This is a genomic window from Aequorivita lipolytica, from assembly GCF_007997135.1.
Taxonomy (GTDB): Bacteria; Bacteroidota; Bacteroidia; order Flavobacteriales; family Flavobacteriaceae; genus Aequorivita; species Aequorivita lipolytica.
This window is the reverse complement of record NZ_VORU01000010.1, coordinates 1-57,671: the sequence shown is the minus strand read 5'-3', so window position 1 is coordinate 57,671 and position 57,671 is coordinate 1. Positions and strand designations below refer to the sequence as shown.

Annotated in this window: 49 protein-coding genes and 1 pseudogene (1 of these 50 running past the window's edge); 19 read left to right on the top strand and 31 right to left on the bottom strand. The window is 37.4% G+C overall.

The genetic code is table 11. The features are described from left to right. The 5 genes from ESV24_RS11575 to ESV24_RS11555 form a co-directional block, all read right to left on the bottom strand. Window positions 1–2,011, bottom strand: the 5' portion of a protein-coding gene (locus ESV24_RS11575) for a 3-hydroxyacyl-CoA dehydrogenase/enoyl-CoA hydratase family protein (protein ID WP_111816663.1). It extends 398 nt beyond the left edge of the window; 2,011 of the gene's 2,409 nt are visible here — the first part of the coding sequence; its start codon is at window positions 2,009–2,011; its stop codon lies off the left edge, out of view. A gap of 99 nt (window positions 2,012–2,110) precedes the next feature. Next, the gene (locus ESV24_RS11570; RefSeq protein WP_111816664.1) at window positions 2,111–2,551 is read right to left on the bottom strand and encodes a MarR family winged helix-turn-helix transcriptional regulator; all 441 of its coding nucleotides are present in this window, start codon (window positions 2,549–2,551) and stop codon (window positions 2,111–2,113) included. Window positions 2,552–2,624: 73 nt separating this feature from the next. Then, window positions 2,625–3,152, bottom strand: a complete 528-nt coding sequence (locus ESV24_RS11565) for a DUF488 domain-containing protein (RefSeq protein WP_111816665.1) — start codon at window positions 3,150–3,152, stop codon at window positions 2,625–2,627. 77 nt (window positions 3,153–3,229) lie between these two features. Then, window positions 3,230–3,556, bottom strand: coding sequence for a DMT family transporter (locus tag ESV24_RS11560; RefSeq protein ID WP_111816666.1), 327 nt, complete (start codon window positions 3,554–3,556; stop codon window positions 3,230–3,232). A gap of 6 nt (window positions 3,557–3,562) precedes the next feature. Continuing rightward, window positions 3,563–5,344, bottom strand: a complete 1,782-nt coding sequence (locus ESV24_RS11555) for an AMP-dependent synthetase/ligase (protein ID WP_111816667.1) — start codon at window positions 5,342–5,344, stop codon at window positions 3,563–3,565. A 509-nt stretch (window positions 5,345–5,853) separates the two neighbouring features. Between ESV24_RS11555 and ESV24_RS11550 the strand changes: the two genes are divergently transcribed. Further along, entirely contained in the window at window positions 5,854–6,426 is a 573-nt protein-coding gene (locus tag ESV24_RS11550) for a hypothetical protein (protein WP_111816668.1), read from the top strand. Window positions 6,427–6,587: 161 nt separating this feature from the next. Here ESV24_RS11550 and ESV24_RS11545 read toward each other — a convergent pair whose 3' ends face one another. The 6 genes from ESV24_RS11545 to ESV24_RS11525 form a co-directional block, all read right to left on the bottom strand. After that, the gene (locus ESV24_RS11545) at window positions 6,588–7,112 is read right to left on the bottom strand and encodes a hypothetical protein (RefSeq protein ID WP_111816669.1); all 525 of its coding nucleotides are present in this window, start codon (window positions 7,110–7,112) and stop codon (window positions 6,588–6,590) included. Window positions 7,113–7,164: 52 nt separating this feature from the next. Beyond that, window positions 7,165–7,338 carry a hypothetical protein gene (locus ESV24_RS15360; protein ID WP_160110626.1) on the bottom strand — a complete coding sequence of 58 codons (174 nt, stop codon included), beginning with the start codon at window positions 7,336–7,338 and terminating at the stop codon, window positions 7,165–7,167. A 79-nt stretch (window positions 7,339–7,417) separates the two neighbouring features. Then, on the bottom strand, window positions 7,418–8,188 hold the full coding sequence (locus tag ESV24_RS11540) for a hypothetical protein (RefSeq protein WP_111816670.1): 771 nt from the start codon (window positions 8,186–8,188) through the stop codon (window positions 7,418–7,420). A gap of 91 nt (window positions 8,189–8,279) precedes the next feature. Then, entirely contained in the window at window positions 8,280–8,870 is a 591-nt protein-coding gene (locus ESV24_RS11535) for a LuxR C-terminal-related transcriptional regulator (protein ID WP_200829533.1), read from the bottom strand. Between the two features lie 200 nt (window positions 8,871–9,070). Further along, complete coding sequence (purL, locus tag ESV24_RS11530) at window positions 9,071–12,814, bottom strand: phosphoribosylformylglycinamidine synthase (protein ID WP_111816672.1); 3,744 nt, start codon at window positions 12,812–12,814, stop codon at window positions 9,071–9,073. Between the two features lie 187 nt (window positions 12,815–13,001). Next, complete coding sequence (locus ESV24_RS11525; protein WP_111816673.1) at window positions 13,002–14,213, bottom strand: RsmB/NOP family class I SAM-dependent RNA methyltransferase; 1,212 nt, start codon at window positions 14,211–14,213, stop codon at window positions 13,002–13,004. Between the two features lie 227 nt (window positions 14,214–14,440). Between ESV24_RS11525 and ESV24_RS11520 the strand changes: the two genes are divergently transcribed. Next, a complete protein-coding gene (locus ESV24_RS11520) occupies window positions 14,441–15,484 on the top strand; it encodes a WD40/YVTN/BNR-like repeat-containing protein (protein ID WP_111816674.1) in 1,044 nt (347 codons plus the stop codon). Between the two features lie 67 nt (window positions 15,485–15,551). Here ESV24_RS11520 and ESV24_RS11515 read toward each other — a convergent pair whose 3' ends face one another. From ESV24_RS11515 to ESV24_RS11465, 11 genes and pseudogenes are all read right to left on the bottom strand, one after another. Further along, the gene (locus ESV24_RS11515; protein ID WP_111816675.1) at window positions 15,552–17,252 is read right to left on the bottom strand and encodes a sodium:solute symporter family protein; all 1,701 of its coding nucleotides are present in this window, start codon (window positions 17,250–17,252) and stop codon (window positions 15,552–15,554) included. A gap of 111 nt (window positions 17,253–17,363) precedes the next feature. After that, window positions 17,364–17,780 (bottom strand): annotated as a pseudogene (locus ESV24_RS11510) (putative toxin-antitoxin system toxin component, PIN family). Next, window positions 17,755–17,982: a hypothetical protein gene (locus ESV24_RS11505; protein WP_111816676.1), complete on the bottom strand. Its 228-nt coding sequence runs from the start codon at window positions 17,980–17,982 to the stop codon at window positions 17,755–17,757. The pseudogene ESV24_RS11510 and the gene ESV24_RS11505 overlap by 26 nt, the downstream one beginning before the upstream one ends. Before the next feature lie 61 nt (window positions 17,983–18,043). After that, window positions 18,044–20,536 carry a PIG-L family deacetylase gene (locus tag ESV24_RS11500; protein ID WP_111816677.1) on the bottom strand — a complete coding sequence of 831 codons (2,493 nt, stop codon included), beginning with the start codon at window positions 20,534–20,536 and terminating at the stop codon, window positions 18,044–18,046. 55 nt (window positions 20,537–20,591) lie between these two features. Further along, window positions 20,592–21,080 carry a mechanosensitive ion channel domain-containing protein gene (locus tag ESV24_RS11495; RefSeq protein WP_249041583.1) on the bottom strand — a complete coding sequence of 163 codons (489 nt, stop codon included), beginning with the start codon at window positions 21,078–21,080 and terminating at the stop codon, window positions 20,592–20,594. A gap of 77 nt (window positions 21,081–21,157) precedes the next feature. Next, entirely contained in the window at window positions 21,158–22,093 is a 936-nt protein-coding gene (locus tag ESV24_RS11490; protein WP_111816679.1) for a septum formation inhibitor Maf, read from the bottom strand. A 33-nt stretch (window positions 22,094–22,126) separates the two neighbouring features. Next, window positions 22,127–22,714, bottom strand: coding sequence for a Maf-like protein (locus tag ESV24_RS11485; RefSeq protein WP_111816680.1), 588 nt, complete (start codon window positions 22,712–22,714; stop codon window positions 22,127–22,129). Further along, complete coding sequence (locus tag ESV24_RS11480) at window positions 22,714–23,625, bottom strand: geranylgeranylglycerol-phosphate geranylgeranyltransferase (protein ID WP_111816681.1); 912 nt, start codon at window positions 23,623–23,625, stop codon at window positions 22,714–22,716. Before ESV24_RS11480 ends, ESV24_RS11485 begins: the two co-directional genes overlap by 1 nt. Before the next feature lie 78 nt (window positions 23,626–23,703). After that, entirely contained in the window at window positions 23,704–24,237 is a 534-nt protein-coding gene (locus tag ESV24_RS11475; RefSeq protein WP_111816682.1) for a KdsC family phosphatase, read from the bottom strand. Then, entirely contained in the window at window positions 24,221–24,871 is a 651-nt protein-coding gene (locus tag ESV24_RS11470; protein WP_317046808.1) for a Rossmann-like and DUF2520 domain-containing protein, read from the bottom strand. Before ESV24_RS11470 ends, ESV24_RS11475 begins: the two co-directional genes overlap by 17 nt. A 289-nt stretch (window positions 24,872–25,160) precedes the next feature. Further along, complete coding sequence (locus tag ESV24_RS11465; RefSeq protein ID WP_111816684.1) at window positions 25,161–25,748, bottom strand: Crp/Fnr family transcriptional regulator; 588 nt, start codon at window positions 25,746–25,748, stop codon at window positions 25,161–25,163. Window positions 25,749–25,829: 81 nt separating this feature from the next. Between ESV24_RS11465 and ESV24_RS11460 the strand changes: the two genes are divergently transcribed. The 3 genes from ESV24_RS11460 to ESV24_RS11450 all read left to right on the top strand — a co-directional run bounded on the left by ESV24_RS11460 (window position 25,830) and on the right by ESV24_RS11450 (window position 29,772). Next, the gene (locus ESV24_RS11460) at window positions 25,830–26,117 is read left to right on the top strand and encodes a hypothetical protein (protein WP_111816685.1); all 288 of its coding nucleotides are present in this window, start codon (window positions 25,830–25,832) and stop codon (window positions 26,115–26,117) included. A gap of 2 nt (window positions 26,118–26,119) precedes the next feature. Then, a complete protein-coding gene (locus ESV24_RS11455) occupies window positions 26,120–26,527 on the top strand; it encodes a group III truncated hemoglobin (RefSeq protein ID WP_111816686.1) in 408 nt (135 codons plus the stop codon). Between the two features lie 62 nt (window positions 26,528–26,589). Continuing rightward, a complete protein-coding gene (locus tag ESV24_RS11450; RefSeq protein WP_111816687.1) occupies window positions 26,590–29,772 on the top strand; it encodes a cytochrome c biogenesis protein CcsA in 3,183 nt (1,060 codons plus the stop codon). A 79-nt stretch (window positions 29,773–29,851) separates the two neighbouring features. On the opposite strand, the gene fumC is transcribed toward ESV24_RS11450, so the two are convergent. Beyond that, entirely contained in the window at window positions 29,852–31,237 is a 1,386-nt protein-coding gene (fumC, locus tag ESV24_RS11445) for a class II fumarate hydratase (RefSeq protein WP_111816688.1), read from the bottom strand. A 226-nt stretch (window positions 31,238–31,463) separates the two neighbouring features. On the opposite strand from fumC, the gene ESV24_RS15355 reads away from it, so the two are divergent. Then, a complete protein-coding gene (locus tag ESV24_RS15355) occupies window positions 31,464–31,637 on the top strand; it encodes a hypothetical protein (RefSeq protein WP_170227890.1) in 174 nt (57 codons plus the stop codon). Window positions 31,638–31,769: 132 nt separating this feature from the next. Here the strand turns inward: ESV24_RS15355 and ESV24_RS11440 are convergent, their stop codons facing one another. The 3 genes from ESV24_RS11440 to ESV24_RS11430 form a co-directional block, all read right to left on the bottom strand. Beyond that, window positions 31,770–34,283, bottom strand: coding sequence for a TonB-dependent receptor (locus tag ESV24_RS11440; protein ID WP_111816689.1), 2,514 nt, complete (start codon window positions 34,281–34,283; stop codon window positions 31,770–31,772). Between the two features lie 83 nt (window positions 34,284–34,366). Further along, window positions 34,367–34,708 carry an arsenate reductase (glutaredoxin) gene (gene arsC / locus ESV24_RS11435; protein ID WP_111816690.1) on the bottom strand — a complete coding sequence of 114 codons (342 nt, stop codon included), beginning with the start codon at window positions 34,706–34,708 and terminating at the stop codon, window positions 34,367–34,369. A 61-nt stretch (window positions 34,709–34,769) separates the two neighbouring features. Next, window positions 34,770–35,243: a hypothetical protein gene (locus ESV24_RS11430; RefSeq protein WP_111816691.1), complete on the bottom strand. Its 474-nt coding sequence runs from the start codon at window positions 35,241–35,243 to the stop codon at window positions 34,770–34,772. Window positions 35,244–35,393: 150 nt separating this feature from the next. Between ESV24_RS11430 and ESV24_RS11425 the strand changes: the two genes are divergently transcribed. The 5 genes from ESV24_RS11425 to ESV24_RS15350 all read left to right on the top strand — a co-directional run bounded on the left by ESV24_RS11425 (window position 35,394) and on the right by ESV24_RS15350 (window position 42,129). After that, window positions 35,394–36,128 carry a hypothetical protein gene (locus ESV24_RS11425; RefSeq protein ID WP_111816692.1) on the top strand — a complete coding sequence of 245 codons (735 nt, stop codon included), beginning with the start codon at window positions 35,394–35,396 and terminating at the stop codon, window positions 36,126–36,128. 19 nt (window positions 36,129–36,147) lie between these two features. Further along, window positions 36,148–38,910, top strand: coding sequence for a carboxypeptidase-like regulatory domain-containing protein (locus ESV24_RS11420; protein WP_111816709.1), 2,763 nt, complete (start codon window positions 36,148–36,150; stop codon window positions 38,908–38,910). A 2-nt stretch (window positions 38,911–38,912) separates the two neighbouring features. Further along, on the top strand, window positions 38,913–40,124 hold the full coding sequence (locus ESV24_RS11415; RefSeq protein WP_235004047.1) for a DUF4249 domain-containing protein: 1,212 nt from the start codon (window positions 38,913–38,915) through the stop codon (window positions 40,122–40,124). After that, window positions 40,112–41,860: a hypothetical protein gene (locus ESV24_RS11410; RefSeq protein WP_146743176.1), complete on the top strand. Its 1,749-nt coding sequence runs from the start codon at window positions 40,112–40,114 to the stop codon at window positions 41,858–41,860. The genes ESV24_RS11415 and ESV24_RS11410 overlap by 13 nt, the downstream gene beginning before the upstream one ends. Window positions 41,861–41,958: 98 nt before the next feature. Beyond that, a complete protein-coding gene (locus ESV24_RS15350; protein WP_160110627.1) occupies window positions 41,959–42,129 on the top strand; it encodes a hypothetical protein in 171 nt (56 codons plus the stop codon). Window positions 42,130–42,343: 214 nt separating this feature from the next. On the opposite strand, the gene prfB is transcribed toward ESV24_RS15350, so the two are convergent. Continuing rightward, window positions 42,344–43,451 (bottom strand): peptide chain release factor 2 gene (gene prfB, locus ESV24_RS11405; RefSeq protein ID WP_111816694.1). Its coding sequence is split into 2 segments (ribosomal slippage): window positions 42,344–43,387 and window positions 43,389–43,451, totalling 1,107 coding nucleotides; the frame shifts between segments, so codons are not numbered across the junction. 182 nt (window positions 43,452–43,633) lie between these two features. Here prfB and ESV24_RS11400 point away from each other — a divergent pair. Further along, complete coding sequence (locus ESV24_RS11400; protein WP_111816695.1) at window positions 43,634–44,263, top strand: hypothetical protein; 630 nt, start codon at window positions 43,634–43,636, stop codon at window positions 44,261–44,263. A 4-nt stretch (window positions 44,264–44,267) separates the two neighbouring features. Next, entirely contained in the window at window positions 44,268–45,290 is a 1,023-nt protein-coding gene (locus ESV24_RS11395; RefSeq protein ID WP_111816711.1) for a threonine aldolase family protein, read from the top strand. A gap of 165 nt (window positions 45,291–45,455) precedes the next feature. On the opposite strand, the gene ESV24_RS11390 is transcribed toward ESV24_RS11395, so the two are convergent. Together ESV24_RS11390 and ESV24_RS11385 are read right to left on the bottom strand one after the other, a co-directional pair. Next, window positions 45,456–45,776 carry a YegP family protein gene (locus ESV24_RS11390; RefSeq protein WP_111816696.1) on the bottom strand — a complete coding sequence of 107 codons (321 nt, stop codon included), beginning with the start codon at window positions 45,774–45,776 and terminating at the stop codon, window positions 45,456–45,458. Window positions 45,777–45,879: 103 nt separating this feature from the next. Further along, window positions 45,880–46,203, bottom strand: coding sequence for a YbaB/EbfC family nucleoid-associated protein (locus ESV24_RS11385; protein WP_111816697.1), 324 nt, complete (start codon window positions 46,201–46,203; stop codon window positions 45,880–45,882). A 63-nt stretch (window positions 46,204–46,266) separates the two neighbouring features. Here ESV24_RS11385 and ESV24_RS11380 point away from each other — a divergent pair, with 63 nt between their 5' ends. The 3 genes from ESV24_RS11380 to capB all read left to right on the top strand — a co-directional run bounded on the left by ESV24_RS11380 (window position 46,267) and on the right by capB (window position 50,961). After that, complete coding sequence (locus ESV24_RS11380; protein WP_111816698.1) at window positions 46,267–48,402, top strand: S9 family peptidase; 2,136 nt, start codon at window positions 46,267–46,269, stop codon at window positions 48,400–48,402. 78 nt (window positions 48,403–48,480) lie between these two features. Beyond that, window positions 48,481–49,518 (top strand): cysteate synthase, encoded by a 1,038-nt coding sequence (gene capA, locus ESV24_RS11375; protein WP_111816699.1) that lies wholly within the window; start codon window positions 48,481–48,483, stop codon window positions 49,516–49,518. Between the two features lie 183 nt (window positions 49,519–49,701). Further along, complete coding sequence (gene capB / locus ESV24_RS11370; RefSeq protein ID WP_111816700.1) at window positions 49,702–50,961, top strand: cysteate-C-fatty acyltransferase; 1,260 nt, start codon at window positions 49,702–49,704, stop codon at window positions 50,959–50,961. A gap of 60 nt (window positions 50,962–51,021) precedes the next feature. Here capB and ESV24_RS11365 read toward each other — a convergent pair whose 3' ends face one another. Together ESV24_RS11365 and ESV24_RS11360 are read right to left on the bottom strand one after the other, a co-directional pair. Then, on the bottom strand, window positions 51,022–52,140 hold the full coding sequence (locus tag ESV24_RS11365) for a GNAT family N-acetyltransferase (RefSeq protein WP_111816712.1): 1,119 nt from the start codon (window positions 52,138–52,140) through the stop codon (window positions 51,022–51,024). 10 nt (window positions 52,141–52,150) lie between these two features. Continuing rightward, entirely contained in the window at window positions 52,151–53,131 is a 981-nt protein-coding gene (locus ESV24_RS11360) for a transporter (protein ID WP_111816701.1), read from the bottom strand. A 106-nt stretch (window positions 53,132–53,237) separates the two neighbouring features. On the opposite strand from ESV24_RS11360, the gene ESV24_RS11355 reads away from it, so the two are divergent. The 3 genes from ESV24_RS11355 to ESV24_RS11345 all read left to right on the top strand — a co-directional run bounded on the left by ESV24_RS11355 (window position 53,238) and on the right by ESV24_RS11345 (window position 57,573). Then, the gene (locus tag ESV24_RS11355) at window positions 53,238–53,501 is read left to right on the top strand and encodes a DUF4834 family protein (protein ID WP_317046809.1); all 264 of its coding nucleotides are present in this window, start codon (window positions 53,238–53,240) and stop codon (window positions 53,499–53,501) included. A gap of 186 nt (window positions 53,502–53,687) precedes the next feature. After that, window positions 53,688–56,141, top strand: coding sequence for a YfhO family protein (locus tag ESV24_RS11350; RefSeq protein WP_111816703.1), 2,454 nt, complete (start codon window positions 53,688–53,690; stop codon window positions 56,139–56,141). A gap of 130 nt (window positions 56,142–56,271) precedes the next feature. After that, window positions 56,272–57,573, top strand: coding sequence for a glycosyltransferase family 4 protein (locus tag ESV24_RS11345; RefSeq protein ID WP_111816704.1), 1,302 nt, complete (start codon window positions 56,272–56,274; stop codon window positions 57,571–57,573). The last annotated feature ends 98 nt before the right edge of the window (window positions 57,574–57,671 follow it).

Genomic DNA, 57,671 nt, shown 5'->3' with positions numbered 1-57,671 from the left:
CGTAAGCTTCATAGGCCGAGGTTGAAACCTTTGCCATTCCAATGGTGAGGAAATAATCCTGCAATCTGTTGAGCTCAACGTCGTCTTTTTTGAAAGTGTCGCTTGCTCTAAGTGTCATTTCTTTGGAACCGCCTCCGCCAGGAATAACCCCAACTCCGAATTCTACCAAACCGATATAACTTTCAGCTGCAGCAACTACTCTGTCTGCGTGAAGAGTAAACTCACAACCGCCGCCCAAAGTCATTCCATGCGGTGCAACCACTACGGGAATGGAGGAGTAGCGTATACGCATACTAGTATCTTGGAAATATTTAACTGCGGCATTCAATTCTTCGTATTCCTGCTCCACGGCCATCATAAAAATCATTCCGATATTGGCGCCTACTGAAAAGTTTTTACCGTTGTTGGCAATTACCAATCCGTCGTAATCTTTTTCGGCCATATCAATAGCTTTGTTGATTCCAGCCAAAACATCTCCGCCAACAGAGTTCATTTTACTAATAAATTCTACATTCAAAATTCCATCGCCTAAATCTTCAACCACAACCCCGTTATTTCTGAAAACTTCTGAAGTTTTGCGGATGTTGTCCAGAATAATAAACGAATCCTGTCCGGGAACTTTTACGTGTTTTTTCTGCGGAATATCGTAATAATAGGTGTTTCCGTCTTTTATAGTGTAGAAAGAATCAACACCAGCTTCAAGCATTTCGTTTACCCAAGCGGCAGGTTCTTTTCCTAAATCTTTTATTAACTCAATTCCTTTTTTAACTCCAACCGCGTCCCAAATTTCAAAGGGTCCGTTATCCCAGCCGAAACCAGCTTTCATTGCGTCATCAATCTTGTAAAGTTCATCTGTTATTTCAGGAATTCTTTTTGAAACGTAAGCGAACATTGCTCCGAAATTTTTTCGGTAGAATTCGCCTGCTTTATCTTCTCCCTTAATAAGAATTGGAAAACGGTCGGTAACTTTATCGACAGATTTTGTGTTTTCCAACGAGTCAAAAGAGGCTTTTTTGCTTTTTCTGTATTCCAAAGAATCAAGGTCGAGGGTAAGGATTTCACTGCTGCCGTCATCATTCTTCACTTTTTTGTAAAACCCTTGGCCACTTTTGCTTCCCAACCATTTTTTTTCCATCATAGTATCGATGAATCCTGGGATTTGGAAAATACCGTGTTCCTCATCATCGGGAACATTGTCATAAATTCCTTTGGAAACGTGCACCAAAGTGTCAAGACCAACAACATCAACGGTTCTGAAGGTTGCGGATTTTGGACGACCGATTACTGGGCCAGTAAGTTTGTCAACCTCTTCAACAGTAAGACCCATATCCTTCACTTGGTGGAAAAGGCTTTGAATGCCGAAAATCCCGATTCTATTTCCTATAAAAGCAGGTGTATCTTTTGCAACCACGGAAGTTTTTCCGAGGAATTTTTCACCGTAACCATTCAAGAAATCCAGCACTTCAGTTGAAGTTTTTGGCCCGGGAATGATTTCAAAAAGTTTTAAATAACGAGGCGGGTTGAAAAAGTGCGTACCGCAGAAATGTTTTTGAAAATCTTCGCTGCGGCCTTCGCTCATAAACTTGATAGGAATACCGGAAGTGTTTGAAGTAATAAGCGTTCCCGGTTTTCTGTGTTTATCAAGGTTTTCGAAAACCTGTTTTTTAATGTCCAAACGCTCTACAACTACTTCAATAATCCAATCCGCAGTTTTCACTTTTGAAATATCGTCTTCCAAGTTCCCTGTGGAAATTCGTTTTGCAAAATCTTTGTGATAGAGCGGGGCAGGGTTGCTTTTTATGGCTTTCTGCAAATCTGTGTTTACAATTCTATTGCGAACTACTTTGTCCTCAAGTGTAAGCCCTTTCTTCTTTTCGTCATCGGTGAGCTCGCGAGGAACGATGTCCAGCAAAAGCACTTCCACGCCGATGTTAGCGAAATGGCAGGCAATACCGCTTCCCATAATTCCGGAACCGATTACCGCTACTTTGTTAATTCTTCTTTTTGACATTTTTTTAGTTATGAGTTATGAGTTATGAGTTATGAGTTATGGGTTATGAGTTCAGAGTTATGATTTTCAATTTTCTTACTAATTCCTAATCCCTATTTCCTAATTTGACTCGTATATTTTTTTTGAATTAATCAACTCATTGATCGTGTTTGCCACTTTTCTAAATGTGTGCAATTCCTCCTCGGAAACATTTTTTTGAACTGCTTCGTCAAATCCCAACACTACGCCTTTTGAGAACTCGCGCATTTCCTTTCCAAAAGGTGTTAAATATATCAACACACCACGACCGTCTTCGGGATTACGTTTGCGCTCTATTAAACCTTTTTGTTCCATAGATTTCAAGGTGCGCGAGAGGCTTGTGGCTTCCATTCCCATTTTGGGTCCCAGCGCAGTTGAAGGTGTTCCTTCTTCAGGATCAATACTTATAAGCGCAAAGCCTGTGGCCATTGTACTTCCTTTTTTTCCGGCTTCTTCATTGTACATTTTTGTTACGTTCATCCAAGTGGATCGCAACATATAATCTATTGTTTTTTCTTTCATTAAAGCAATTTGAAAAAGTAGAATATCAAATATACAAAAATTTATTATGCACGCATAGTAAATTGACAATAATTTATGTGTCTCTCACTTTTGAATAATTTAAATTTCCATCGACCACATTTGCCGGAGCGGTATAAGGGTGTTCCGTTGATGTATTTTCACCCATTATATGCATCACCTTCCAACCATCCACTTTTAGAATATCTGAAATAAGCGAACGGTGGCAGCTCCACCAAACGGCTTCTGCACACATAATCGCAGTTCGTTTCTCCTTAGCAATTTCCTTCAGAATTTTAAGGGATTGCTGAAATTGCTCAGTTTCCATATAATCTGCATATCCTTTAAAGGAATCGAGGCGCCAGGCATCGTTTTTGGAATTTGGTTCCGGTTTTCTGCGTCCGCCCAAATCGACAAGATGTATATATTCAATCCCGTTTTCGGGAAGTGAAATTTTTAAACTGTCTTTATTGTACTGCGGAAATTTTCGAGAACCCGGATAATGGCGCACATCTACGAGTATTTTTATATGGAAGGAATCCAATAATTTTAAAAATTCGTCTAACGAACGGGTAGAGTGTCCGATGGTCCAAAGAGTATTCATTTTTAAATGATAAATTACCTTTAAAGGTAAGAAATCAACAAGGCTCAAAGAAGGATTATAGGTGGTTTAACGGAACTTTAATTGGTAACAAATTTTAAGCCTACCAAAGAAATTATTAAAGTAGAAAGAAAAAAGACACGCCAAAATGTGGCCGGTTCATTAAAATAAAAGATTCCGACAAGAACGGTACCAACGGCGCCAATACCTGTCCATACCGCGTAAGCCGTCCCGATGGGAAGCGTTTTCGAAGCTTTTATTAGCAGAAACATACTTATAAAAAGACATATTAAAAAACCACCGAACCAAAGCTTAGATTCCAGTCCTGCGGTTTCTTTTACTTTTCCTAAACAGGTGGCGAAACCTACTTCAAAGAGTCCAGCTATTATTAGTAGGATCCAGTTCATGATTATTTATGAAGTGTGCTCATAAATCCTATTGTACAAATCCATGTACTTTTCTTTAATCACTTTCCGTTTCATTTTCATGGTTGGAGTAAGGTGACCGCCTTCAATACTCCAAAGCTCTGGGGTCAACTCAAATTTTTTCACTTTTTCCCATTGGCCGAAACGTTCGTTATAAAAATCTACTTCTTTCTGGATACGTTTAATTACATCTTTATTTTTCACCAATTCCGCGGGGTCTGAAGGAATATTTCTTCCTTTTTTGTTCCCCCATTCTTTTATAAAATCAAAGTCGGGCTGGATAAGCGCAGCTGGCATTTTTTCGCCTTCACCCACAACCATAATCTGGTCTATAAAGCGCGATTGCTTCATTGCGTTTTCCAAAAGTTGGGGCGCTACGTACTTACCACCGCTAGTTTTGAACATCTCTTTTTTACGATCGGTGATTTTTAGGAAGCCTTCGCTGTCAATCTCACCAATATCTCCTGTATGGAAGTAACCATTCTTCAAAACCTCGTCGGTCTGTTCTTGGTTTTTGAAATAGCCCATCATTACCTGCGGCCCTTTTATAAGTATTTCGCCATCTTCGGCTATTTTTATATCTGTTTCTTTTAAGGCTTTTCCAACGGTACCAATTTTGAAGCCGTGGTTACGCATATCATTCACAGAAACTACGGGAGAAGTTTCTGTAAGTCCGTAGCCTTCCATAACCGGAATTGCTGCAGCATTAAAAACACGAGCCAATCTTGGTTGTAGAGCTGCACTTCCGGAGGCGATTGCCTTTAAATTTCCGCCAAGAGCTTCTTGCCACTTGCTGAAAATTAATTTTCGGGCAAGTTTTAATTTTGTTTCATACCACCAACCGTTTTGGCCATAAGGCTCATATTTTAAACCTAGGTCAATAGCCCAAAAAAATAGATTCTTTTTTATTCCAGTAAGCTCGGCACCTTTTGCGTAAATTTTATCATAAACCTTTTCAAGCAAACGTGGAACGGCGCTCATTACCTCTGGTTTCACTTCTTTTAAGTTTTCACTTATGGTTTCAAGCGACTCAGCAAAGTGTATTTCAACACCACAATATTGATACATATACTGCAACATGCGTTCGTAAATATGGCAAACTGGTAAGAAACTCAATGCTTTTGATTTTCCGAGATCGATAGGAAGTCGTTCTGCACTATATTTGGCATTGGAAGAAATGTTTTTATGCGAGAGCATAACTCCCTTAGGTTTCCCAGTGGTGCCTGAGGTATATATAAGTGTAGCCAAATCATCTTCTGTAATGGCTTCTTTTCGTTTTTCAACATCTTCTTGATTACTTATTTCTTTCCCTTCTTCCAAAACTTCTTGCCAGTTTTTGGCATCAACTATTTCATCAAAAGTGTAAATTTCTTTCAGTGAAGGAACATTGTTACGGATTTGCTGTACTTTATCATAAACTTCTTTGCAGGAAACAAAACAATAGATGGATTCACTGTGGTTTAAAACGTATTCATATTCATCTTCAGAAATTGTTGGGTAAATAGGCACCCCTTGTGCGCCAGTTTGCATTATCCCAATATCGCAAATGTTCCACTCTGTGCGGTTTGTCATTGATATTACTGCAATTTTATCGTTGGGTTTAACGCCCATTTTTAAAAGTGCGCGACTTAAAGCATTGGCTTTGTCAATATATTCTTGGGTAGAAGTGGCTTGCCACTCACCATTATATTTTGTTACAAGTGCTTTATTTTGAGGATATTTCTCCAGTTGATAATACGGAAAGTCGAAGAGTCTTTTTGGATCTGTCATAATAGTATTGTTAAGGCAGTGAAAATAGCATTTTTTTTTAAGTTTGTCTTTGAAACAAAAAAGGAATGAAAAAATTTACCATTCCTATAAAAATAAAGAATCTTTTTAAACTTCTTCACATTGCTTCCGGCTAATTAATTTGAACAAGCAACTTGTTTAAAATATTTATATTTCCGTATACCCAATATATAACAAGAGTCCGGATAGATGTTACAATTAGTCTTGGGTTTCTTTAGTACAAAGGCTCTTTTTTGAACATTTGTTTCGTCCTTTTCCGAAGTGAAAAATTCAATTCTAAAAGTTAAGAAACAGCTAAATAAGATTTTGTTAACTACTAATTTAAAAAAATGGGCTTAGATTAAAACTTTATTTTAACAAGAATTGTCTCTTAAGCTCAATAGTTCAATGAGTTTGGAGAAACATTCAAACAATAATCAAAATTTTATATTAACCATCATTTTATGATAATGGAATTCGATTTTTATCATAAGTGAACAAAACTAAAAAACATGAAAAGTTTTATTGTACCAATTTTAGCCTTAGCATTAATTACGGCAACAAGCTGTAATATTGACAAAAAAGGCAAAACTGAATTACCGGAAGTGGATGTTGACGTGGAATCGGGTAATCTTCCAGAATTTGACGTGGATTGGGCCGACGTAGATGTGAGCACCGCCACTAGGACAGTTGAAGTGCCTAAAGTTATTGTAGTGATGGAAGAAGAAGAAGTGGAAGTCCCTACTATTGATATAGATATGCCCAATGAAGACAAATATGAACAAGAGCTGGTGGTAGACGCTGAAGTTGAGGGTGTAGAACACGATATTGAAATCAAGGAAATTAGAGCAACTAACAAGCGCCTTTATGTAATTGCAACCTTGGAAGAATTAGAAACTGATCTTGGTGATAAAAAAATGCGCGTTCAGGATCAAGTAAGTCTCAATGCACCAGACCTTGACGTAAAATATATTATTGTTGGAAAAAAACCAAACAGAATTTACAATAACAGAAATATGTATGTAACTTCAATGGACAATTTGCCGGCAAATGTAAAAGACGCCACAGTTATCTACAAAAGATAAAAATTAAATAATCAATAATTAGAGAGAAGGCTTCAATTTAATATAATTTGAAGCCTTTTTTTTGTGGTACTAGCGATTTTGCATTGAATTAATATTTAGTCCAAAGAAAAAACTTAAATTATACAAATGCGATTTGTAAATAAACTGAGGAATAATTTATTTTAAAATATTGGTTTTTCTATATTACCAAATGAATCTGTAGTATAGCAACAATCCAGATAGATATTGCAATTGAGCAGGCGTTCTTTAATGATAAAGGCTTTTTCTTCGATGTTTTTTTCATTCTCTTCCGAAGATAAGAAGACTTCTTTTAGACTTTGGTTGTTTAAACTTTCACAAAGATCAGACAACGTGATTTTCGTTAAGGTGATGTTTAAACGTTCCAAATTTTTCATTTGGTTGAAGTAGGGGATGCTGGCTTTGGTCACTTTTTTATGATCGCGTAAGGTAAGTTCTTTTAATTCCTGAATCTTGCTGAGGTGGGCAACGCCTTCATCTGTTACCAAAGTGCCTTTTAAATAAATTTCAGGGATAACTTTTACTCGCTGGGTTAGGTAGAATAAATATTCATCATCGTCCGTAGTATCTATACTGGTTAAACCCACCATTTCAGTTGGAATGTTCTCTAAGGTATCTATACGAAAATGGCGTTGCCAGAATTTCTTTTCTTCTTTGGAGAGTTTCATTTCAAAGGGATATAATTCATTATCTTGCTCAAAATAGTACTTACAAGTAAATTTATTTTATATCGAAATAATAAATAGTTGCAGTATCTGTGACTATTGGCAAATTTGTGGGATCTAAAACCATTGCTTCCTGAATGCCTGCTTTTTCAAGATAAGTACCAAAATACTCCAATTTTTTAAGATTATGAATAATGATATGGAAACTATGGCAAAAAAAATACCCCATAAGGAGTATTTTTTTAAATTATAGCGAATCATTGGCTATATAAGAACAACTGCAAAGTATTTTTATTATTTGTATTTTTTTATAAAGGACAAGTACCGGTCCAAACACCTAGCGTATACTTTCCAGCATCCGAGGGATTTCCTACTCCAAAGTACAAAGTTCTGTCTGGTCCAGATCCTAACAAATTAAATACGGCGTTTGGTAAATTATGAACAGCATCCCAAGTAATCGTAGTGCCTTCAATAGTTCCTTTATATAACCCTGCGCTTGGAGACCCGGGATGTTCACACATATAAACCCTATTTTCTGGTTGCCCCGGTATATTGCCTATCGCAAGATCTGTTTGATACCCACTTGGCGATCCATATCTTTGCCATCTTCCATAAGTACTCGGCGGATTGGGGTCAACCCCGCCTATATCTTCGTTACTGCCATTTATCAATAATTGCCATTCTTCACCATTTCTAACCACTTCCACAATATTCGTCTGCCCTTCAAGAAATGCATCATCATAGATCAACCCAGAGTAATTTTTGGTGGTTGATGAGCTTATAGTACCTGTTCTCTCCGTTACTGAGTAGGAGTAATCTACTCCATTGCCATTTAAGTTGAATGTGTCTATATCTCCGGCATTGGCTTCACTCAAACTTACCGTACCTAATCCATCATTTAAATTTAAAAGAGAAACTGTTAACCGATATTCCACACTGGAATTGAGCGATTCACATATGGTAATAAAACTGCGTAAATTGGGATTTAAGTTTTCACCGTCACTGTCCTTTGAACATCCATTGGATAGAAATACGGCTAATACGAATAGAAACGATTGAAAAATTCTTTTTGAAATCATTGTTAGAGTTGTTAGTTAGTTTTTTTAAAAAAAATAATAACAAATCAATAATAATAGGACCATTAAAGCAATACTCCTTAATACGTATTTTTTATATGAGCCCTTGCAACACACATTTCTTTATAAGCTGCGATGTATTCTTGCAATCTGTTTTTCTAAGAATGTTGTTACGGTGTTTTTTTACCGTTAAAGAACTGATAAATAAGGTTTCTGCTATTTCATTATTATTTTGTCCGTCAGCTATTAGTTTTAGTATATCTATTTCCCTTTTGGAATAAATCTCGGAAGTATTAGCAAAACCTGCCACTGGAATATTAAGATAGGAAGGCAAATCGTTTAATCCTATTAATGAAAGGGTATGCGTATTGGTTTTGGTGAGATGGTCTATACGCGTATGTATGTTTAGCGATTTACCAACTTTTCCCTCATGGTCCAGCGTAAGTACAAGTGCTTGGTGGTTTAACATTGCATAACTGCCATCTTTCATTCGGCTTCTGAAGGAAAAACAAGATTTGTAGTTTAGAACATTTTCTTTACCTAGGGTATTGTATAGAAATTCGAAATTCGCTTGTTCGGCTGCGGCTACAAAATCCATATCTTCGGGATGCATCGTGCCTAAAATGTCGTTGAAGCTAACCGTGGCGGGGTCAAATCCATGGATGTCGGATATGGATGTACTCACGTTCGACAGGGACATGTCAAAGAAGTCAATGATATAATAATAAAAAGGACCGGTGCTTATTATGGAATTTATTAAATCTTCAAATTTAAATTGAGGTAAAGAAGTATTCTTTGTAGCTGTGAGTTGGGTTTTTTCCCATATTGAATGAAGTTTGAGGATTTCATGGCTCATAAATTTCTGATATATTTACGCTAAATATATCATTTATTTTCTAACCACTTCTTTGCATTTACAAAAGCCTTCACCCAGGGCGAAACTTCATCGTTCTTTCTGTCTTTCGGATAGTACGCCCAGTTCCAAGGAAAGGTTGAACGCTCCAAATGCGGCATCATCACTAAATGCCTTCCGGTTTTATCGGTCATCATCGCGGTGTTGAAATCACTTCCGTTTGGATTTGCTGGTAGGGCATCATAACCGTATTTTGCTACAATATTGTAATGGGTTTCTTTGTTAGGAAAACTGAATTTTCCCTCTCCGTGAGCAGACCAAATTCCCAAGGTGCTTCCCGCAAAGCTTGAAAGCATAACGCTATTATTCTCTTGAATTTTCACCGAAGTAAATACACATTCAAACTTACCAGTATCATTATGGAGCATTTTCGGCTTTTCTTCGTCTTCAGGATTTAGCAATCCGAGTTCCACAAAAAGCTGGCAACCGTTACAAACACCCAATGAAAGTGTATCTACTTTTGCAAAGAAATTCTTTAAAGCTGAGTTCGCTTTTTCATTGTACAAGAACGAACCCGCCCATCCTTTTGCACTTCCCAAAACATCGCTATTGCTGAAACCACCAACGGCAACTAGTAATTTTATGTCCTCTAAATCTTCACGACCTTCAATAAGATCTGTCATATGCACATCTTTCACATCAAAACCTGCGAGGTGCATCATATACGCCATTTCGCGTTCGCTGTTGCTACCTTTTTCGCGAATGACTGCGGCTTTTATTCGCTCCCCTCCTTTGGAGGGGCCGGGGGAGGACTTAAGTTTTCCATTGAAATTCTTCGGAAACTCAAACTTTAAAGGTTGATTTTTATAATTGTTGAAACGCTCTTTTGCAAGTTTTGCGCCGCTTTGGTTTCTGTCTAACAAATACGAAGTTTTGTACCAAACATCGCGCATTTCAGGGATATCTATTATTAATTCCTTATTATTATTTTTTATTGAAAGGGAATTGGATTCAGATACAGTTCCTATCTTTTTGAAATCTATTTTCTTTGAAGAAAGCATTTTTTCAACCAAAGCATCTTCCGAAGCTTGAATCACAACGCTGGCATTTTCAGCAAAAAGCAATTTCACCAAATCATTTTCACCCAATGGTGAAATATCCAAATTTGCCCCCAAATTCACATCTGCAAAACACATTTCCAATAAAGTGGTAATCAATCCGCCCGAAGCCACATCGTGCCCGGCAAGGATTTTTCCTTCATAAATCAATTCCTGTAAAGTGTTGAAAACTGTTTTTACATATTCCGCACTTTTTACTGTTGGGGCCTCGTTTCCGATGGCATTTAAAATTTGTCCAAAGGAAGAACCGCCCAATTTAAAATCGTCTTGCGAAATATTTATATAATAGATGCTGCCGCCATTTCTTTGTAAAACTGGCTCTACAACTTTTTTAATATCATTACAATTTCCGGCTGCAGAAATAATTACCGTTCCGGGAGAAATCACTTCGCCATCTTTGTATTTCTGCTTCATTGAAAGTGAATCCTTGCCCGTAGGCACATTGATTCCCAAATCGATTGAAAATTCTGAAACTGCTTTTACGGCTTCATAAAGTCTTGCATCTTCGCCTTCATTGTTACAAGGCCACATCCAGTTTGCAGAAAGTGAAATACTTTTTAAACCGTCTTTCATCGGCGCCCAAACAATGTTTGTAAGCGCTTCAGTAATTGCGTTTCGCGAACCTGCAGCTGGATCAATCAAAGCCGTTAATGGCGAATGCCCGATACTTGTTGCAACGCCTTCATTTCCGTGGTAATCCAATGCCATTACTCCACAGTTGTTCAACGGTAATTGTAAAGGTCCCGCGGTTTGTTGTTTGGCAACGCGGCCCGTTACGCAACGATCCACTTTATTGGTGAGCCAGTCTTTACAAGCTACGGCCTCCAATTGAAGCACTTGGGCAACGTATTCCTTTATTTTGGTAATTTCATAATCAGGGTTTTTGTAATTCCTGTTTATGGTTTTGTCTTTCATTATTGTTTTTGGCGAGCTGCCAAACATATCTTCCAAAGCGAAATCCATTGGTTTTTCGCCTTTCTTGTTTTCAAAACAGAAACGTTGGTCGCCTGTTACCTCTCCAACTTCATACATTGGAGCACGTTCGCGGTCTGCAACTTTTTTCAATTTTTGCATGTCTGCTTCACCAATAATCAAACCCATGCGTTCTTGACTTTCATTGCCCATAATTTCCTTTGCGGATAGGGTAGGGTCGCCAATGGGAAGTTTATCCAATTCAATTCTACCGCCGGTATCTTCAACTAGTTCGCTCAAGCAGTTTAAATGACCGCCAGCACCGTGATCGTGGATGGAAACTATTGGATTTTCATCACTTTCAACCATTGCGCGAATAGCGTTTGCGGCACGTTTTTGCATTTCGGGGTTACTTCTTTGGATAGCGTTCAGCTCAATTCCACTGTGGAATTCACCCGTATCTGCGGAAGAAACTGCGGCGCCGCCCATTCCAATTCGGTAATTGTCCCCGCCAAGAACTACAATTTTATCACCTTCCTGTGGTTTGCCTTTAATGGCTTGGCTGGCTTTTCCGTAGCCAATTCCGCCTGCTAGCATTATTACTTTATCGTAACCTAGTCTGCGCGCTTCTTCTTCGTGTTCAAATGTAAAAACGGAACCTGCAATCAATGGTTGCCCGAATTTATTTCCAAAATCGGAAGCTCCGTTACTGGCTTTTATTAAAATATCAAGCGGCGTTTGGTAGAGCCAATCGCGCTCTTTCATTGCTTTTTCCCAAGGTTTCACCTCGGCTCCGCTCGGCGACCGGTCACTGAGCGGAGCCGAATTTTGGTCACTGAGCGGAGCCGAAGTGTCCAATCTTGAATACGAAGTCATATAAACCGCAGTTCCAGCCAATGGCAAAGAACCTTTACCACCAGCCAAACGGTCGCGAATTTCGCCACCGCTTCCGGTTGCTGCACCGTTGAAAGGCTCCACGGTTGTTGGGAAGTTGTGCGTTTCGGCTTTAATTGAAATCACACTTTCAAAATCTTTTTCTTCGTACCAATCGGGTTTGTCGCCATTTTTTGGCGCCCATTGTTTTACGGTTGGGCCTTTTACGAAAGCAACATTGTCTTTATATGCCGAAACAATACCGTTCGGATTTTCTGCGGATGTTTTTTTAATTAGTTTGAATAGGGAAGAGGGCATTTCTTTGCCATCAATTTCAAATACTCCATTGAAAATTTTATGACGGCAATGCTCGCTATTTACTTGGCTGAAACCGAAAACTTCGCTATCGGTAAGTTTTCTGTTTAGTTTTTTTGAAAGATTTTCTAAATATTCAACTTCTTCAGCATTTAATGCCAAGCCTTCTTTTTTGTTGTATTCGCCAATATTTTCAATATTCAAAATTGGCTCCGGTTGAACGTGGATATCAAAAATATCTTGATCCAATTCCTTGAATTTCTGCGAAAGCATTGGGTCAAAAGTTCCTTTTTCAACTGAACTGTTATGGAATTCTTCTATGCGAATAATTCTTTCAACCCCCATATTTTGGGTAATTTCAACCGCATTTGTGCTCCAAGGAGTAACCATTGCGGCACGTGGACCAATGAAAAAATCCGTCGTGTTTAGGACGGATTGCTGAATTTTAGGTTGGTTGCCGAAAAGCCATTCCAACTTTTTACTATTTTCTTTTGAAATATTTCCGTGGGTCTGGACTGCGAAAACTGTGTTTTCAATGTTCCCGAAAAAGTGAATCATCTGTTTTTTATTTTGAAGTTGCAAAGTTAACTATTTTAATAGATAAACTATTTATCAAATAGAAAGCATAATCTTCATTTTGTCCTTTTTGATCAACAAATTACTAATTCTATCAAACTGCTATGTCTTTAAATAAAAATGAGCGGGGAAATACCCGCTCACATTTTATTAAAAAAGTGTAACTCTCTTACACCTTTTTCTGCATAAGAGAGATATAAAACCCGTCAAAGCCGCTTTTGCTGGGCATTATTTTTTCTTCATTTAGCAGTGTAAAGTTTTTTCCTTCATCTCTAGCCAAAAAAGCTTTCACTTGCATTTCGTTTTCCGAAGGAAGAATGGAACACGTGGCATAAACCAATTGTCCGCCCGGTTTTACCATTCGTGAATAACTATCCAGCAATTCTTTTTGTGTAGCGCGAATGTTATCTAGAAACTCTGGTTGTAGTTTCCATTTGGCATCAGGGTTTCTTCTTAAAACCCCTAAACCTGAACACGGAGCATCAATTAATACTTTATCAGCTTTTTCAATTAACTTTTTTATCACTTTCGTGGAATCAATCACACGTGTTTCAATATTAAAAATATCGTTTCTACGAGCGCGGCGTTTCAGTTCGTTTAGCTTGTTTTCATAAATGTCCATTGCAATCAATTGCCCTTTGTTTTCCATCATTGTTGCAATGTGAAGGCTTTTTCCACCTGCTCCCGCACAGGCATCTATAACGCGTTCGCCAGGTTTGGCATCGAGTATTTCTGCCACTTTTTGCGAAGAGGCATCCTGTACTTCAAAAAATCCATTCTTAAAAGCATCGGTTGTAAAAACATTTGCGCGCTCTTTCAGTTTTAGCGCATCGGGATAGCCTTTTAAGATTTCGGTTTCAATCTCTAAATCAGCCAGTTCATTTTGAAGTTTTTCAACAGTAGTTTTTAACGTGTTTACACGTAGCACAACATCAGCCTGTTTATTCAGTGCAGCAATTTCCTTATCCCACTTTTTGCCGAGTTCTTTATGTCCTAAATCGTCCAACCAATCTGGAATGGACTCGCGATACTTTCTAATTTTAGAAAGCTCGTCGAACTTTCCTTTAATTCTGCGGGTTGGAGTATCCTCAAACTGTTTCCATTCTGGGATGGCGATTCCGTTCAATGTTGCCCAAACAGTAAATAACCTGAAAAGATTTGTACGGTCAAAAGGTTCACGTACTTCGGCAATTTCAGAATATAGACGTTTCCAACGCACAATGTCGTAAGTTGTTTCGGCAATAAAACCTCTATCGCGTGCGCCCCAACGTTTGTCGCGTTTCAAAGTGTTTTTCAGTACTTTATCTGCCTGCTTGTTTTCATTGAAAATTAAGTCAAGGGAATCTATGGTTGCGAATACCAAATTTCTGTGTAGTTTCATTTTTAAAAAGTGTTCTGGTTTTTGCCGCGAATTCACCAATTATAGTGTAAAATTATTCGTGTATTCGTGGCTAACTTTTAGTTTTCAGATTGTTTGAAAACTTTTGCGGTTGCAAAGGTATCATAATTTTAGATGTAAGATTTTAGATTTTAGACTTTAGAGTCTGTAATTTGAAATTTTTTCTTTTAAATTTAAACTAATGGTTACTTTTGGCAAAAATCTAAACAATGCGTTTCTTCATAATTCTACTTGCAGCAATAACCCTTATTTCTTGCGAAGACAAAACTGAAATTGAATTCAACTCAGTTAAAATCACTCCCGTTTTTATTGATAGTTTAAGTATACGTGCCATTCAACCTCTGGATGAAAACAGGGTTTGGTTTGCAGCAGATAAAGGAAAAGTTGGTTTAATTGATGGTGACACACCTAAACTTGCAGTTATTAAATATGAAGATTCGCTGCTTCATTTTCGTTCTATAGCAGTTACAAAAGAAGCAGTTTTTGTTTTAAGTGTAGCAAACCCGGCAGTGCTTTATAAAATAGGTTTTAATGGTGCGGAAGCCACAAATATTGAAGAAGTTTATAATGAAAAAGACGAAAATGTTTTTTATGATTCCATGAAATTTTGGAACGATAACGAAGGCATTGCCATTGGCGACCCCACTAAAAACTGTATGTCTGTAATAATTACAAGAGATGGCGGCAATACTTGGGAGAAGCTTTCTTGCAAAAATCTTCCGAAAGTTGAAAAGGGCGAAGCAGCTTTTGCGGCAAGTAACAGCAACATTGCAATTTTTGGGGATAATGCTTGGGTTGCAACCGGCGGAAAAAAATCGCGCGTAATGCACACTGCAGATAAAGGCAAAACGTGGGCGGTTTTTGATACACCAATCGTTCAAGGAAAAGCAATGACAGGTATTTTCAGTATTGATTTTTTGGATGAAAACAATGGAATTATTTTCGGCGGAGACTGGGAAGACAAACCATTTAATGAAGGAAACAAAGCAATTACCAAAAACGGCGGTAAGACCTGGAAATTGATTGCAAATGGCAAAGAACCGGGTTATCGCTCATCTGTGAAATATGTTCCCGGAACAGAAGGGCAGGGGATTGTAGCCGTTGGATCTCCCGGAATTTCCTTTAGTGGCGATGGCGGTAAAAACTGGAAAGAACTTTCAAAAGAAGGTTTTTTTGCTATTGAGTTTGTGAATGATAGTGTAGCCTTTGCTTCGGGAAACAATAGAATTTCGAAATTGGTTTTTACAAAGTGATTTTTTGCCACGAAAACAAGAATAATTATAAAAAAATATTCGTGTATTCGTGGTCAGTTTTTTTTAATTATTCTGAAACAATTAATTCGGGATCACCATTCCTCGGCAATAAAACTTGAAGTAGCACCGCAATTCCCATGACCAAGGCACAACCCACCAAATTGAGCCATAAATAAGGCATCAGATCTATGTACCAAAAATAGATAATGATAACTTGGGTAATTAAAGCTGCTATAAAAACCGCTTTACTGTGTACGTATTTTATAAAAAACGCAAGTAGGAAAATCCCAAGAACATTTCCGTAGAAGATAGAGCCAATAATATTCACTAACTGAATAAGGTTATCGAATAAATTTGCCGTACACGCCACCACAATTGCAATAATTCCCCACAAAAGTGTGAATCCCCGAGACGCCGCAACGTAATGCTTTTCACGTTTTCCAGGTACGTTTCTCTTGTATAAATCGATAGTGGTTGTGCTGCCTAAAGCGTTAAGTTCTGAAGCTGTGGAAGACATTGCAGCGCTTAAAATTACCGCCAAGAGAAGCCCAATTAATCCTCGTGGGAGGTTGGTTAAAATGAAATGTATAAAAACGTAATCCTTATCGTTGGTTTCAGCATTTGGATTTGCTTTTTTGATTACGGCTACAGATTGGTCCCTCAGCAGATTTTCTTGATTGTTCAGCGCCTTTATTTCTTGGGCATAGTTTTGTTTTTCCAATGCTGTTTCTGCTTTTGAGTAGCTAATCTGAGATGCGGCCAACTCCTTGTCAACAGCTTCTTTTTTAACTTCCAAAGCTTTGTATTCACCGGCGTATTCAGATTTCTTTACATCCTTTACAGCAGCAGGATTAAAGTGTAGTGGTGAACTGTTGAATTGATAAAAAACAAAAACCATTATTCCCACCAATAAAATAAAAAACTGCATCGGTACTTTCAGCAAACCATTCATTATTAAACCCATTTGGCTTTGCTTCACCGTTCTTCCGGAAAGATAGCGCTGCACTTGGCTTTGATCTGTTCCGAAGTAGGAAAGTGCTAAAAAGGTTCCACCTATTATTCCGCTCCAAAAAGTGTAACGGTTATCGAAGTTGAAAGAAAAATCAAGTATATCCATTTTACCATTCGCTCCAGCAATTTCAAGCGCTTTGGAAAATGAAATATCAAGCGGCAGATAATTAAGGATTAAAAGAAAAGCGATCATCATTCCGAAGAAAATAACCGCCATTTGTTGCTTTTGGGTAACGCTTACAGCCTTGGTTCCACCACTTACGGTGTAAATAATTACGAGGACGCCAATGATTATATTCAAATAAATTAAATTCCAACCAAGTACTGCAGAAAGGATTATGGACGGTGCAAAAATTGTGATTCCGCAGGCCAACCCGCGTTGGATTAAAAATAAAATAGCAGTCAGTGTTCGTGTCTTTTTATCGAAACGAGTTTCTAGGTATTCGTAGGCGGTGTAAACATTCAGCTTGTGGTAAATAGGAATAAAAACCAAGCAGATTATTACCATTGCAATAGGCAATCCAAAATAGAACTGCACAAAGCCCATTCCATCGTGAAAAGCCTGTCCTGGGGTTGATAAAAATGTAATAGCGCTGGCTTGTGTAGCCATAACACTTAATCCAATGGTCCACCAGTGTGCCGTGTTACCGCCTTTTAGATAATCGCCTACATCTTGTTGTTGGCGCGATTTCCAGGTGCCATAAAGCACTATAAAAAGAAGCGTTCCAATTAAAACTATCCAGTCAATCTGCTGCATTTAGGCGAAGTTTTGCATTAATAAATAAAACAGATAGATGTAAACAGCATTTACCAGAAGCACTATAGTATAGCTCCATTTCCAAGTGAATTTTTGAGGTTGGTTTTCCATTTATGCTTTTTCTATTTCAATTACAAATTCTGAATAAGTAATGATTTTGGTTTTTACTGTTGTTTTGAGAATTAGCAAGTCTTTGTCACCTGTTATTAAATAATCGGCTTTCCCATCTACAGCTAAGTTCAATAAAAAATTATCTTTTTTATCTCTACATAACTGGATATTTGAAGTAACTTTTATGAATTTTGAATGTTTATTAAGAAGATGAGATAAGTTTGAAATATCATCAGTGGGGAAGTAGTTCCGAAATTTTTCTCTCTATGAAACAGTTATAAATTCTTCTAATAAACTATTAGAAAACAAAACTTCAATTTTATTTGATAAAAGCAGATATTCAATTACAAAAGAATTTTTTGAGATAAGAAAACTAATCCAAAGGTTTGTATCAATTACTACTTTTTTCTTTTTCATAACGGGCTTTACGCACTATTTCAACTTCTTTGGTTATTTCTTCCATAGAAATTTCTTCCTGTGAATTATTGCGAATTTTATCTAACAATTTTTTAAGCTCTTTTGATCCGTCGTCTTTAATTTCAATAAAATTCCTGTCAGCTAAATCTTTCAATAATTTTTTTGCCTTAGGATTCAAAATTGTTATGTTTAGGGTTTCCATAATATTCTCAATTAATATTTAAAAATACGAAAATCCAGTAAAATCCAATCAGTTTATTTACTTATTTCCCAATAGAAAGCATATTCGCAAACAATCTGTAAGCTCCGGGAACACCAGCTGGAAGTTCACGGAAAAAGCTCAACCCTGTATAAATATAATACCCTTTTCCGTATTTGGCCACAAGAAGCGAACCTTTTGTTTGGTCTTCGCCTTTGTCATTCATTCCAAGAATGGGAGTAAACTCTTTCGCCCATTCATCAGGGAAATACAATCCGCGTTCCTGAACCCACCCTTCAAAATCCTTTTGGGTAATTTTGTTTGGAGTATTTAACAGGGGATTTTCAGGCGAAAGTATCTTTACTTCTGAAAATTCATCGGTAACACGATCGCGCGAAAGTTTTAGATTGTACGGTGCAATATTTTCAGTAACCAAACCTCGGCTGGTATTGTACTGTACAATCATAGTCCCGCCGTTTTCAACATATTTATTTAGAATTGGTTGAACAAAAGCAAGTTCAGGAACAGTGTTGTAAGCTCTGATTCCAATCACTATGGCATCAAATTTTTGAAGACTCCCTTCTGAAATATTTGAAGGATCAATTGTAGAAACGGAATACCCAATCTGCTTCAAACTTTCAGGAATGGCATCGCCTGCACCGTTTATGTAACCTATATTCTGACCTTTTTTCTGAATATCAATTTTTGCAACTTTCGCTTCCGACGGCAATAAAACGCTTTGATATGGAATATGTTCGTAATCAATGGTTACCAATTCTTTGTTATATATTTTACCACCAGCGCTTACAGCGGTTTTTAAATAACCTTCGCTTTGGCCTTTTGGCGGAATTACTGTAAAATTGAATGTTTTTGTCTCACCGTTTCTTTCAAGTTGAAATGCTTGTTGCGCAGGTTCCACTTTCCAACCTTCGGGATGTTGCAAACTTACACTTCCGGAAATATTGTCTTTTCCCGCACGCACAACTACCGAAACATTTTCGGCTTCATCGCTAGCAAAAATTAAAACTTTCTCTGGAATGGAAGCTGTAACTTCAGGTAATACTTCTAACGGACGATATACTTCACCTTTTACAGGATCGTTAAATTTGTAAATTATATTTTTTGTAAATGGAATCGTGACATTTGCAAATTGCAACTCAAAAACCAATTGCTCCAGCGGCGGGGTTTCGGGGAGACCAATCAATTCTTCGGGAGCAGCGTACATTCCTTCCGTGCCTTTTTCGTTTAGCCAATAGGGCGAAGAGTAGGGTGGATTACTATTTCCAGCGTCAAGATTGATTTCAATGGATTTTTTGAGGTTAAAAGGAAGGGTTTCAGATGAATTCCAAAGAATTTTTCCTTCAGAATTTTTTAAGGATTTCAAAATAATTTCGCTTTTACCGCGATTAATAGCTTCAATGTTTACTTTGAAATTTTCATTTGGATTAACAGAATTTGCTTTGGAAGCAGCTTCAATAAAAATACCGCCGCAATCCAAAATAAGTTGTTTTAATTGTTCGAGTTTGATATTTCGCCAATGTTTATCTTTCAAATTTAAAATCAGCGGGTAGGCTTTTAACAACTGCGGAAGCACTTTCGAAGGGTTTTTAAAGTTGAAATTATTTTCCAACGGATTTAAAATAGCTCCGATTTCATTTCCGCCTTCAAGTCTGGACCAGTTCGTGTTGATTCCGTCAAAAAGATTGTTTTCTGAAGGTTTGCTTCCTTTTAAAATTTCCAAGTATTCAGTTTCGGTTCCGCGCGAACCCGTGCTTCCGAATCCTTGCGATTTGTGCATACTTCGGCTAAGTGAAGCAATTTCACCATTTGAAAGTCCGAGAGAAGGAATGTAGCTTCCAGTTTCGACAGAAACTAACCGTGTCTTATCTGCATTGTCAAACTTTTCTTGGCTACCATAAAACCACCACGAGGTGTTGAAAAATAAGCGTTGCGGCTTCCAAACGCCGTATTTGGCAGCAGATTTTGGAAATTTTGAAGCATTGTCCACAACATCAAAAGCCTCCAAGCTTAGCATAGCCGAAGCAGTGTGATGGCCGTGTGTGCTACCTGGACTACGATGGTCAAAACGGTTCACTATAATATCTGGTTTGAACTTTCGGATTGTCATAACCACATCGCTCAGTACATCGTCCTTGGTCCAAAACTCGAAAGTTTCATCTGGATTTTTGCTGTAGCCAAAATCATTGGCACGGGTAAAGAATTGTTGTCCACCATCGGTTTTACGTGCTGCCACAAGTTCTTGTGTGCGGATTACGCCCAAAAGTTCGCGCAATTCAGGACCAACCAGATTCTGTCCGCCATCTCCCCGAGTAATGGAAAGATAGGCTGTATTTGCGTGAACATCATTCACCAAATACGAAATTAACCGCGTATTTTCATCATCGGGATGTGCCGCAATATAAAGCGCAGACCCAACAAAATTGAGTTTTTGGAGGTCGTGGTATATTTCGGAAGCAGCGGGTTTTTTGGGAGTTTGTGCTATGGAGACAATCGTAAAAAATAAAAATAGAAGTCGGAAAAAAAACGATTTATGCATAAAATTTAAGTGCTGATTTATTCGAAACTCTTCAAAGATACTTAAATGAAAAAAATTAATCGTGTGGCAACTCTTCCTTATTTTTGTCAAGCTCTTGCTGTTGTTCGTAAAATTCTTCAGCCTTAATGATGCTCACCCCTTTTTGAAGCATCATACTGTTTGGGTAGGTAACAATTTCATTGCCTTTAGTGTGAAGAATAATATGAAAGGTTTTAATGTCTTCAATTATTCCTTCGCAGGGCATTTCTTTATCGTGGATTTTTATATAATCGCCTATTTTGTATGGAAATGTAAAAAACATTATAATACCGCTAGTAATATTACTAAGGATAGACCATTGCGCAAAAAATGCTATACCTATTACCGCAAAAATGGATGACATTACAAGTCCCAAATTTCTAAAATCCACCCCCCAAATAAATATAAAGCCTACGACCATCAAAAAGAAGACTGCAAAATCCACGTGTTTCATAATCAATCCCGTGCGGTGCTCCAGTCTTTCTATTTTTTTGGCATAGTTGCGTACGGCTTTTCTTAGTATCATTCTTAAAAGTAGCAGTACTATTATTAGTGCTACAGATTCAATTAGTTGTAAGGAGTATGCTTGTATATTCATTTTATTTATTTCAGTTGAAGCGAATCACGCAGATTTAAGTGCTCATTACCATTTTTAGTCCAATAATCGCTTTTTATTCTTTTCAATTTTGTGGCAGTGGTTTTTAAACGGAGCGTGTCATTATGGTTGGCGGCGTTCACTTCTTCCCACTTTTCAATTTCATACGGAAAATTACTGTGAAAGAAAATCATTAATTGCCGCTGTAAATCTGGATAATTTAGGGTATAAATAGTTATGGAATCGCCCTGTTTCAAGCTTGCGAAAGCATTGTATTCCTTAATTTCTTTATGCCTTAGTTGTAAATATTCAAATGATGGAATAATCATCACATCACCGGTAGGTAATTCTTCGGGGTTTATCCGAATAAGATTCCAAAGTTCGTTTTCCAAATATGTTTTGGGCAAAGAGAGTTTTTGGTCCGCCTCGCCTTCAAAATAGGAATGACTTTCTATTTCAAAATCATCTCGATTATTGAGTTGCATATACACTTGGCCGCACCATTCCTGCACGCTATTTGTGATTTTTAATGGATGGTCTTTTTCAGAAATCGGGCTGAAAGTGCTGGTCATTATAGAATATGGATAAATACCAGTATTGAAATTCTTCATTTGATTCAGTTTGAGCACTGAAATGTTCTGTTCAGAAGTGCTATTCGCTTTTACCTGTGCGTCTGGAATAAAATCTTCGGAAACAAAAATGTTCACGGCAGTTCCTTCTCTGATTTCACCGTAACGCTCCTGCATTAAACTATACGAAGTGATTTCAGCTGTGCCGTTGTACCAATAATCTTTAAATTCTTTTGAAATGTTTCGTGGAGTTTCGGTTTTAGCGTCTTCTTTTTTAGTTGAAATATTTAGAATACTTTTTTTTTCTTCGGAAGAATTGCATCCCATTAGCATTATTAGAAAAATAAATACCGCAAAAAGCTTGAAACCTTTCATTTTTGATGAATTTTGATCAAAAATACTATAAATTCAACGGTTTGCAATCTCGGTTAACGTTTTATAAACAAGTCGCGTTGGCAATCCCATTACATTAAAATAGCAGCCCTCAATTTTTTCGATACCGATATAACCAATCCATTCCTGAATACCATAACTTCCTGCTTTATCAAAAGGCTTGTAGCTTTTCAAATAATAATCAATTTCTTCTTCGGAAAGATTTTTGAACCAAACTTTTGTAACATCGTTCACCGTTTTTTGAAATGCTTTTGAAGTAAAACACACCGAAGTAATTACTTCGTGCATTTCTCCACTTAAGCTTTGAAGCATCTCCCGGGCTTCTTCAAAATTTTTCGGTTTACCGAGCGCTTTTTCGTCTTTCCAAACAATTGTATCGCTGGTAATTAAAATATCGTTTTCGTTTAAGCCAGTAAAAACAGATGCTTTAAGTTTTGATAAGTAATCGGTTATTTCTGAACGTTTCAATTCAAGAGAATAAGTTTCTTCAACTTCTTTTACTTGAATGGTAAAATCTATATCCAATTCCTTAAAAAAAGCTTGCCGTCGCGGCGAACCCGAAGCTAGGATAATATTGAATTTTATAAGTTTTTTACGAAGCATTATGCAATTATAATTTGAATTAGCGGAATGGAACAGACACCCAAAAACATAATAATTTTTAGAAGCTTAGAAAGAAAACCAAATTCCTTTGACGTCTTAGCATCCCAAGCTTTTATGCAAAAATAGAGTAGTGGCGCAACAATAGCAAAGAGGAAATAAAGTAGTAAAATTTGTTCGTTGTACAAATGCTCATACATATAAACCACGATGCCCAAAACCATAAAAGCGCCCATGCCAAAAACAATTTTTGTTGTTCTTTTTCTTCCTAGTGCAATGGGCAAGGTATTCATTTCACCTTTTTTGTCGCCGTTTATGTCTTGTAAATCTTTTACGATTTCACGTATTAAATTGATGAAAAACGCAAAGAGAGCGTACTGAAGAACAATTTTAAAAACTACCGATTGTGGGGCTTGGTTTTGTGGTGTAATTACGGGAAGTAAATCGAAAAGCAGCACTATTATCAGACTCATTGCAACCAAAACGGAAATCAACAAATTGCCAACAAACAGCATCCCTTTTAAATAGGAAGCGTACAAATAGAGCAGCGCTGAGATTCCGATGAAGAGCGCTGCGAAACTTGGTCTTTCAATAATATTGGCGAGGTAAAAACCGATTGCAACCCCAATAACATTTAAAATAATAAAAAGACGATTAGCGTTTCGTTCGGTAATTTTCCTACCGATTAAAATTTTTGTCGGCTTGTTGATTTTGTCAATTTCTACATCATAAATATCGTTTATAATGTTTCCGCCGGCAGTAATACAGAGTGTAGCTATAACCATTAATACAAAGCCAAAAGTGTTTAAAGTGGTTTCAATTCCAAAGGGAAGGAACAGTCCGTATTTTATAAAAATTTGTACCAAAGCTATAAAAATCAGGTTTTGGTAGCGGATAAGTCTTAAATAATTCAAGGTTTAAGGTTTTGTGTTTGACAGGTGACGGATGGCAGAAGACAAATTTTTTCCGTTGTCAAGCATCCATCTTCTAGCTTAATCATATTTTGCGCTCACGCTTTCAGTTGCCATCCATTTGCCCTGAACTTTCAAAACTTGCTCAATTACATCGCGAACGCAGCCTTTGCCGCCTTTTTTGTGTGAAATATATTTCGAGATTGCTTTAATTTCTTGCACAGCGTTTTGCGGGCAGGTGGGCAAGCCAACTTCCTGCATTATTTCAAAATCAGGCAGATCATCACCCATGTATAATATGTTTTCGCGTTTTAGATTATTGGCTATTAAGTAATCTTCCAAGATTTTAGTTTTGTGGTGGGCGCCCAAAAAGATGTCCTTAATTCCTAAATTTTCAAGACGAACACGCACACCTTCGTTTGTTCCGCCAGAAATTACACAAACGTGAAAGCCTTGCTCGACAGCGGTTTTAAGACCGTAACCGTCTTTAATATTCATAGTTCGGAACATTTCGCCTTGGGTATTTACTTGTATAGTGCCATCGGTAAGAACACCGTCTATATCAAAAATGAATGTGGTTATTTGTTTTAGATATTCTTTATAGCTTCTTTCCATATTTCTGGTTTAATTGCTCTGTAAAAAGCGCGTAGAGTTTTTTGTGAGGCCCTTCTGGCAACAAATTTAAATGTTTTTCAATTGTCTTTTTGTCATTTCGCTTCGCTGGGCCAGTTTGCGCTTCTTCGGGCGAAAGGTTCTCTATTTTTGAAGCGGTTTCCATAATTAGCGGTTTTAGCAAGTCAAAAGGCAAATTATCTTTTTCTAAAATTTCACTTCCTATTTGGTATAAATGATTGGTAAAATTATTCACAAAAACAGCCGCCAAATGAAGCTTCTCTTTTTTTTCGGAAGAAATTTCAATCACTTTTTCTGAAATGGTTTTGCCTAATTTTTCAAGTAGTTCCAAATCCGATGAATTTTCTGCTTCTATGCAAATAGGAATTTCTTTAAAATCTACTCCACGCTGTTTTGAAAAGGTTTGCAATGGATAAAAAATACCACGGCGGTTTTTTGAGGAAAGCACATTCATTGCAGCTCCGCCAGAAGTGTGTACAACAAATTTGTTTTGAAATTGCAAGCTTTCAGAAAAACTTGAAATGGCGTCATCGGGAATTCCTATGATGTAAATATCGGCTTCTTTTATTTTTGAAATATCATCAGTAAAAGAAATGCTTTCAAAAGGTGAAATCATTTTAATAAAATTTCTGTTAAATACCTGTACAATAGAAACTTCTGTTTTTTCATGTAAAGCATTAAATAAATGACTATTAACATTTCCGAAGCCTAAAAAAACAACCTTTATCATAGTGCGAAGTTAGCTTTTTTTAAATTTTTCATATTTCAAAAGGTAAGGTTTATAAGATATAAATACTTGCCGTTTTCAGAAGAAAGAACAAAGAAGAAAGAAAAAAGACAATCTTCCAGATTTTGACTTTACATTTTTCTCTTTCTTCTTTCTTCTTTGTTCTTTTCTCTTATTTTCAACGGAATACTTTACGATTTATTAGTTTTATCTCACCGTCTATTTCCAATTGTTTTATTGCGCGAATAACTGTCTCTACACGTTGCCCGGTTAAATCTGCAATCTGCTGACAGGTAAGTTCCACTTGAAAAAGTTTGTCAGATCCATCCTTCCTTTTCAAGAAATCTATTAGCGCCAAAATACGGTGTTCGGGTGGATGTACGGATATTTCTTTTAAAATTGTGGCTTTGTAGTAAAGCCTTTTTGCCAGAGCTTTGGTGAACTTTAAATTAATCTCAGGGTTATTGGTGAGCAGTTTAAAAAGATTTGTTTTACTGAGCTTGAAAAGTTGGGTAGGTTTTACCGCCACCGCAGAAGCAGGATATTTAAAATCACCAAACAATGGCGGCTCACCAAAACTTTCGCCATCATAGAAAATTCCCTGAACAAATTCCTTTCCCTGTTCGTTTAGGTTGAACATTTTAATCTCCCCCGTTTTTATTTGAAAATAGAAATCGGCACGGCTTTTTTCAGAAATAATAATTTCAGAAGCGCCTTTGTTTTCAAGAGTCGCGCTGTAATCCAATAGTAGATTTTCAGGAATCATTGCTTTATGATTTGCCTCATAAAATAAGGGTTGTTTCGCATTGTAAATTTACATTTTAAAAATCAAAACCCTATTCATATTATGAAAACCCTTTCTATAAAAAAGCTACAAGACGAATTTGAGTACGACTATTATATGTATATTCCCCTAACCATTATTCTAAACAGTTGCATTGGCTCTATTGCCGCCATGACCGTTTTGGCGCAGGGAACCAGCATAATTTCTGGCATTGAGCTTACAATATGTGTTGCATTATGTATGGGCTATAATGCGGCATTATTGGCTGGCATAAATAGAAAATTCACTTTTTGGCTGCTTGTAGTTAGTTTAGTGGCAAATTTGTTATTGATATTAATTACGTTGCTATAAATATGATAAAAAAGAAAATTGAATCCCGCGAAGATGTTTCTTTGCTAGTAAATACGTTCTATTCAAAAGTTAGGAAAGACGCGCTTCTCGGGCCTATTTTTAACGGAATTATCACTGATTGGGAAACACATCTTAAATTGTTGACCGATTTTTGGGAAACAAACCTCTTCTTTAAAAGAAAATATTTCGGTAACCCGCTTCATGCGCATATTGAGGTGGACAAAAAAGTAGGCCACACCATTAACGAACTTCACTTTGGAACTTGGATTAATCTTTGGATAGAAACGGTTGACGAACTCTTTGAGGGCGAAACGGCTCAGATCGCGATTAACCGTGCCCGCAACATGGGAACCTTTATTCACTTGAACATTTTTAACGCCAGAAATAAAGACGCGAAAAAGCCTGAATAGTTAACAGATTTCAGTAGTCTAAATGGGCATAATTCCTTATTTTTGCGCCAAAATTTCCTGTAATGCAAAAAAAGATTGCTTCCGTTCTTTTCTCCACCCGATTAACCGCTGTTTTATTTCTTGTTTATGCCATCGCGATGGCTGTTGGCACCTTTTTGGACGCCTCTGCGCAGAGTCCGCCAACACCCTACACTAGAGAGCTTATCTATAATGCTTGGTGGTTTGAGGCAATTATGGCGCTGTTCATGATAAATTTTGTGGGAAACATTTTTCGATACAACCTTCACAAACGCAAAATGTGGGCCTCTTTGATGCTGCATTTAGCTTTCATTTTGGTAATTTTTGGTGCGTTCGTTACACGTTATATTGGTTATGAAGGAGTTATTCACATTAGGGAAGGTGAAACGGAAAACGCTATCCTTTCAGAACAAACATATCTTGATGTATTTATTGATGGAGATTATATGATTGATGGAGTAGCTCAGCGAAGAAAGGTTAAACCAAAAAAACTTAGACTTTCCGAGAGACTGAATAATGATTTCAGCATAGATACCGACTATAACAATCAGCCAGTAACAATAAAATTTAAGGAATTTATAAAAGGTGCTACCGAAGGATTGACGCCGAACGAAAACGGAGCGGAATACCTGAAAATTGTAGAATCTGGTGATGGCGAACGCCATGACCATTGGGTGAAAGTAGGAGAGGTTTCAAACATTCACAATATTCTTTTCGCCATAAACAAACCAACGGAAGGGGCAATAAATATTTCGTATTCCGAAGATGGTAATTACACCATTTCCAGCCCTTTTGAAGGTAACTTTATGCGGATGGCCGACCAAATGCAAGGAGAAGTTACGGCAGATAGCGTTCAAGCTTTTAATTTGCGATCGCTTTATAGATTGGGCGGTATTGCTTTTGTTGCGCCAGAGCCAATTACCAAAGGAGAGTTTGGAATTGTTAAAGCAACTGCAGACCAGCCAAGTAATCAAGACGCACTAATTGTTGAAGTATCTTCAGGCGAAGAAACGAAAACCGTTGCAATGCTCGGTGGAAGAGGAACTGCGCCAAACCCTGTAGAAACCGAAATTGCTGGCCTTAAAGTTTATTCTAGCTATGGGTCTGAGAGTATTGAACTTCCATTCAGCATTACACTCAATGATTTTATCGCTGAAAAATATCCGGGCACTGAAAAAGGGTATTCTTCCTTTAAAAGTAAAGTAACCGTAATCGATGCGGACAAAACCCATTTTGATGCAGATATTTTTATGAACAATGTTTTAGACCATCAAGGGTACCGTTTTTTCCAGTCGGGTTTTGATCCAGACGAGGGTGGAACAATTCTATCAGTAAACCACGATTGGTGGGGAACTTGGATTACTTACATCGGTTATTTTTTCCTTTACTTTGGCTTGATGGCTATACTTTTCAGCAAGCACAGCCGTTTCGGGAAATTGGAAGAAATTTTGAATAAAATAAAACGCAAAAAGAAAAACATGATTACAATCATGGTGTTGCTTTTGTCACTTTCGGGAATTGCACAGCAACATGCCCCATCTGCACACACAGCTGTGCCAAAGCAACAAATAGATTCATTGATACAGGCGAACGCTGTAAGCAAGGAGCATGCTGCTAAGTTTGGCCATTTAATAATTCAAGATAACGGGCGTATGAAGCCTGTAAATACCTTTGCTAGCGAACTTTTGCGTAAAATTAGCAGAAATGAAACCTATCAAGGTTTAGATGCCAACCAGGTTTTTATTTCGATGGCCGAATTTCCACGGCTTTGGGTGGAAGTACCGCTTATTGCCCTTAAACGCGGCAATGATAGCATCCGCCACGTAGCAGGTGTTCCAGACGGGCAAAAGGATATTGCGCTTCTCGATCTGTTTGATGAAAAAGGCAATTATAAGTTGGAGCCTTATCTAGCAGCAGCAACACGCACCACTACGCCCAATCAATTCCAAAAAGATTTTATTAGAGCACACGAAAACTTTTCATTACTGAATGCAGCTTTAAGCGGAAGTATTTTGAAAATCTTCCCAATTCCAGAAGATGAAGGAAATAAATGGGTTTCTTATCCAGAATTGGGTGAAGCTAAATTACAAGGTATGGATTCGCTTTATGCAAAAAATATTCTTCCGTTATACTTCGATAGTTTGAAAAAATCTAGAGAGACGGGCGACTACAAGCAATCTGATGAATTTTTGGAAAGCATTACCAATTTTCAGAAAAAGTACGGAGCCGACGTAATGCCTTCAGAAAACAAGCTTCGTGCAGAAACTATTTACAATCAAGCAGATATTTTCAACAGACTTTACAAATATTTTGCAGTCTTTGGAATTTTGATGTTGGTATTCATAATTGCACAACTTTTCAAGGATCGAAAAATACTTCGAACTCTCATTAAAGGTTCTAAGATTTTAATGTGGATTTTCTTTACGCTGATGACACTCGGTTTGGCGCTGCGTTGGTACGTAAGCGGTCACGCTCCGTGGAGTGATGCCTATGAATCTGTGATATATGTGGCTTGGGCAACTATTTTCTTTGGGTTATCCTTTGGAAGACGAAGTGATTTAACGGTCGCAGCTACAGCTTTTGCAGGAGCAATTATTCTATGGGTTGCGCACGAAAATTGGTTAGATCCGTCTATCGCAACCTTACAGCCGGTATTGGATAGCTACTGGTTAATGATTCACGTAGCCGTGATCGTAATGAGTTATGGCCCTTTCACCTTAGGATTGATTTTGGCAGCAGTATCATTGTTTCTTATGATTTTTACCACAAAGGGCAATTATAAGAAGATGGAAATTAATATAAGCGAACTTACCGTTATTACAGAAATGGCGTTGACAGTTGGTCTGGTTTTGCTTACCATCGGAAATTTTTTAGGTGGACAATGGGCCAATGAAAGTTGGGGACGTTATTGGGGTTGGGATCCTAAGGAAACTTGGGCGCTAATTAGTATTATGATTTATGCTTTTGTAATCCACGCCAGATTGGTTCCGGGGCTTCGTGGACGTTGGATCTTCAACGTTTTAGCGATGTTTGCATACGCCTCAATTATGATGACCTACTTTGGAGTGAATTTCTACCTTAGCGGACTACATAGCTACGCAAGTGGTGATGCTCCCGCAACACCAACCTTTGTTTGGTGGATAACGCTCTTTGGAGTTGTTTTAAGCGTCGTGTCTTATTTTAGGTATAAGAAGTTTTACGGGAAGAAAAAGAAATCTAAGGTATAAAATTAAAAGCCATGAATTCACGAATGTTTATTTGAAATATTCGTGAATTCGTGGTCTTTTTTTTATGAGCTATGGCCTTTTAGACCATTTCTTCAGGTTTTACCCACTCGTCAAATTCTTCCGCGGTTAAATATCCTAGGTTTACTGCTTCTTCTTTAAGTGTAGTTCCGTTTTTGTGTGCTGTGTTTGCAATTTCAGCAGCTTTGTAATACCCAATTTTTGGGTTTAATGCAGTTACCAACATCAAACTGTTGTTTAACTGTTTTTTAATTACTTCAAGATTTGGCTCAATGCCTTGCGCACAGTGAACATCAAAGGAAACACAAGCATCACCAATCAATTGCGCAGATTGAAGGAAGTTTGCAGCCATTACTGGCTTAAACACATTCAGCTCAAACTGACCTTGCATTCCGCCGACGGCTATTGCCATATCGTTCCCGATAACCTGTGCGCAAACCATAGTCAATGCTTCGCACTGCGTTGGGTTTACCTTTCCGGGCATAATTGAAGAACCGGGCTCATTCGCAGGAATATTGATCTCGCCAATTCCACTTCTTGGGCCACTGGCAAGCATCCGCACATCGTTCGCGATTTTATTCAATGAAACAGCTAGTTGCTTTAAAGCACCGTGACTTTCTACAAAAGCATCGTGAGCGGCAAGAGCTTCAAATTTATTTTTTGCGGTTATAAAAGGTAGATCAGTAAATTTCGCAATGTATTCTGCAACTTTTACATCGTAGCCTTTTGGAGTGTTTAATCCAGTTCCTACAGCAGTTCCGCCTAAAGCGAGCTCTGCTAAATGTGGGAGTGTATTTTTCACCGCTTTTATACCGTGCTCCAACTGTGCGGCGTATCCACCAAATTCTTGACCGAGGGTTAGGGGAGTGGCATCCATAAAATGGGTGCGGCCAATTTTTACAACACTTTTAAAGTCTTCAGCTTTTTGGGAAAGTGTTTTCTGAAGTTGCTCAACACCGGGAAGTGTGGTTTCAATCAATTTTTTATACGCAGCAATGTGCATTCCTGTTGGGAAAGTATCGTTTGATGATTGCGATTTGTTAACATCGTCATTCGGTTGAAGTGTTTTATCACCTTCGCCAATAGTTTTTCCTGAAATTTGGTGGGCGCGGTTGGCAATTACTTCATTTACGTTCATATTGCTTTGGGTGCCGCTTCCGGTTTGCCAAATTACCAATGGAAACTGGTCGTCGTGCTTTCCTTCTAAAATTTCATCGCAGACCTTTGCAATCAAATCTCTTTTTTCTTCAGAAAGAACGCCGAGTTCACAGTTAGTATAGGCTGCTGCTTTTTTAAGATAAGCAAAACCGTAAATAATTTCCAAAGGCATAGAAGCTTTCGGGCCGATTTTAAAATTTTCAAAAGAACGCTCAGTTTGTGCGCCCCACAGCTTATCGGCAGGTACTTTTACCTCGCCCATAGTGTCTTTTTCTATTCTGTATTGCATTGTGAAATAATTTATTATAATTTATTTTGAGATCTTCAGCTTAAGCTATTGAGACTTTCAGAACTCCTTCGCTAAAGCTTCGGAGTTCGAGGGCAAAGGTAGCGAAAAGCCAAAAGTTGTTCAACCCGCACGGCTGTTTATTTGTTGTGAATAAATCGAAAAGTTTTGTTGTCGTTTTCCAAAAAAACCTTTTATCTTTGAAGCATTAATTTAAAATTGCTGCATCATGTTTACATTTGAACAATATTTAGGATTTCTTGCTTTCTTAGCCATACTTACTATGGGTTTTTGGCTTATGTTCTTTTTGGTGGGAATCCTTCCTTATTGGATAGGTGGATCGCTTTACGAAAGCTGGAAAATGAAACGCGAAGAGAAACGTAAAAATGAGTTGAAGAAATAACTTCAAACTAAAAATATATAAAAAGGGAACCAATTTTGGCTCCCTTTTTTTGTGAATAATTGTTTCCTTCCTGCCTCTCCAAAGGGGAGGAGTTTAGAAAGCCCCCCCTTTGGGGGCTAGGGGGACGGACTTTTAACCCTCAAAACCGCCATCATCATAACTGCCTCTATCGGGGCGCTGGCCTTGTTTTTTCTGATTGAATCTATAAGTGAATGTTAGTGTTACCTGGCGCTGTCTCCATTGAAATTCACTTTCGCTGGTAAATGTGTCTGTAGTGGTAAGGCTGTTTCTTTTTCTTGAGTTTAATAAATCGCTCACGTTGAATGCCAAAGTACCATTATCGTCTATAATATCTTTACTTATTGCCATATCTAAAGATAGGATGCCATCTGTTTCGGTTTGCGAATTGTTTGATGGTCCTCTGTAAAAAGCATTGCTCTGCCATTCTATTTTCCCCGGGAGTTTCACTTTACTGCTGAAACGTCCAAAATAGCTAGTATTTTCTGCGCCATAGTCAATATCATTGTAAAATCCTTCCGTTCTAAACTGGAAATAATTGAAACTTCCATTCAGGTTCAGCCATTTTGTTGGGTTGTAGAGTAAGCCCAACTCAAAGCCGTAACGCTCGTTAGTAGAAAGGTTAATTGGCAAAGTGCGTATAATTGGAATTCCATTACTCGTTACTTCGCCTGTTTCTTCCTGAACTCTTTCAAAGGCATCTGTTTCGTTTTGGTAATAGATAGACGTTGTTAATGTGAGTTTTTCCCAACGTTTTAAATAACCTAGATCAAAAGCGCTTGCATAAGCAGGATCTAAATCTGGGTTTCCTTGAAATACGTTTGCTTGACTGGAGCGGGAAGGGAAAGGGTTTATATACCAGCTTCGCGGTCTGTTTATTCGTCTGTTATAACCCAATGTAATGTTTTCGTTCTCCTTTAATTCAAAAGTAAGATTTACGGTAGGGAAGAGGCCAGTGTAGTTTTTATCAAAATTTAAATCGAAAGGTGCATCTTCTGAAACATTTTCAGCATCAACTTTTCCTTTTAACTGTGTATTTTCAACGCGAAGACCAAGCAGAAAGGAGAATTTTCCAAATTTATTTCCGTATTGCGAATAAAATGCGTGAACGTTTTCATTATAGGTGAAAATATTTGAAAGACTATCATTTCTTATAAAACCACCAGTAGTTCCAGTTTCTTCCAGCAAAGTGTAATCTGTTTCTGTTTCTTCAAAATTACCTCGGTAACCTGCCTCAAATTGTGCATTCTCGCCAATTGGAAGCACATAATCTACTTGTGCCAAATATTCCTTTTCATTCTCTTTCTGAATAATATCCTCCGCGGGAAGTATTATGTTATTGGGAAATATTCTTTGTTCCGTTATAAAGGAACGCTCAGTTTCTTTGCCGTGATCGTATTGAAGATCAGCAGTCAATTTGTGACCTTTGTCATTAAGCTTATTAACGTAGTTTAAAGAAAACTGATAGTTGGAATCGTCTTCATCTTCATTCTCAATACGTACTATTTGTTCATCAACATTACTGTTGTTATAGTTTGAAGTATTGTTTGTGGTTTCATCATTGCCATCGCCTTTACGGTAAAAACCGCTTGCAGTAATTGAAGATTCATCACTTAGAAAATATTCAATCCCCAAATTTGTATTAAAACCTTTCCCCATGCGGTCATATTTTCTGTTTTCAATAACCTGATCAAATTGTGGATCTACTTTTATAGGGTCGCCGTTGTTATCCAAAATAGGATCTCCATTGTCATCCAACAATGTACGCGGAAAATATTTGTTGTTGAAGAAAGCCTTTCCCGGGGCATTTCGGAAATATACGCCGGTGGTGTTGAAAATATTGAATTTGTCTGTTCGCAGATTTATATTTCCGGTGGCGTTGCTATTCAAAGGTACGCCAATACTTGTGCTAAGAGAACCATTGAGGCCGAGTGTCTTTTCCTTCTTAAGAATAATATTTAATATTCCGGCGGTTCCTTCGGCGTCATATCGCGCTGAGGGAGATGTAATTACTTCAACGCGCTCAATGGCTTCCGCGGGAAGCTGACGGAGCGCATCTGTAGAGCCAAAACCTGCAATAGCTGAAGGTTTTCCATTAATAAGAATCCGCACATTTTCATTTCCTCGAAGCGCAATTGCACCATCAATATCAACGGTTACCGATGGAACGTTGTTTAATGCATCACTTACGGTAGCGCCACCTGAGGTAAGGTCTTTGCCAATATTATATATTTTTTTATCGAGTCTAACTTGAACTTCCGTAGTTTCTACACGAACCACAACCTCGCCCAGACTCGCTGCGTCCAAAGCTAACTTAACTGTGGGAAGGGTAGTGTTTCTTGTTAAATCCTGATTGGGAACTTCTTTGGATTTATAGGAAATGAATTCATATTTTACCGTATAAAGACCGACTGGCACTTCGATACTGTATTTTCCTGCAGTGTCAGTGATTCCGCCCGTAACTGTTTTTCCTTCCCTGTTGATGAAAGAAACTGTGGAATATTCCAAAGGATAGTCTGTGCCATCTTCAAGAATGGTTCCTTTTACTGTAACTTGTTTTTTTTCAGGGTTTTGGGCCAGCAACAAGGTTGTGGCAAATACGAACAGAAGCGAGAGTATAAATTTCATGAAATCTTTAGCATTTTGACCTACGAAAATAATCGTGGTTTAATTGGGAATTGCTAAACTTCTGTTAAATAAAAATTCCAAGATTATAAAATATCAAGCACCTTTTCGGGCGGTCTTCCCAGTACCGCGTGGGTTCCGTTTATGGCTATGGGGCGCTCAATAAGTTTAGGATTTTGACACATTGCGTCAATTATTTGTTCGTCAGTAAGTTCCTTGCCTTTGAAGTTTATTTTCCAATCAGCTTCTTGGGTTCGAACAAGTTCAATCGGTTTTATGCCTAACAATTCAATAATCTGTTTCAGTTCTTGATGTGAAGGTGGATTTTCAATGTATCTTACAATTTCAATAGTTTCGCCTTCTTCTTCCAAAAGATGAAGGGCTTGTCGCGATTTGCTACAGCGTGGATTGTGGTATAATGTTGTCATTTTTATATACTTTCTATAATATTAATTATACATCGCAGTAAAGACGCACGGCCGTGCGACTCTACTGCAATTCCTCCAATTCCAATTCATAATCATATTGCAAATCTTCGTGCAGTGTTTTTACTTTTTTAGTGATGTAGTCAATTTGGCGATTGTATAAATTGGTAAGGGTTGTGTTTCGTTTAATCGATGGTTTAAAATCTTTTAGCTTTTCACAAAAATAGAGCAAAAGTTCTACCTCGGTTTCCTTGTTTTGGGAATAACGGATGAATTTTTTAAGCTCTCTTAAAATCTTCCGAACGCTCTTTTTTATATAGAAAAAGGTTTTGGTATTTATCATTTCAAAATCTGCGTCAACTTTGTTTTTAATACTTTGAATGAAAGCTTCTTCGTCTACAGATTCAAACAATAAATAGGTGAGCAGTTCTTTGTTTTCCTTTTTAAATTTTGAAAGCCGAAGGCAAAGCTCCAGGAGTTCCTGTGTGGAGCGTTGATTTAGTTCAGTCTTTATTTCTTTTAAGGAGGCGGCTTTCATTTTCTCTTATAACTATAATATTGTTTTCTTTGAACTTTAACGAAGATATATCCTTAAAAATAAAAAAAGAAGAATTGATGCTTTTTTTAATGAGTCAATTTTTAAAATAACAATCATTTTTGTTTACTTTTAAAATCGCAAAAATCTAGAATGAAGTCAAAAATAAAGTACAGCGCCTTTATAATATGCGCTCTTTGCAATTTAGCCGCATTTTCACAATCAAACTTACCGAACGAAATATACCAAACCTACGATAAAATAGTTGGCCTCGATAACACTGGCTTATATAACGGAACAGAATTTACTGATCTGTTTTTGAATACTGACGGAACCTATAGATATTTTGATGGTTTTGATTACACCAAAGGTTCTGTGACCTATAACGGCCAGTATTATGTGAACGTTTTTTTGAAGTATGATCTTTTAGAGGATAATCTACTTACGCGTTCCGATGACAACTTGAGCCTTTTCAGCATAAAATTGATTCCCGCGTTTATTGAAAAGTTTTCAATATACAACCAGAACTTTGTTCGCCTCAGCGATACAAACTTGAATATTTCTGCCAATGGTTTTTTTGAGGTAGCCTATCTCGGTAATGATTCGGAACTTTATATAAAACACACGAAAAATAAAAAGGATAAAGCATTAAACCGTGGTATTCAATATCAATTCTCCACAGATAATTTTTATGTTTTAAAGACCAATAATAGGTATTTTGTGGTTAGTTCCTCAAAAGATTTTCGCGAAATATATCCTGAAAAGACTGAAGAAATACGCCAGTTTTATAAAACCTATAAGACTCTCAAAAAATCCAACCCCGAAGTTTTTATGACCAAACTTGTGAAATATCTTGATAGGCCAGAAACAGAAAAAACCAAACAATAATTTGAAGTCAAAATTCTGTATGCAAAAAAGATTTCTTGCTATTACCCTATTTTTATTGGCAACAATGGCAACTTTCGGGCAAAGCAATGAGAACATTACCGTTTCATTCAATAATACACCCTTAACTGAGGCCGTACTAAAAGTTGAAAAACTTTCAAACAAAGTGTTTTACTTTAATGAAAGCTGGCTGAAAGGTCATTTTGTAACCAAAAATTTCACAGATGAAACACTTCGAAATGTTCTCGATGGTCTTTTCAGTAACACAAACATCAACTACGTCTTTAAGGATGATGGTGTTATTTTGTTAAACAATACTTACGTATATACCGAATTGCCCACAGATTATTTCAACGAAGCAAAACCTGATGAAAAGGTAATTGAGGAAAATAATAACGCGCCAATATTTCAGGAAGAATATGCTGCGCGGCAAACCGTACAAACCAGAAAGCTCGTGACTATTGGTAAGCAAACGCCCAATGCCGCGAATAAAACCTACACACTTTCCGGTGAATTAAAAAACTCAAAGACAGGAGAGCCGCTTCAAAATCTCTCTATCTCCACTACTGATAGAACGAAATACGCCGTAACGGATCCTGAAGGACGTTTCAGCATTAGGCTCCCTTATGGTTTGAATAAATTGGAAACTAACCTTTTGGGTTTTGAAAGAATTCGACAAGACGTTATTATGTACGGCGATGGCGAATTGAATATTGAGTTGCGCGAAAACACCGAATCGCTGGAAGAAGTAGTTGTGAAATCGAACAGAGATGCCAATGTACGCGATGCAGTTGTGGGCGTTACAAATATTGATATTCAATCTATTAAAACAATTCCTTTGGTCCTGGGCGAGCGCGACGTATTAAAAGTTGCTACCACTATGCCAGGAATAACAACAGCGGGTGAAGGTGCTAGCGGTTTCAACGTTCGTGGTGGTCGAGCAGATCAAAATCTAATTTTGCTGGACGACGCCGTTCTTTATAACCCATCACACTTTCTGGGTTTCTTTTCAGCAGTAAATCCTTTTACTACGGGAAGTTTGGAAATCTATAAGGCAAGTATCCCAGCAGAATACGGAGGAAGGCTTTCTTCGGTTTTTGATATTGAAACCAAATCTGGCGATATGGAAAAATTTAAAGGCGAAGGTTCTATTGGTCCGATAACTGCTAATCTAGCGGTAGAAGTTCCGGTAGTAAAGGAAAAAGCATCGGTGATTGCAGGTTTTCGCGCCACCTATTCCGATTGGATTTTAAGAAGCCTTGATGAAGAGGAGCTGAAAAACAGCGAAGCTTCCTTTTACGACGGTATTGTGAAATACAAACATAATATAGACAATAACAATTCCATTCAAGGTACTTTTTACTACAGTAAAGACCGTTTCAGCATAACTTCCGACTCTATTTTTGACTATAACAACCGTTTAATTTCTTTGAAGTACGGACACAATTTCAGTGAAAAGAGCCGGGCAGAACTTATTTTGGTAAACAGCCAATACAAATACGGAATAAATTATGAAGGCGATGCCAATGAAGATTTCGACTTTGGGTATGAATTGAACGAGTATCAAGCAAAGCTAAACTTTAACTATAAGTTGAGCGATAAGCACAGATTGAGCTATGGCGTGAGCAGTAAATTATATTCCATTGACCCAGGAAATATAGTTCCCATTGGTGAAAACTCTGATGTTCAGGCAAAATCAATTGACAGTGAAAGAGGGCTGGAATCTGCCCTATATCTCGCAGATCTATTTGAAGTGAGTGATAAATTTCTTTTGGATTTAGGTTTGCGTTATTCTTTTTATATGGCGCTTGGCCCTGCAATTCAAAATGTATATGCCGAAGGAGTTCCCAAAAATGAAAGTTCAATTATAGAAGTGAAGGAATACGGCAAAAACGAATCCATAAAAACGTACAGCGGCCCAGAATATAGAATTTCTGCGCGATACCTGTTGGGCAACGATTTTTCGGTGAAGGGTGGTTTTAACAGAACCATTCAGTATTTACATCTTCTTTCTACAAATACTACGCAGTCGCCCACGGATATTTGGAAACTTTCCGATTTAAACGTTGCACCACAACGAGCTAATCAGTACAGTTTGGGCTTCTTTAAAAATCTTCCCGGAAAAGATGTGGAGTTCAGTCTTGAGGGTTATTACAAAACAATGAGCGATCTACTGGATTATAAAATTGGCGCTCAGCTTATTTTAAATGATGATCTTGAAACAGAACTATTACAAGGGGAAGGTAAAGCCTACGGAGTTGAATTTCTTGTAAAGAAAAATTCAGGTAGATTTAACGGTTATGTGGGCTATAGTTACTCGCGTTCGCAAGTAAAGTTAAATAGCGAGATTATGCAGGAACGCGTAAACAATGGGGAATTTTTTCCTGCTAATTATGATAAGCCACACGATTTTTCAGTTGTTGCAAATTATAAACTTACAAAGCGCTTTAGCTTCTCCGGGAATTTCACCTATCAAACTGGGCGACCCATTACCTATCCCATAGGCCGTTATATTTTCGCGGGCGAGGAGCAGGTACTTTATAGCGACCGTAACCAGTTTCGCATCCCAGATTATTACAGGCTGGATTTAGGCGTAAACATTGAAGGCAATCACAAATTAAAAAAACTGGCGCACAGTTTTATAAATATTTCGGTGTATAACGTTTTGGGAAGAAACAATCCGTATTCTGTATTTTTTGTGAATGATGCCGGAGAAATAAAAGCGTACAAAACTTCTATTTTCTCAGTGCCAGTACCCACGATAACGTATAACTTTAAGTTTTAGGAATGATGAGGACAAAAATTTTATTTATCAGTCTTTTCGCAATACTACTTTTTCAAATGGGTTGCACAGAACCTTACGAAATTGAAACATTAAATTATGAAAGTGTTTTGGTTGTGGAAAGTACCATAACCGATGAAATGAAGCCACAGATTGTAAAACTGAGTAAAACTTCTACTTTGGAAAATCCAGAAATTATATATGAAAACAATGCTTCAGTAAGTGTATCGAGCAGTGCGGGAGATAATTTCAATTTTTCCCAAAACAGCGAAACAGGTTTTTACGTCTCAAATCAGCCTTTCAGCGCCCAACCGAATGTGGATTATGCTTTGAACATAATTACCCAAGACGGGAGGCGTTATAAATCTTCCGCAGTAAATCTAACTTCTTCCGTAGCGATGGACGATGTTTATATTGATCGCATTATTAGCCCAACAGATAACAAAGACGGCGTTCAGATTTTGGTAAACACGGAAGATCTAACGGGAAATGCGAAATATTTTAGATATGAATATGAAGAAACCTACAAAATCGTGGCTCCCACTCCCACGCCTTATTATACAGAACTCGCTAACTACAACCCAGATAATGGAACGTATGATGTAATTCTGACGCCCAGAGAACCGGAAGTAATTTGCTATTCTTCCGAAATTTCCACGGGTATAACTCAAACTACAACTACGGAGCTAAATGAAAACAGAGTTTTTCGTTTTCCGGTTCGACATCTTTCAAAACTGGATCCTAAAATACAGACACGCTACAGTATTTTAGTGAAACAATATGTGCAGAGCGTGGACGCTTTTACTTTTTATAAAATTGTAAAAGAGTTGGGAAGCGTTGAAAGCCTGTTATCTCAAGGGCAGCCAGGATATGTAACCGGCAATATGGTTTCCGAAGCAAATCCGGATGAAAAGGTGCTCGGTTTTTTCGAAGCTTCTTCAATGACCTCAAAAAGAATATATTTTAATTATGAAGATGCAGGCCTCGAGAAACCGCCTTATTTTGTGGATTGCGAGGTTTTGTTTCTTGACTATAATGATAACACAGTATTAGATAACGACCCCGACGAACGTCAAATCTTGTACGATCTTATTTCATCAAATGAATACCAAATAATCGGTGCAAATTCACGGCTTATTTATAGAATTGTAAAGTCTGAATGTAGTGTTTGCACCTATTTTTCATCAAATGTAAAACCCGATTTTTGGGAGGATTGATTATGACAAAAAAGTTTCTATTAATAGTATTTGTTTTTTTCGGAACAGTTTTAAAAGCTCAAGTTCCGAAAGATCAAGTTTCGGTAGATGTTAACGTTTTTCCAAAGGAAACCGTGGCGCTATCTATTAATTCTGAAGTATTGCTCGCAGGAGAGTTGCTTCAGTACAAAGCTTATATTTTTAATGCTTCAAACAAAATTAGTGCGTTAAGCAAGATGGTTTATGTTTCACTGCGAAAACAAAATGATTCAGTAGTTTTCAATCATAAACTAAGGGTAGAAAACGGAACTGCAAATGGAGACTTTTTCATTCCTTCAAATTTAAATACGGGTATTTATAAGCTCATTGGCTACACAAATTTTTCAAAGAATAACGCGCAGAATGGATTTGTGCAAAAGGATATTTACATTATAAATACGTTCGTTAAAAGGGATTTAGACAATAGGAAAAAGGATACAATTGCCATCACTGCTTCGAATGGGAAAGATTTCAATATTTCGGAAATTCATGGTAATTCAGAAATGCTTAAAACTACTTTAAACAAACAAACCTATGGCTTCCGTGAAAAGGTAAATTTGAAGTTGGAAAGCCATTTTAAAAACACTGATGGCAACTATGTTCTTTCAGTACGGAAAATAAACCCTGTTGAAATTTCAGGCAAAATTCCAATAGTTACAAAAGCTATTTCTTCAGAAATATTTTACGTGCCGGAACTTCGCGGTGAACTGATTTCAGGAATAGTTTTGTCTATAAGTGATAATGTGCCTCTCGCAAATATTGAGGTTTCATTAACAATTCCAGACGAAGATTTCGTTCTGAAAACTTCAAAGACCAATAGTGAGGGCCGCTTTTTCTTTTCCGTTTCCGAAGCTTATAATGCCGAAAATAGTGTTGTTCAAATTTATGGAGACGCGGCGGAGAGGAGTGCAAATAAAGTAATTTTGGATAAAAAAGATTTTAGCCTGAATAAAAATAAGCCATATTTTTTGAACATATCTTCAGATTTGAAAGACTGGCTGCAGGAGCGCAGTGTACAAGTACAAGTTGAAAACGCGTATTATGATATTAAAAAGGACAGTATTTTGCCAAAATGGATCAACCCAGCTTTTTACAGTAATCTGGGAACCGTTTTCAATTTAGATGATTACACACGTTTTCCCTCTATAAAGGAAACTTTTGTGGAAGTAGTTACGCTGGCTGCAATTAGAGGAACTGGCGATAATGCTAAGTTCATAGTTAACAATGAATACGATCCAAACGGAACAGCGAAATTTAATGACATACCGCCACTGGTACTTCTGGATGGGATACAAATTGTAGACAGCAAAGAGCTTGTAAATTTTAGCACAAAGGAAATACAAAAAGTACGGGTTATTATTGAGCCGTATCGTTATGGCCCTAAAATATACAGTGGAATAATTGCTGTTGAAACGAAAAAAGGAGATTTTATTCCAAATGAAATAATAAAGAATAATTCAGAAGTATCGCTTTCTTCCGCGGTTAAACCAAAGGAAAGTTATAAGCCAGCCTACGATAAAAAATCCGAACTTTCAAAAATTCCAGATTATAGGGTGCAATTATTGTGGCAGCCGAAAATTAATTTTTCGGATTTAGATTACAATACTTCTTTTTATACATCGGATGTTCCGGGAATTTTTGAAGTGAAAATAGAAGGTTTTACCGAAGACGGCACTTATATTTCTGAGAAGAATTACTTCACCGTTGCGAAAAATTAAGTAAAAATGTTAAAATTAAAGTCTTTTCGGTTAAAATATATCGTTTAAATGCTTTAATTTTAAAATACTTTTGTTAAACAACCTTTAAACTAACCTCCATGCTTCATTGGAAAGCAATCTATATAATATTAGCCATTGTCTTTGGCGTGGTCGGTTTTATAGGCATTGGCGATGGTGGGTTGGAACCAGCCAAATATATATCTGGAATCTTTTTACTGCTGCTGTTTGTCTTTTGGGCCACCGATTTTGTGGGAAGAAGGAGAAGTTGAAGTTTTTTGTTAAAGTTTTTAAAACAAGTAAGTTTGGCGAGATTGTTTTAGTATATTTATAAAACTATCATATCGGGGTGCTTAAGTCTTAAAAACAGCTGAGAAAATACCCGTAAAAACTTCGAAAAGGATAATGCCAGCAGAAGGAATATGATTTGCAAAGGGAACTAAGATTTTTTTAAATCTTGTTCCCTTTGTTTTTTATTATTAATAGCTAAAGTTCGTCCTTCTTCTCTTTTTGTCCAGTCATCATCAAATAAGCCTTTAAAAACCCATCAATCTCGCCATCTAGCATTGCGTCGGTATTTCCGGTTTCATGGGCAGTGCGTACGTCTTTAACCAATTTGTAGGGATGCAGAACGTAGTTGCGAATTTGTGAGCCCCATTCAATTGCCATTTTGCTGTTTTCAATTTCTGCGCGTTGGGCTAGCTGTTTCCGCAATTCAATTTCGTACAATTGCGATTTAAGCATCTGCATCGCCTTTTCTCGGTTATCCAGCTGGCTTCGTGTTTCACTATTATGTATTACGATTCCGGAAGGATTGTGGGTAAGGATTGCTTTAGTTTCTACCTTGTTCACATTTTGTCCTCCAGCGCCGCTGCTTCGGGCAAATTCCCACGAAATATCGGCGGGATTTATGTCAATTTCAATAGTGTCATCGACTAAAGGGTACACATAAACACTTGCAAAACTTGTGTGTCTTTTTGCATTACTATCAAACGGAGAAATACGCACCAAACGATGCACCCCGTTTTCACTCTTTAGCCAACCAAAGGCATATTCACCTTCAATTTCTAAGGTTACGGTTTTTACACCGGCAACATCGCCAGCCTGAAAGTTTAGTTCCTTTACTTTATAACCGTTTTTTTGTGCCCACATTAGGTACATACGCATTAGCATCTGTGCCCAGTCGCAACTCTCGGTTCCGCCGGCACCAGCTGTAATTTGGAGCACAGCACTCATGTCGTCACCTTCTTCTCCAAGCATATTTCGGAACTCCAGCGCTTCAATAGCCGTTTCAGCTTTGCCAAAGGCGGCATCTACGTTTTCAGGTTTTCCTTCACCTTCTTTATAAAACTCTAATAAAATTTCGGCTTCTTCGGTAAGGGTAGTTGCGGATTCGTAATCTGTAACCCATTTCTTTTTGGTACGCAGCACCTTCATAAAAGCCTCGGCTTCCTGAGGGTTGTTCCAAAAATTGGGGTCGAATGTTTTTTCTTCGTCGTTGGTAATCTCTATGCTTTTGCCAGCAATGTCAAAGATAGCGCCTCAAGGCATCTAGCCGCACCTTAAGGTCTTTGATTTGGTCTGTTGTAGTCATATTTATTGCCCGTGAAAACAGGTATCTTTTTAATGGAAGTTCATTTTGGTCATTTTGAAAACGATGTTTCAAATTAAATTATGAAGCAAAAATACCATTAACTTCGTGAGCGAAAAGTATTTTTCGGCTAATTTTATACTTTCTTAAAAATATGTATTTCAGAAATAATTAAATCTCTTTATATGAAAAATATAGTGCTCTTTTTCGCATTGATTATAACGACTATTGTTTTCGCCCAAAATGACGAGACTTTTGTAGATTCGCTGGTTGCACAAAAAATGGCAGAACTTGAACTGCAGCAAAATCCTGAATATTTTTTCAGAAAAGATTACTGCGTTGGGAACATACAACTGTTCAATTTACCCGATGGTAGCCTTTGTGCTTCGCGGTCTACCTACTATTCAGTTTACTTATTTTGGAAGGAAGACGATGAAGTTTTGAAACTTCAGAAATTTGATAATTGCGGAAGTTTTATGCCTTTGAAAATAGTCCGTAATAAGACATTAATTAAACTACTTAATGAAGAGCAAGCGCTGAAAAGTGAAACGGTAAAAAAATACGAAGGCGAAAAGGTTGATGATAATGCGTTTGGAAATATGTCGGTTCAGTCGTGCCATAAAGAATACAAGTTTGTTTTTGAAGGCAAAGCTTTTGAAAAAAGCTTCCGCGAGTTTGATCTTACCAACGATTCCAAATACAGAAACGTTAACGCAGATCACAACAATTCACTTAAATTGATAAAGCTGGACAATGAGGTTTCAGAGTTATTAAAGAATTTAGAAAAAAATGGAAAATTTTTCCGAGAAGACTAAAAATATGACAATAGATTTAAGAAGCGATACCGTTACCAAACCCACACAGGGAATGATGCAAGCAATTATGAATGCAGAAGTAGGTGATGATGTCTATAAAGAAGACCCAACCGCCAATAAGTTAGAGCTAAAACTTGCAGCAATGTTCGGGATGGAGGCTGCACTTTTTTTCCCAACGGGAAGTATGGCAAACCAAGCGGCTATAAAAATGCACACCCAACCTGGAGAACAGTTAATAGCCGATAAATGGGCGCACGTTTATAATTACGAAGGCGGCGGCGTATCCTTTAATAGCGGGGTTTCCTGCAAATTGATTGATGGCAATCGCGGAATGATTACCGCTGCGCAAGTTGAAGAAAACATAAATCCGCCAGATTTTTATCACAGTCCGCTTACAAGTTTGGTGTGTTTAGAAAATACAACAAACAAAGGCGGTGGAGCGTGTTATGATTTTTCTGAAATAGAAAAAATACGCAGAGTTTGCAATAATCATAATTTAGGGTTGCATTTAGATGGTGCGCGAATTTGGAATGCACTTGTGGCAAAAAAGGAAGATCCTAAAGATTATGGAAAAGTTTTCGATACTATTTCGGTTTGTTTGAGCAAAGGTTTGGGCACGCCCATGGGAAGCGTTTTACTGGGGAAAAGTGAAATTATGAAAAAAGCAATGCGTACCCGGAAAGTATTGGGTGGCGGAATGCGGCAAATAGGTTTTATGGCTGCTGCGGGTATTTATGCTTTGGATAATCATTTAGATCGCTTGGCTGATGACCATAAAAAAGCTTCGGAAATTTCGGAATTGCTTTCGAAACAATCCTATATAAAAAAGGTTGAGCCCACAGAAACCAATATTGTAATTTTTTATCTTTCTGAACACATTTCCGAAGAAAAATTTATGGATGATTTGCTTCAGAAAAACATTAAAATTAGCAGTATGGGGCAGGGGAAATTACGAATTGTAACCCATTTAGATTATACGGATGGGATGCACGGGAAGTTTTTGGAAATTCTTAAAAAATATAAATAGTATTATAAAATGAGCCGCGAATTCACGAATTGTAACCCATTTAGATTATACGGATGGGATGCACGGGAAGTTTTTGGAAATTCTTAAAAAATATAAATAGTATTATAAAATAAGCCGCGAATTCACGAATAATTATTTAAAACATTCGTGAATTCGTGGCGAAATTTATTCCACTTCATTTATCGAAGCGCCGGGAGCATTTTTTTTCACAGAGTCAATCCCTGTGGTAACGCCGCTTTCAGAAGTATACATTTGGCTATTTCCTATTATTTGGCCGTTCGTGGATTTCACGTTGAAATGAAACTTTCCATTTGCCGCTGTCTTTCTTTCGTACATAGAATCACTGCCACAGTTGGTTTTTACGGATTCAATGCCGTTCATTGCTGCAGCTTTTGTGGTGTACATTTGGCTGGAAAGGATTACTAGTCCATTGGCCGCTTTTAATACGAAATGAAATTTATCACCACTCATCTTTAGTTCAAACATAATAATTAGGTGTTTAAGATTATTAATAATTAAAACCTTAATATCGTGAAAAATAAGATGTTATAAAAATTACTTTTCCTATTTATAATAAATTTAGCATTAGTTACTTAAACAAATCCATTCCGGGAATATTCGGCATTCCTTCTTTTGCAACAGCTGCAACTTCTGTTTCGTGCACATTGGTAGCTTTTTCTATCGCCTTGTTCAGCGTGAGGATTAAATAATCTTCAAGTTGTTCTTTATCTTCCATCAAACTATCTGCTATTTCAATAGTTTTAATTTTTCGGTTTGCCGTGAGCGTTATTTTTAGAAGTCCGTCACTGCTTGCTTCGTCAATAAGCACAGTGTCTAAGCGTTTTTTTGTAGCTTCTACTTTTTCTTGGGTTTCTTTTAATTTACCCATCATTCCCATTAAATCTCCAAACATAATTTCTTGTTTTAGTTTGCTACAAATTTACTAAATTGTGTGACTATTCAAAAACCTTCAATTATGAAAAAATTGGCTTTCCTTTCATTTGCTTCCCTTATTTTTGCCGCTTCAATAAATGCGCAGGAAACTTCAAAAGCAACTATGAAAATTACTCCCCCTAAAGCGGAAAAAAGTCCTAAAGAATTAAAAGCACACGGCGATGTTCGCATCGATGATTATTATTGGCTCAACAATCCCGAAGATGAAAAGGTAATTAATTATCTAAACGAAGAAAATAAGTATTACGAGGCAATGACCGCGCACACTAAGAAATTTAAGGAAGATCTTTTTGAAGAAATGAAGGCACGCATAAAAGAGGACGATGAGTCGGTTCCATATAAACTAAACGGCTATTACTACATAACCCGCTACGAAACTGGGAAAGATTACCCTATTTACACACGTAAGAAGGGTTCTTTAGACGCTTCAGAAGAAATTCTTTTTGACGTAAACGAAATGGCAAAAGATTATTCTTATTATAACCTTACCGGCCTGAACGTTTCTGAAGATAACAAACTTATTTCTTTTGGCGTAGATACCTTAAGCCGAAGAAAATACGATATTTACATTAAAAATCTTGAGACTGGCGAAACCTATGCCGAACGCATCCCGCTTACTACAGGCAGCGCCACTTGGGGCAACGATAACAAAACACTTTTTTACACTCGAAAGGACGATAAAACCCTTCGCGCAGATAGAATATACCGCCATACTTTGGGCACTGACCCAATTGTAGACGAATTGATTTTTACGGAGGAAGACGACACCTTCGGTACTTACGTTTATAAAACTAAGTCTAGAGAATATATCGTAATAGGCTCTTACAGTACCCTTACAACGGAGTTCAGCGTCTTAAATGCTGATACGCCAACGGGTCAATTCAAAATATTTCAGCCTCGCGAAAGAGGTTTGGAATACAGCATCTCGCATTACGGAAACAATTGGTACGTGCTGACGAATAAAGACAAAGCACTCAATTTTAAACTGATGAAAACTTCGGAAGACAAAACTTCCAAAGAGAATTGGGTAGATATGATCCCGCATCGCGAGGATGTGCTTTTGGAAGACATAGATATTTTTAAGGATTATCTGGTTGTTAGCGAACGTAATAACGGACTCACAAAAATTCGAATAAAGAAATGGAAAGGCAGCGAAGATTATTATTTGCCTTTCGATAACGAAACCTATACCGCTTTCACAACCCAAAACCCGGAATTCGACACTAAAATTCTTCGTTACGGTTACAATTCTTTAAATACGCCAGCTTCGGTGATTGATTTCAATATGGAAACCAAGGTGAAAACTGTTTTGAAAGAAACCGAAGTTTTAGGTGACAAGTTCGATAAAGATAATTATGAAACCGAGCGTCTTTGGGCAACTGCTGCGGATGGAACAAAAATCCCCATGTCGGTTATTTATAGAAAAGGAATTAAGAAAGATGGTAAAAATCCATTGCTTATTTACGGTTACGGCTCTTATGGAGCAACTATCGATCCTTACTTTTCATCGGTAAGACTGAGTCTATTGGATCGTGGCTTTATCTTCGCAATTGCGCACGTACGCGGGGGAGAATATATGGGAAGGCAATGGTACGAGGACGGGAAACTGCTGAAAAAGAAAAATACATTTAAAGATTTTATAGATGCTTCCAAATATTTAATTGATCAAGGTTATACTTCCAAAGAGCATCTTTATGCTTCCGGTGGTTCAGCGGGTGGTCTTTTGATGGGCGCCATAGTTAATTTAGCGCCAGATTTATACAATGGTATTATCGCTTCAGTTCCTTTTGTAGATGTAGTAACAACCATGCTTGACGATTCCATACCGCTAACTACGGGAGAATATGACGAGTGGGGAAATCCAAATAACGTGGAATCCTATAATTATATGAAAAGTTATTCCCCGTATGATAATGTGGAAGTGAAAGCCTATCCAAATATGCTTGTTACAACTGGTCTGCACGATAGCCAAGTGCAATATTGGGAGCCTGCAAAGTGGGTTGCAAAACTGAGAGATCTAAAAACCGACAGTAACACTCTTTTATTACAAACCAACATGGATGCTGGACACGGCGGGGCTTCTGGACGTTTTGAAGCGTTGAAAGAGGTTGCTATGGATTTTGCCTTTTTATTGGATTTGGAAGGAATCAAGGAGTAATAAAAATAATTCCGTACCTTTGGCGGGTTGAAAAATTCAGTTTCAAACTGAGTATTTTTTAAAACGAACTCCCTCTTTATGAAAGAAGAAATAAAAGCCCACAATAGCGTGTTGGAACTTATAGGTAACACACCGCTGATTAAGCTTAACAAGATTACCCAAAAGATGAAGGGTAATTATTTCGCAAAGGTTGAAGCGTTCAATCCAGGACATTCTACAAAAGATCGCATTGCACTTTATATTATTGAAGAAGCCGAAAGAAAAGGAATCCTTAAACCAGGCGACACTATTATTGAAACCACAAGTGGAAACACGGGGTTCAGTATTGCAATGGTAAGTATTATTAAGGGTTATGAATGTATTTTAGCAGTAAGCTCCAAATCTTCAGCAGATAAAATTGATATGCTGAAAACAATGGGAGCAAAGGTTTACGTTTGCCCAGCTCACGTTAGCGCAGACGATCCACGTTCGTATTATGAAGTTGCAAAAAAGCTTCACAGTGAAATAAAAGGGTCGGTGTATATCAATCAATATTTTAACGAATTGAATATTGATGCACATTACCAAACCACTGGTCCCGAAATTTGGGAACAAACTGCCGGTAAAATCACCCATTTAGTAGCTTGTAGTGGAACTGGCGGAACAATTTCTGGAACGGCTCGTTTTCTGAAAGAGAAAAATCCACATATAAGAATAATAGGAATTGATGCTTACGGCTCAGTACTTCAGAAATATCACCAAACAAAAGAATTTGACACGAATGAAATCTATCCATACCGAATTGAAGGTTTGGGTAAAAACTTAATTCCATCGGCTACAGATTTCAATATAATTGACAAATTTGAAAAAGTAACCGATGAGAGTAGTGCTCACACGGCTCGAGAGCTTGCAAAAACCGAAGGACTTTTTGTAGGTTATACTAGTGGTGCTGCAATGCAAGGGTTAAAACAGCTTGAAGAAGAAGGCGAGTTTGCAGCGGATAGCAATATTGTTGTTATCTTCCCAGACCACGGTTCACGATATATGAGCAAAATCTATAACGACGAATGGATGCAACAGCAAGGTTTCTTCGATTCTGAAACTGCTGAAATACACAAGATAGAATACATTAAGTAATTTACGATATGCGATTTTAGATTTACGATTTAGAAAACCGATTGAATACATTTCAGTCGGTTTTTTGTTTGTAGGCTCGCGATTATCGCGAGCCTACAAAACCTGTCTAAAATCTCACGTCTAAAAACTATAATCTAATTATAATTTAATTAATTTTGTCGCACATTTTTAACAAAAGATTTAATGAAAGATTTATTCGATAAAATCTATAAAGATAAAGGTCCGTTAGGAAAATGGGCCGAACAAGCGGAAGGCTACTTTGTATTTCCAAAATTGGAAGGTCCAATTTCCAACCGAATGAAGTTTAAGGGAAAGGATGTAATCACTTGGAGTATTAATGATTATTTAGGCCTTGCCAATCATCCCGAAGTTAGAAAAGTAGATGCCGAAGCCGCACAAAAATGGGGTTCTGCCTACCCAATGGGCGCGCGAATGATGAGCGGCCACACGGATCTTCACGAGCAACTTCAAAGAGAACTTGCAGAATTTGTAAATAAGGAAGCTGCTTATCTTTTAAATTTTGGTTATCAAGGAATGGTTTCAACAATAGATGCCTTGGTTTCAAAAGACGATGTAATCGTTTATGATGTTGATGCCCACGCTTGTATTATTGATGGGGTTCGCCTTCACTTGGGGCAACGCTTCACTTATAGGCACAACGATATGGAAAGTATCGAAAAGAACCTACAGCGTGCTACTAAAGTTGCCGAGAAAACTGGCGGTGGAATTCTTCTTATTTCCGAAGGTGTTTTCGGAATGCGCGGTGAGCAGGGAAAATTGAAAGAAATTATAGAACTTAAGAAAAAATACAATTTTCGCTTTTTCGTGGATGATGCCCATGGTTTCGGAACGCTTGGAAAAACAGGTGCCGGAGCAGGCGAGGAGCAAGGCGTTCAGGACGGAATTGACGTTTATTTTGCAACCTTCGCAAAATCTATGGCAAGCACGGGAGCATTTATTGCTGGTGATGAAGAGATAATGAATTACCTAAAATACAACCTGCGTTCGCAAATGTTTGCGAAATCATTACAAATGGTTTTGGTGGAAGGTGCTTTAAAGCGTTTGGATATGCTTCGTACGATGCCCGAATTAAAAGAAAAACTTTGGGAAAATGTAAATGCCCTGCAAGGCGGACTTAAAAAGAGAGGTTTTGATATTGGGACAACCCAAAGTTGCGTGACTCCGGTTTATTTAAAAGGAAGCATTCCAGAAGCTATGGCGTTAGTAAAAGACCTACGTGAAAACCACGGAATTTTCTGCTCAATCGTTGTTTATCCGGTAATCCCGAAAGGACTGATTCTTTTAAGAATGATACCAACAGCTACGCACACAATACAAGACATTGATGAAACTTTGGAAGCGTTTTCAGCGATCCGCGAGCGATTGGAGAATGGAACTTATAAGCGTCTTTCTGCGGCTCTTATAGAGGCAATGGGAGAGTAGATTTTAAAAACTGAGTATTTATATATTGAAAAAATCCACCTTTTTTGGGTGGATTTTTTATTAAATATCCTTCCTAAAAGTACTCCGCTCTTTATGTTGCACAGGATTGTAATCCTTCCAAAGCAACTGCACAGCTGTATTTTCCTTTAATTCAGGATTTGTTTCCACAGTATGTATTCCTTTTGAGTTGAAAAGGTATTGCATTTCTTCAAAAATAATTGCGGTAACTCCCTTTCCTTGATACTCGGGATCTATTCCTATTAAATAAAAAGCGGCGGTATCGTTCTTTTTCTGTGCTTGAAGTATATAATTCCAGCCAATCGGAAACAGTTTCCCATTCGCCTTTTTCAGTGCTTTTGAAAAGGAAGGCATCACAATGGAAAAAGCAATCAGTTTTCCGGTTTCATCTTTTATACAGCAAATGTAGTCTGGATGGATAAAGCTGAAATATTTCTTTTTATAATAATCAATTTGATATTGCTGAATTGGCACGAAAGTCTGAAGCGTATTGTACGTTTTATTCAATAAACCGAACATATCATCCACATAAGGAAGAATTTCTTTTTTGCCTTTAAAACGAATCACAGAAAGTTTATAGCGTTCCCGTATAATTTTGGAAAATTTTGAAACCTTTTCAAAAATAGTATCGGGTATTTCGAGCCTATATTCCACCCAAGTTGCCTGCTTTTCATAACCGAGTGTTTCCAAATGTTCGGCGTAATAGGGGAAATGATACCAAGTAATCATCGTATTCATTTCCTCAAAACCCATTGTTAGGATTCCGGCTTTTTCCATGTTGCTGAAACCTACGGGGCCTTCGGCATATTCTAGGTTTTGTTGGCGGCCTTTTTCATATACTTTTTCAAGCAGGGCTTTGGTTACTTCAATATCATCAACCATGTCCAGCCAACCAAAACGAATTTTTTTCTTGCCTTGTTCGTTTACTTCGAAATGGTTCAGAATAACGGCGATTCGCCCAACTATTTCATCATTTTTATACGCTAAGTAGTACCAAGCTTCAGCGTTTTTAAAAACTGGATTTTTTTCAGGGTTTAAAGTTTCCATTTCGTCTTTAATCAATGGTGGAACCCAGTATTTGCTATCTTTGTAAAGTTTAAAAGGAAAAGTGACAAACTTTTTGAGATCACTTTTTGAGGTTAGTTCTTTAACTGTAATCATACTTAAAACGTTATTGTTCGCCATTTCCATCCAATTCTAATTCGTCTTGACGTTCTTCTTTTTTGTCTTTATCTTTTTTGTCTTTTGATTTTTTATTGGCGTCATCTTCCAAATATTCATCTTTATCGTGCATATCAAAACGATATGCCAATCCAGCACGGCCATAGAATTTTGATGGTGTATCTTTAAAGCTATAAGTAAGTGAAAGATCAACCTGTAAATTTTGATTAATAAGGGCAGCCGCACCGCCACGAAGCAATTGGTCTGCATAAAAATCACTTTTCAAACCTTGGTTTTCAAGAAATACAGAAAAATATCTATTGGTTGCGTGTGTTAAGGTTAGAATGTAGCCATAGGTAGGAAAATCTGTTGTTACCCTATCTATTATAATATTGGTTACAAATACCCATCCGCCAATAAAGTTATTTTGGGTAGAAAGCACCAACTTTGGACTTATCGTACTTTCAGCTTCCGGTGTGAAAGGATTGTCGGCAAAATCTACATTGGCGCCTGCATAAACTGAAATGGCTGGAATTAAATCTGCCCACTGTGTTTTGTTATTTGCCTTCCAACTATAGAGGTTTGGGCCTTGAAGATCACGTTTTCGGTACGGGTCGTAAATTAAATATTTCGCTCCCAGTGTATTACTTTTAAAGTTTGAAAGATTGTATTCCCTTACAAGTGTTGAGCGATTATCAGTAACCGAATTTGATTGAAACTCTCCCATAAGGCTCACTTCCAGACGTTCTTTTAGTATACCATAACGCACTGAATAATCTATTGCAAAACCGTTAGTTTCAGTTTTCAGAAGTTCGTGTTTTTCCTTTCCGTAACTAAATCCGGTTTCAATCTGAAGCACATTGGTGCCTACAGAAAATGCACCTTGCGAGCCACCCGGGCGGTTTGTGTTTATCATTTCTGTGTATTGTGCCGAAACATTTGAAAAGGTTATAAAACACAGCAGAAATAGAAAGGGAAGTTTGATGTTCATGGAATGTTGGGTTTAGCTCAAAGATATAAGATTTTACCATTAATTTAATAGTCAATATTCGTCTTTTTCTGCATCAATCCTTATTTTTGAAAATAATTTGACCGTTATGATGACATTCCTAAAAACGATATTGATCGTTCTTCTGGTATACTTTGGGCTTAAGTTTCTTATTAAGCTGGGTACGCCTTATTTAATGCGTTATATTTCGAAAAAAGCTGGACAACAGTTTGAGCAGTTCTTCGGAAATAATCCAGATATGAAATCGCAGAAACAACAAGAGGGAAGTATTACCATTGATAAAAATCCTTCTTCCAATTCCCGATCTAGTAAAAAAGTTGGGGAATATGTTGAATATGAAGAGGTGGATTAAAAGGACGGTTCGAACCAAGTCATTTTGACCCACGACGAGTTTTAATTGTAATCGTTGTTTGCATTCTCTTCAGTCCTATTTTTTTTGTCATGCTTCAAACCGTCGTGGTTCGTGTTTCCATTCAGCTGTGGTTCGTGTTTCCAAAATTTTCCCTAATTTCCCCACTTCAAATTCACAAGACCAATTATGCAGCCCAACTATAAAAGATTTCTTCCCCATTTAGTTGTTTTCGTTTTGTTTATAATTGCCTCCTTGGCTTATTTCAACCCAGTGTTGCAGGGAAAAAAAATATTCCAAAGTGATATTGTGCAATACACTGGAATGGCAAAACAGCAAAATGATTTTCGAAAAGCCACGGGCGAAGAAACTTATTGGACCGATGCGGCTTTCGGTGGGATGCCAACTTATCAATTAGGTGCAAAATATCCAAACAATTACATAAAACAACTCGATCTCGCCATTCGCTTTTTACCGCGTCCGGCAGATTATTTATTCCTTTATTTTATAGGAATGTATATTCTGTTTTTGGTTTTGAAAGTAGACTATAAACTGGCTTTTCTCGGAGCTTTGGCTTTCGGTTTTTCAACATATTTGATTATTATTTTGGGCGTTGGGCACAACGCAAAAGCCCATGCCATTGCTTATATGCCTTTTGTATTAAGCGGAATATTCCTAACATTCCGCGGAAAATATCTTTGGGGCTTTTTATTACTGACGGTTTCAATGGGGTTGGAATTGGTTGCAAACCACTTCCAAATGACGTATTATTTGATGCTTTTAGTAGTAATCATTGGAATTGTTTATTTAATTGACGCTTTCCAAAAAAAAATACTTCCACATTATTTTAGAGCAGTTGGAATTATGCTGGCTGCGGTTATAATTTCTATTGGTTTAAACGCCACTAATATTTTAGCAACTAAAGAGTACGCAGATACTTCTACCCGCGGAAAAACAGAATTAAGCATCAATGCAGACGGAACGCCGAAAGACAATAAAACAGGACTTGATTATGATTATATAACTGAGTACAGCTACGGAAAACTGGAAAGTTTTAATCTGTTTATTCCACGTTTTATGGGTGGAAGTTCGTCCGAAGCATTTCCAGAAGATTCAAAAACTGTTGAAAATTTAATGCGAATGGGCGCATCTTCCCAGGAAGCAAACCAAGTTTTAAGCCAAATCCCGATGTATTGGGGCGATCAAACTTTTGTGGGCGCACCTGCATATATTGGTGCAATCATTATATTTCTTGCTGTTTTGGCACTGTTTTTAGTCCGAGGTAGATTGAAATGGTGGGTTGTTTCAGCCTTTGTGTTAACGCTATTTCTTTCGTGGGGTAAAAACTTTAGCGGGCTAACAGAATTTTTTATAGATTATGTTCCGCTTTACGATAAATTTCGCGCGGTATCTTCAATACAAGTTATTATTGAATTGATTGTTCCAATACTCGCCATTGTTGGTCTTCACCAGTTTTTCAATGAGTTTGAAAAGGAAGATGAAAAGAAAAAAGCCTTGCTTTATTCCACAGGAATAGTTGGTGGACTCACGCTTATTTTCATACTATTCAAGTCGTCTCTTTTTGATTTTGCCAGTCCTTTCGATAGTTATTTTAGAGATGAAATGGGACTACCGTTTTTGGAAGCTATCCGCGAAGATAGAATGTCTCTTTTCACCTCCGATGCAATTCGCTCTTTAATATTTGTTGTTTTAACAGCTGCAGTTCTTTGGTTTTTAATGAAAGGAACATTGAAAAAAGGTTTTACTATTGCCGCACTTTGTCTATTGGTTTTGGTTGATTTGGTGGGCGTTAATAGAAGATATGTGAATGAAGATGACTTTGTGCAAGCTAGATTAGTTGACGAGCCATTTCAGAAAAACGGCGCAGACATTCAAATTTTGGAAGACGATGGCCATTACCGTGTTTACGATGCTACAACAAACGCTTTTAACAGTGGGCGGGCTAGTTATTATCACAATGCTTTGGGCGGTTATCACGCCGCAAAACCTGGCAGAATGCAGGATTTGTTTGAGTTTTATATAAGCAAGGGAAATATCGGAATTCTGAATATGATGAATGTGCGCTACATCATTACCCAAACCAAAAATGGCGGGGCAGTGGCGCAGCGTAATCCGTATGCAAACGGCGATGCGTGGTTTGTTGAAAATGTGCTTCCTGCTGACAATGCAAACGTCGAAATTCAACTTTTGGACAGTTTGAACACTAAAACGACTGCCATTGTAAATAAAGAATTATTGTTGAAGATTCCGAATCAAAAAATGGAAAGAGACAGTACCGCTACTATTGAACTATTTAGTCATCAACCAAACAAGTTGGTTTATGAAACTTCAACTAAATCTGCTCAATTGGCAATTTTTTCTGAAGTGTACTATCCAAAGGGATGGAATGCTTATATAAATGGAAAACCAGCTGAATATTTTAGAGCAAACTATTTGCTGCGAGCAATGGTTATCCCTTCAGGAAACAATAAGATAGAATTTAAATTTGAACCGAAAGTAATACAAACTGGAAGCACCATTTCATTAATAAGTAGTATTGTTTTTCTTTTAATAGTATTGAGTGGTTTGTATTTTGCTTTTCGGAAGAAAAATAATGATTCCTTAGTTAAAGAAGAATTATAATTTCCTGTCCCTTTAGGAACAAAACATAGGTAAGTTGTACCTAAAGGCACAAAAAAACTGTCAGTCGGTTTGAATAACCGATATGAAGTCCCTAACGGAACTAAAAATAATCTAAACTAAAAATCCTGTTTTGAAACGCGCCCTTATAATCACATACTATTGGCCTCCAGCAGGCGGTCCGGGCGTACAGCGATGGTTGAAATTTGTAAAATATTTTCAGGAATTTGGAGTGGAACCGATTGTTTACGCTCCTGAAAATCCCAATTATCCTTTGATTGATGAAAATTTTTCTTCAGAAATTCCACCGGACATTGAAATTATAAAACAGCCAATCAACGAGCCCTATCGTTTCGCAAAACTTTTTTCAAAGGAGAAAACAAAACAGATAAGCAGCGGCATTATTTCAAAAAAACAAGTGTCTGCGATGGAGAAGTTAATGCTCTATGTGCGTGGCAATTTTTTTATTCCTGATGCGCGCGTGGGCTGGGTAAAACCTTCGGTTAAATTCCTTTCAAAATATATTTCTGAAAACGCCGTGGATGTGGTAATTACAACTGGTCCGCCACATAGCCTTCATCTTATCGGGATGCAGCTTCAAAAAGAATTGAACGTAAAATGGATTGCAGATTTTCGCGATCCGTGGACAACCATTCACTACCATAAATCGCTTCGATTAAACAAATCTTCGGAACGAAAACATAAGGCATTGGAAGCTTTGGTTTTAAAATCTGCAGACATAATTACCGTAACCAGCCCAACGACCAAAAAAGAGTTTGAAATGATTACCGAAACTCCGATTGAAGTTGTTACAAATGGTTACGAAATTTCTGAAGAAATTGACTTCGAAAAGGATTCTAGTTTTTCAATTTCGCACATTGGTTCATTACTGAGTGAACGAAATCCGGAAGTTTTATGGAAAGTACTTTCCGAAATTTGCAAAGAAAATACTTCTTTCAAAAATGACTTGCAATTAAAGTTTGCTGGAGCCATAAGCGAAGATGTGAAAAAAAGTCTTAAAAATTTCGAACTAATTTCGAATTGTAGATTTCTGGGCTACGTTTCCCATTCCGAAGCGCTAAAACTGCAGCTCAAAAGTCAGGTTTTGCTTCTTGTTGAAATAAACAGTAATGAAACCCGTGCTATTATTCCAGGCAAACTTTTTGAGTATTTAGCAGCTAAAAGACCAATCATTGCTTTAGGACCGAAGGAAAGCGATATTGAAGGAATAATTACTGAAACAAAAGCCGGTAAATTTTTCAGCTATTGGGATGATGATGAATTGAAAGCCGAAATTCTTCAATTATACGCAGCATTCAAAAGCGGAAATTTAAAAATTGCTTCTAAAGGCATTGAAAAATATAGTAGGAGGGAACTTACGAAACAAATGGCTTCATTAATTTTAAGGGACTATCTCATAAAGTGTGTAAGTTAAAAATTAGCGGGGGCATGCCCCCGCTAATTTTTTGTTTAATTTTAAATATTTACACCTTATGAAGAAAGATGATTTAATTTCAGATGATTTTCTGAAGC

What these genes read in the sequence shown, in the direction of transcription:
- ESV24_RS11360 (WP_111816701.1), bottom strand. Translation starts at nt 53,131, where the DNA reads ATGAACATCAAACTTCCCTTTCTATTTCTGCTGTGTTTTATAACCTTT.
- ESV24_RS11490 (WP_111816679.1), bottom strand. Translation starts at nt 22,093, where the DNA reads ATGAAAGGTTTCAAGCTTTTTGCGGTATTTATTTTTCTAATAATGCTA.
- ESV24_RS11520 (WP_111816674.1), top strand. Translation starts at nt 14,441, where the DNA reads ATGCGTTTCTTCATAATTCTACTTGCAGCAATAACCCTTATTTCTTGC.
- ESV24_RS11350 (WP_111816703.1), top strand. Translation starts at nt 53,688, where the DNA reads ATGCAGCCCAACTATAAAAGATTTCTTCCCCATTTAGTTGTTTTCGTT.
- ESV24_RS11555 (WP_111816667.1), bottom strand. Translation starts at nt 5,344, where the DNA reads ATGACAGATCCAAAAAGACTCTTCGACTTTCCGTATTATCAACTGGAG.
- fumC (WP_111816688.1), bottom strand. Translation starts at nt 31,237, where the DNA reads ATGCAATACAGAATAGAAAAAGACACTATGGGCGAGGTAAAAGTACCT.
- ESV24_RS11415 (WP_235004047.1), top strand. Translation starts at nt 38,913, where the DNA reads ATGATGAGGACAAAAATTTTATTTATCAGTCTTTTCGCAATACTACTT.
- ESV24_RS11460 (WP_111816685.1), top strand. Translation starts at nt 25,830, where the DNA reads ATGAAAACCCTTTCTATAAAAAAGCTACAAGACGAATTTGAGTACGAC.
- ESV24_RS11425 (WP_111816692.1), top strand. Translation starts at nt 35,394, where the DNA reads ATGAAGTCAAAAATAAAGTACAGCGCCTTTATAATATGCGCTCTTTGC.
- arsC (WP_111816690.1), bottom strand. Translation starts at nt 34,708, where the DNA reads ATGACAACATTATACCACAATCCACGCTGTAGCAAATCGCGACAAGCC.
- ESV24_RS11545 (WP_111816669.1), bottom strand. Translation starts at nt 7,112, where the DNA reads ATGAAACTCTCCAAAGAAGAAAAGAAATTCTGGCAACGCCATTTTCGT.
- ESV24_RS11395 (WP_111816711.1), top strand. Translation starts at nt 44,268, where the DNA reads ATGACAATAGATTTAAGAAGCGATACCGTTACCAAACCCACACAGGGA.
- ESV24_RS11420 (WP_111816709.1), top strand. Translation starts at nt 36,148, where the DNA reads ATGCAAAAAAGATTTCTTGCTATTACCCTATTTTTATTGGCAACAATG.
- ESV24_RS11390 (WP_111816696.1), bottom strand. Translation starts at nt 45,776, where the DNA reads ATGTTTGAACTAAAGATGAGTGGTGATAAATTTCATTTCGTATTAAAA.
- ESV24_RS11355 (WP_317046809.1), top strand. Translation starts at nt 53,238, where the DNA reads ATGATGACATTCCTAAAAACGATATTGATCGTTCTTCTGGTATACTTT.
- ESV24_RS11560 (WP_111816666.1), bottom strand. Translation starts at nt 3,556, where the DNA reads ATGAACTGGATCCTACTAATAATAGCTGGACTCTTTGAAGTAGGTTTC.
- ESV24_RS11455 (WP_111816686.1), top strand. Translation starts at nt 26,120, where the DNA reads ATGATAAAAAAGAAAATTGAATCCCGCGAAGATGTTTCTTTGCTAGTA.
- ESV24_RS11525 (WP_111816673.1), bottom strand. Translation starts at nt 14,213, where the DNA reads ATGAAACTACACAGAAATTTGGTATTCGCAACCATAGATTCCCTTGAC.
- ESV24_RS15360 (WP_160110626.1), bottom strand. Translation starts at nt 7,338, where the DNA reads ATGGGGTATTTTTTTTGCCATAGTTTCCATATCATTATTCATAATCTT.
- ESV24_RS11485 (WP_111816680.1), bottom strand. Translation starts at nt 22,714, where the DNA reads ATGCTTCGTAAAAAACTTATAAAATTCAATATTATCCTAGCTTCGGGT.
- ESV24_RS11450 (WP_111816687.1), top strand. Translation starts at nt 26,590, where the DNA reads ATGCAAAAAAAGATTGCTTCCGTTCTTTTCTCCACCCGATTAACCGCT.
- ESV24_RS11505 (WP_111816676.1), bottom strand. Translation starts at nt 17,982, where the DNA reads ATGGAAACCCTAAACATAACAATTTTGAATCCTAAGGCAAAAAAATTA.
- purL (WP_111816672.1), bottom strand. Translation starts at nt 12,814, where the DNA reads ATGATTCACTTTTTCGGGAACATTGAAAACACAGTTTTCGCAGTCCAG.
- ESV24_RS11570 (WP_111816664.1), bottom strand. Translation starts at nt 2,551, where the DNA reads ATGAAAGAAAAAACAATAGATTATATGTTGCGATCCACTTGGATGAAC.
- ESV24_RS11500 (WP_111816677.1), bottom strand. Translation starts at nt 20,536, where the DNA reads ATGCATAAATCGTTTTTTTTCCGACTTCTATTTTTATTTTTTACGATT.
- ESV24_RS15350 (WP_160110627.1), top strand. Translation starts at nt 41,959, where the DNA reads ATGCTTCATTGGAAAGCAATCTATATAATATTAGCCATTGTCTTTGGC.
- ESV24_RS11385 (WP_111816697.1), bottom strand. Translation starts at nt 46,203, where the DNA reads ATGTTTGGAGATTTAATGGGAATGATGGGTAAATTAAAAGAAACCCAA.
- ESV24_RS11515 (WP_111816675.1), bottom strand. Translation starts at nt 17,252, where the DNA reads ATGCAGCAGATTGACTGGATAGTTTTAATTGGAACGCTTCTTTTTATA.
- ESV24_RS11430 (WP_111816691.1), bottom strand. Translation starts at nt 35,243, where the DNA reads ATGAAAGCCGCCTCCTTAAAAGAAATAAAGACTGAACTAAATCAACGC.
- ESV24_RS11365 (WP_111816712.1), bottom strand. Translation starts at nt 52,140, where the DNA reads ATGATTACAGTTAAAGAACTAACCTCAAAAAGTGATCTCAAAAAGTTT.
- ESV24_RS11465 (WP_111816684.1), bottom strand. Translation starts at nt 25,748, where the DNA reads ATGATTCCTGAAAATCTACTATTGGATTACAGCGCGACTCTTGAAAAC.
- ESV24_RS11470 (WP_317046808.1), bottom strand. Translation starts at nt 24,871, where the DNA reads ATGATTTCACCTTTTGAAAGCATTTCTTTTACTGATGATATTTCAAAA.
- capB (WP_111816700.1), top strand. Translation starts at nt 49,702, where the DNA reads ATGAAAGATTTATTCGATAAAATCTATAAAGATAAAGGTCCGTTAGGA.
- ESV24_RS11400 (WP_111816695.1), top strand. Translation starts at nt 43,634, where the DNA reads ATGAAAAATATAGTGCTCTTTTTCGCATTGATTATAACGACTATTGTT.
- ESV24_RS11495 (WP_249041583.1), bottom strand. Translation starts at nt 21,080, where the DNA reads ATGATACTAAGAAAAGCCGTACGCAACTATGCCAAAAAAATAGAAAGA.
- capA (WP_111816699.1), top strand. Translation starts at nt 48,481, where the DNA reads ATGAAAGAAGAAATAAAAGCCCACAATAGCGTGTTGGAACTTATAGGT.
- ESV24_RS11380 (WP_111816698.1), top strand. Translation starts at nt 46,267, where the DNA reads ATGAAAAAATTGGCTTTCCTTTCATTTGCTTCCCTTATTTTTGCCGCT.
- ESV24_RS11475 (WP_111816682.1), bottom strand. Translation starts at nt 24,237, where the DNA reads ATGGAAAGAAGCTATAAAGAATATCTAAAACAAATAACCACATTCATT.
- ESV24_RS15355 (WP_170227890.1), top strand. Translation starts at nt 31,464, where the DNA reads ATGTTTACATTTGAACAATATTTAGGATTTCTTGCTTTCTTAGCCATA.
- ESV24_RS11440 (WP_111816689.1), bottom strand. Translation starts at nt 34,283, where the DNA reads ATGAAATTTATACTCTCGCTTCTGTTCGTATTTGCCACAACCTTGTTG.
- ESV24_RS11565 (WP_111816665.1), bottom strand. Translation starts at nt 3,152, where the DNA reads ATGAATACTCTTTGGACCATCGGACACTCTACCCGTTCGTTAGACGAA.
- ESV24_RS11550 (WP_111816668.1), top strand. Translation starts at nt 5,854, where the DNA reads ATGAAAAGTTTTATTGTACCAATTTTAGCCTTAGCATTAATTACGGCA.
- ESV24_RS11540 (WP_111816670.1), bottom strand. Translation starts at nt 8,188, where the DNA reads ATGATTTCAAAAAGAATTTTTCAATCGTTTCTATTCGTATTAGCCGTA.